This window comes from Rheinheimera sp. 4Y26 (assembly GCF_025245835.1).
GTDB lineage: Bacteria > Pseudomonadota > Gammaproteobacteria > Enterobacterales > Alteromonadaceae > Pararheinheimera.
Genome location: NZ_JAOBWS010000014.1, coordinates 1 through 57,671, shown reverse-complemented (window position 1 = coordinate 57,671; position 57,671 = coordinate 1). Strand labels below are relative to the sequence as shown.

The window sequence follows — 57,671 nt, the reverse complement described above, 5'->3', positions numbered from 1 at the left end:
TTTTTCAATCAAGTCCTGCCGGCTCATGGCGCCCGTCCAAATCAGCAGTAAAATGGCGACCGGGATTTCAAAGCTGAGGCCAAAGGCAAAAAACAGCTTTAACACAAAATCCAGATAACTGCTGATGTCGGTGGCTATGGTGACACCTTCAGGCGCCACGCTGGTAAAAAAACCAAAAATAATAGGGAATACAAAAAAGTACGCAAAAGCGATGCCGGCATAAAACAACACAGTGCTGGAGGCAATCAGCGGCGCTATCAGGTGTTTTTCTCTGGTGTATAACGCAGGCGCGACAAAACGCCAGATTTGAAACAGGATATAAGGCACCGCCAGAATACAGGCCACAATAAAGGTCAGTTTAAAGGGCGCAAAAAACGGCGCCGCCACATCTGTGGCTATCATGCTGGCGCCTTGCGGCAGCACTTTCATCAGCGGCAAACTAAGCAGGTGGTAAATGTCATTGGCAAAATAAGCCAAAGACAAAAACACCAGCACCACAGCAGCAATACTTTTCAGCAAGCGGTTGCGCAGTTCAATCAGATGGCCCATCAGGCTGTTAGGGTTGTACGGGCTTGTCGTTTTTTTGTTCATTATGTTCAGTGGGGGCTGCAGTTGGTTCCGCTGTGGCTTCAGCGGCAGGGGCTGTGGTGCCGGTTTGGGTGCCGGCGTACGGGTTGGTTACGTCGGCGGCCGCCTGACGCAGTTGTGCCAGCGCGGTTAACTCAGCCGGTGTCAGGTTTAACAAGCCTTTTTCTTCTGCATCTTTGAGTTTCTGATGCAGCTCATGGGCGCGGATTTCGTCACCAAGCTCGGCTTTCATTTGCTGGCCAAACTGACGCACACCATTGATAAACTGGCTGACACTGCGGATAGCGCCGGGTAACCGTTCAGGCCCCAGCACTATCAGCGCCACTACACCACATAAAACCAGTTCCCAGAAGCTCATTAGTGTTTTTCTGCGCCGCTGTTGTTATTGGCCCCAGGCTGCGCTGGTGTTGCTGAGGTTGTGGTGGGCGCAACAGGCGTGGCTTGTGCAGCAGGTGCGGCTGTGTTTTGGTTGTTGGTGACTTCTTTGCGCGCTTCAGGAAAAGTGGCGTCTGTTTCAGTGGTATTTTCGCTGTCGTTTTCTTTTAATGAGCTGCGAAAACCGCGGATCGCTGAGCCTAAATCAGTGCCGATATTGCGCAGTCTTTTAGTGCCGAATAACAGCACAATAATCACCAGAATAATCAGCAGTTGCCAAATACTAATACCACCAAAACCCATATAAACGACCCTTGTATTATCAGTTGTTTTGTCAGAAACCGGCCTCTGTGGTTCAAAGGCCCGGCAGTTGTCCGCTGTATTGTAAGAAATAATTATGACAATACCGCTTTTGCTGCAAAAAACATAGCGCCAACAGCTAAAGTGGCGGCCAGTACAGGCCAGCCAATGGCAAGCAATACTGCCGCACTGACTGCTGCGCCGCTTGCCAGCACCGCCAGTTTGAGCGACTGACTCTGTTGCAGCTGACGTTGCTGCAGTTGTTGCATTTGTTGCAGCAGTGCCTGTTGCGCTTTGGGTTGTTGCTGCAAATAACCATGTAATAAATTTGGCATTTCCGGCAGTTTTTCTGCCCAGAACGGCAGGTTTTCTTTAATTTGTCGTAGCATAGCTTTGGGGCCTATCTGCTCTTTTACCCAGTTTTCTAAAAAGGGTTTGGCGGTTTTCCATAAATCCAGTTGTGGATATAACTGCCGGCCTAAACCTTCGATATAAAGCAGGGTTTTTTGTAGCAGCACCAGCTGCGGCTGCACCTGCATATTAAAGCGCCGTGCTGTGTTAAACAGGTTCATCAGCACCTGGCCAAAAGAAATGTCGGCCAGCGGTTTCTGAAAAATAGGCTCGCAGACGGTGCGGATGGCACTCTCAAACTCTTCAATGCTGGTGTCATAAGGCACCCAGCCTGAATCTACATGCAGTTCGGCCACTTTACGGTAGTCGCGGTTAAAAAAGGCGACAAAGTTTTCCGCCAGATATCTTTTGTCTTCGCGATTCAGCGTACCGACAATACCACAGTCAATGCCAATATATTTGGGGTTGTGCGGCGTGTCGCGCGATACAAAAATATTGCCAGGATGCATATCGGCATGGAAAAAACTGTCGCGAAATACCTGGGTAAAAAACACTTCAACCCCGCGTTTGGCCAGCAGTTCCATGTCAGTGCCTTGTGCCTGCAACGCGGCAATGTCAGACACCGGGATGCCATAAATCCGTTCCATCACCATCACATTAGGACGGCTGTGGTCACTGTAAACAAAGGGAATATATAAAGAATCTGAGTTGGTGAAGTTGCGGCGCAGCTGAATGGCATTGGCGGCTTCACGCTGTAAATCCAGCTCGTCCAGAATGGTTTTACGGTATTCCGCCACCACTTCACGGGGTCTGAGTCTTTTGCCATCCGGTAAAAAACGCGCCACGGCACCGGCTATATCGGCCATCAGGTCAAGATCGGCCAGAATTTGCGCTTCAATACCCGGGCGGATCACTTTGACCACCACATCGGCCTCAGTACCGTCGTCCTGCCTTAAACGAGCGGTATGCACCTGCGCAATGGAGGCTGACGCCAGGGGGGTTACTGAGAAGTCACTGAATAACTCGCTGATATGCGCAAGGCCAAGTGCCTGTTCAATCAGTTGTTGTGCTTCCTGACCATCAAAAGGCGCCACTTTATCCTGCAGCTTGGCCAGTTCGTCTGCCAGCTCAGGCGGGAATAAATCACGGCGGGTGGATAACATCTGGCCAAATTTTACCCAGACCGGCCCCAGACTCTGTAAGGCTAAACGCAGACGTTCACCCAGACTTTTGTCCGGATGCTGATTGCGCAACCAGAACAACGACAGTCTGGCACCTCTGGCCCACCAGGGTTGCCACTGCGCCGGGATCAGCTCATCCAGCCCATATTGCAACAAGGTTTTTTTGATCTGGTAAAAACGGCTCAGACTCACTTATTTCCCCTTGATAAGCGCAAGCTGACGCGCCAATTGTTCAGTGCGGGCACTAAGCTGGCTGACTTCGGCACTAAATTGTTGCAGTTGTGCCGGATGCGGGCTGAGTTGTAATTCATCCTGCGCCAGCTCGGTTAGCATCTGCTCTGTTTCAGTGAGTTTGGCACTGAGCAATAACTGCGTTTGTTTGAGCAACAGGCTAACTTTATGGGCTGCGGCGTCGCCAATATAACCGGATAAATGGTCGGCCCATGCGGGTTCTAAGCGGGCAAAAAACTGATTAAACTGTTGCAGTTGCTGCAAATCACCTTCGATATCCAGCGCATTTTCGCGGATGAGCCGGGTTAGCTGACTTGGGTCTTTTAACTGGCGCAGGCTCTCAAGGTTAGTGATCAGCGCACAATCCACTTTTTCCTGATGTTGGTTCAGCCAGATACCGTTGGGTTGTATGGTCAGCACCAGCCGTAATTTGATATCGGTCAGTTCTACCGCCAGTTGCCGGCCTTGCAATTGTTGCAGCCGCGCTGGCGCGTCCGGGTCCATGCTGACAACTTTATTCAGTACAGGCTCGGCAATGCTCAGCAGCAGCTGTGGCAACAGCGGCGGAAAAAACGGCAGCAACCCGGCTTTTTGCATCTGAAGTGCCCTGTTAAAACTTATAACCGCGGTGCAATGCGACAATACCACCGGTTAAATTGTGGTAGCTGGTTTGACTAAAACCGGCGTCATCCATCATTTGTTTTAACGTCTCCTGATCCGGATGCATACGGATAGACTCAGCGAGATACTGATAAGACTCGCGATCATTGGCCACCAGTTGGCCCATGGCTGGCAACAGTTTAAATGAATACAGATCATAGACTTTACTGAGCCAGGCTTCGGTTGGCTTGGAAAACTCCAGCACCAGCAGGCGGCCGCCTGGTTTTAATACTCTGAACATAGAGCGCAAAGCTGCGTCTTTATTGGTGACATTCCTTAAGCCAAAAGCAATGGTGATGATGTCAAAACTGTTGTCGGCAAAAGGTAATGCTTCGGCATTGGCCTGCACATAACTGATGTTATTAACCAGACCCAAATCACGCAGCTTGTCTTTACCAACATTGAGCATCGATTCGTTGATATCGGCGAGGATTACCTGGCCGGTCGGGCCGACCCTTCTGGAAAATAACGCCGTTAAATCGCCGGTGCCACCGGCTAAATCCAGCACTTTGTGGCCAGGGCGGACACCACTGCAGTCGATGGTAAATCTTTTCCATAACCGGTGAATGCCAAGGGACATCAGGTCATTCATCACGTCATATTTGGCGGCAACTGAATGAAAGACGTTGGCAACCAATGAGACTTTTTCCTGGGCTGCGACTGTTTTAAAACCAAAATGGGTGGTGTTTTGCTCTGCAGCTGTTGCTGCATCCTGATGCTGCTCTGTCATGATAAGGCCTTTGCCAGCTCGAAACTGGCGCTAGTGTAAAAGATCCGTCCGGTTACGCCAATCAAAAGGCGGTAAATGCTGCAAATTAGCTGCTTTCTGCTGGTTGTAACTCAAAAGGGGCAGACGCATAAGGCTGACCATTGATAAACAGATGCAGCTGATGTGGCCCCGGATAGTGTTTGCGGGTGGTCATGTCGACAAAACGATAACTACGTTGCAATTGCAATTCGGGTTCGGTGACTGTGCGTTCTAACAGCTGAAATACTTTGTGCCGGATGTTGCCATTTTTACCGGCAAAGTCGATGGCATATTCCAGCCGCAGTTTGCCAAGCGGCGCCTGGCTTTGCAGCTGCACCTGAAACTGCAGTGGCTGGCCCATCTGCACTGTGGCGCTGTCAAGGCTCAGGCTGGCCTGCAGGGCGGGGGTTTGATAACCAAACAAAGCGAGCGCCTGGCTGTGGCGCTTTTTCAGCAGAGTACGTAAGGCATGTTTGATGATCCAGTCGGTTTTGTCGCTGTGCCCTTGCCAGCGGGCAGCCAGCGCCAGCACCAGCCCGGGCTGGTCTTTACTGATGTCATTGAGGTTATTGGCTACACTGCGGCGCACATAATCCGACGGGTCTGCTTTGAGTTTTTCCAGTATCGGCAAAATCGGACTGGCATCCCGTTGTAAGGTTTTTAACGCTGTGCCCCAGGGCAAACGTGGCCGGCAACCTTCACTGGCAAGGCGACGCAGGTGATGGTTGTCGGCATCTGCCCATATCAGCATTTGGTCTAAGGTTTGTGTCGGATAACGCTGGATAAAAGGCCTGATGGCAAATTCGCTGGTGGAAAAACAAGTGAAGTGGCCCAGTGCATCCAGCGCTATGTCAGGTTGTTGTAAGCCAAATTGCGCCACAACTTCGGGGAAAATAAAACCCGGAATACCGCCAAAATGGCTGCTGACCGGTTTGAGCACGGCGCAGGCCTCACCGAACGGCAAATCCAGCGTCTGATACAAACAGCTGGCGGTGCGGTTGATGCGTTGTTTCAGTTCAAGCGCGTGAAAATCGTCATTGAACTCTTGTAAAAAAGCCGCGGTATCAAAGGCTGGATAATACTGCTGACAACGCGCCGCAATGGCGTTTAACAAAGTGCTGTTGATTTGTTCTTTTAGCAGCGCGGCGGCCATGGTGCTTACAGCATGGCTTCAGTGGCAACCTGATTGCGGCCGCGTCTTTTGGCTACGGTCAACACCTGGCTGGTGCGCGCCAGAAACTGATGCCAGTTTTCTTCCGACTGATACAAAGTCACACCCAGCGAAATAGTCACTTTGGGCAAGGCTTTTTTGCTGCGCGATGACACAAAACGCAGTTTTTCCACACCGCGGCGCACCTGTTCGGCAATTTCGCTGGCGGTGCGTAAATCCACATCCGGCAGCAGAATTAAAAACTCTTCCCCACCGGCACGCACTGGTAGGCCACTTTCCTGCACATAAGCACTGATTTTTTTTGCCACTTTCGACAGGATCACATCACCGATATTAAAGCCATAATCGTGATTAAACTGGCGGAAATGGTCGAGATCAACGGCAATTGCGGCAATGCGGCGTTGTGGGTCCTGGGTCAGCCAGTCATCGACGTGTTCCTGCATACTGAGCCTGTTATACAAGCCGGTCAGCGCGTCTACCTGACGGCTTTTTTTCAGCTGCTCCAGCTCAGTGCGTAAAATCTGGCTTTGTTCCGCTGAGTGTTGCAGCTGATCACGTAATTTTTCCTGGCTGCTGCGAAGCTCAACAGTGGCATCCATCATACGTTGCATGGTGATTTTAGGGTCAACCAGGCTGTTGCTGCTCAGCAGCTGCATGCCTTGATCCAGCACTTCAAGATATTCATTGATGGTTTCACTGGCAAGATCGGCGGTACCGCTTAACTTGCTGACAATCTGGTTCACTCTGTTGACCAGTTGTTCGTTTTCTTTGCTGGTGGTGACGATGTAATTGCTGTAAAGCTCAATCATCACAAAGTCATCAAAATGGACGCGGGCTTCGAGCTTCTGTTCTACGGTCTGGCATAAGGCAGCGTGAACGCCACTGATATATTCGTAAGCAACGGTGAAGTTTACCGGGTGTGCTGCCAAACGATGCCGCTGCAAAAAAGCCATTGCAAGAGCAGCTTTTTCGCTCGCCTGATCGATTGAATCCTGATACATCATGCCAAGTAAAACTCCAATGGATACTGCATAGACTTAGCGCAAATGAATGCCCTTATGTTACGTAAATGCCGGTTGAACGCAAGGGTTGGCGCGCATCTTGAGCTTCTCGCATCTTTAAAATAACGACAGCGCTGCCATACGCCAAGATTTTTTTTAAAAATTGTGGTTTTTTTACAAATTTATCAGCTGTTTGCTGCTTTTTGCTCCGGCTTTGCCCAATTTGCTGATATAAAATCGGCTCAAACGGCAATTTTGTCAGGCGGGCGGTTTCGTCGCTACGTAGAGAATTGTATACAATCAGCTGGCCACTTCTCTTTGGGATCTTTTTATGAAACGTAAACTACTGGTGTTGTTTTGCGCCGCAGCTTTAACCGCCTGTGCCAATCAGCCGTCTGCGACCAGCACAGACTTTAATACTTTTGCCGATAAAATATGGCAACAGGCACAGGAGATAAGCCCGCGCAGTGAAACCAGTCTGCCGGATATGTCACCGCAAGCGCTGGCACTGGCTGATGAAAAAAGACAACAGCTGCTGGCACAATTAAAAGCTGTGGATCTGAGCGCGTTGACAGAACAGCAGCAGATCAACCACGCGATTTTAGTGTACCGGCTGCAGAATGATGTCGATGAGTACCGTTACGGTGCACATTATATGCCGTTGACCGCTGAGTCTGGTTTTCACAGCGATCTGACCTTTATGCTGTCGGGTGCTGCGCTGAAAAGCAAAAAAGATGTTGAGAACTACCTGCAGCGCCTGGCGTCCGTGCCCAAATATATGCAACAACAAACGCAGTGGATGCGCGAAGGTTTGGCCAAAGGGTACACCCAGCCCAAAGCAGTGCTGCAAGGATATGCCGAAGGCATCAGTTCTTTTATTACCAAAGACGCCGGAGAATCGGTGTTTTTCCGGCCGTTACAAAAACCTGTAGCCGGTATGACTGAAGCCGAGTGGCAGCAATACCAGCAGCAGGCAAAAAACCTGATCAACAAAGAGATTTTCCCGGCTTATCAGCAATATCATGACTTTTTTGTGCAGCAGTATTTACCAGGCGCACGCGACAATATCGCCGCTATCGCCCTGCCGCAGGGCGCAGAGTTTTACCAGAACCGGCTGGAGCATTACACCACGCTGAAGATGACACCGGCACAGGTGCATCAGATAGGGTTGAATGAAGTGGCACGGATCAGGGCTGAAATGGCTAAAGTGATTAGTGACACCGGCTTTAAAGGCAGTTTTGCCGAATTTATTCAGTTTTTACGTACTGACAAGCAGTTTTATGTCACAACACCGGAGCAACTGCTCAAAGAAGCGGCCTATTTGTCGAAGAAGATCGATGCCCAGTTACCAAAACTGTTTAAAAAATTACCGCGCACCCCTTATGGCGTGGAGCCGGTACCAGCCGAAATTGCACCCAAATACACCACAGGCCGTTATGCCGGTGGTCGTGGTGACGGTGAGCCTGGTTTTTATTGGGTAAATACCTATGCACTGGACCGGCGTCCGCTGTATGAGCTGGAAGCCCTGACTTTGCATGAAGCAGTACCAGGCCATCACTTGCAGGTAGCGCTGGCGAACGAACAAACGGATTTGCCTTCTTATCGTCGCAGTTTTTACACTTCAGCTTTTGGCGAAGGTTGGGGGTTGTATTCTGAATATCTGGGACTGGAAGTTGGCTTTTATCAGGATCCTTACAGTAACTTTGGCCGGCTGACCTATGAGATGTGGCGTGCAGCACGACTAGTGGTGGATACCGGTATGCATACAATGGGCTGGACCAGACAGCAGGCGATCGACTTTATGGCCAGTAACAGTGCTTTGTCCTTACACAATGTCACCACAGAAATTGATCGTTATATCAGCTGGCCGGCGCAGGCGCTGTCTTATAAGCTCGGCGAAATCACGATCAAACGCTTAAGAAAACAGGCTGAGCAAGCGCTTGGCGCCGACTTTGATGTACGGGAGTTCCATGACACCCTGCTGCAAAACGGCAGCCTGCCACTGCCGATTCTGGAGCAGCAAATTAATAACTACATCAAACGGAAGCAAAAAACCTAATACTCCACGCCAGCACGCCTGTAGTGAAATTCGCGCAGGCGTCGTTGGATTGTGGTTACGCAGTGTTATACTCGGCGCCGTGTTTGATGCACGGCGTTTTTCTGTGCTGATTTCAGACTGGATTGCTTGTCGGATATTCTGAGTTGTATATGTGGACTTTGTTGATATTTATTGTTTTTTTTGTCGTTGTTGTGCTGCTGGTCATTAAAATTGACAGCTTGAGCAAAGCACATAAACGTATGGTAATGGAATACAAACTGCGGGATCAGGAATCTTCGCATATCCAGCAATTGACCTATGAACTTGCCGAAGAAAGTTGCCAGATCCTGTTACAGCAACTGCTGCACGAGAAAATCAACAGCCGTTTGCCAGCCAGTGAAGTGTTTTGTATTGAGACCTTATGTCAGGCTATTCCAATGATTTGCAAAGAACTGGTGCAAAAACAGCAGTCATTGCCACAGGCGCTGAAAAAATACTGCAAACGTAATTTAGCGGTGGAATATTCAGAACTGGAAGCTTTTATCAATCGCCATGGGCGCTTAATTCAGGGTTGGCAGAAAAACTCATTGGCTGGTTATCTGCAGTTGTGTCAGTCGGGGGTTATGCTGGTAAAAGAACAAAGTTATAAAGAAATTGGAAAAACACCACGTCCGTTGTCGGAACCGGCCTGAACTCACTAGCTCAGTTTTATTTAATGCCGGATGACCACTTTAGGTTCGGTATCAATCTGACCATCCTGATCTACTGCAGCAATCCGGTCGCCGGCACGCAGTACTGCCAGACTAAAACTTGGACTGCGGCGCACAAAAGCGAGCTCATAACCAAAACGTTGCAATTCAGCGACTGAAAATTTTTGCGCCATATTCAGCTCATTCCAAAAATAATTTACATCTTTGGTCTGATCACGACGTTCTTGAAGTAGTGCTGCCATCTGTTTTACTCCTTCTCAGGACTACACCTGCAAGCAGGCTGCATGGGTTGTTTATACTCTATGCTCTGGTTAAAAAAAGTACAAGCTCCAATTCCTCTTTTGTTACCGGCATTACAGATAACCTGTTGCCCTTTTTCAGTAACTGCATCTGAGACAGGGCCTGGTGTTGCCTTAATTCATCCATTGTGATGATTTTTCTGAACTTTTCTACTAACTGCACCTGCACTGCATACCAGGACCAGCGCTCAGCACTCGCTTTGGCGTCGTAATAAGGGCTACGCTGCTGAAACTGGCTTGGATCAGCAAAAGCTGTTGCCGATACTTTGGCAAGACCGGCTAAACCAATTTGCTTACAACTTGAATGATGGATCAGCACAAGGTCACCCAATTGAACCTGATCCCGCAGGAAATTTCGCGCCTGATAATTACGCACACCTTCCCACACCACTCCATCCGGCGCTGCGGCTATATCATCAATACTGCATTCATTGGGTTCGGTTTTAAACAGCCAGGCCATGTGAATGGCTCCTTTTTGCAAGCTGGCGCGATTATGCCGTGCTTTTTGCCTTGCAGCCAGCCGCTTTACTTTGATTTCTGCGTTATTTGCGTCAGATTTCTTTGGGTATGCTGTGATACCTCTGTTTTGCAGTTTTGACAGCACTGCTGCACAATGCTGCATTCTGTCAGCATTTTTGGGGGTCATGATGAGCCAGGTGTTAGCCGATTTATTGTCGTTATTAAAATTGGAAACTATCGAGTTGGGGTTGTACCGTGGCCAGAGTCAGGATTTAGGCTTTAAAGCGGTGTTTGGCGGTCAGGTGATGGGGCAGGCATTATCTGCAGCCAAAGAAACTATCCCGGAAGATCGCAAAGTGCATTCGTTTCACTCTTATTTTTTGCGCCCGGGTGACGCGTCCCGGCCTATCGTTTATGAAGTAGAAAATATCAGGGATGGTAAAAGTTTCAGTACCAGACGCGTCAGCGCTATCCAGTTTGGCAAGCCCATTTTTTATATGACGGCGTCTTTTCAGGCCGATGAAGTAGGTTTTGAACATCAGGATTTAATGCCGCAGGTGCCGCCACCGGAAGAGTTAATTTCAGATCTGGAATTTTATCGTGAGCACGCAGACCTGATTCCGGAAAGCTTACGCAGTAAGTTTATCTGTGAAAAACCTATTGAGATGCGCCCTGTGGCCTTTCACAACCCGTTTAAACCCCAGGTGAGTAACGCCAAACGTTATGTCTGGTTTAAAGCCAACGGCGCTATGCCTGACGATTTACGAGTGCATAAATATCTGCTGGCTTATGCCTCAGACTTTAACTTCCTGCCAACAGCGCTGCAGCCACATGGTAAGTCTTTTATGGCGCCTAATATGCAGGTGGCCACTATTGACCATGCCATGTGGTTTCATCAGGATTTTCGCTTTGACGACTGGCTGTTATATGCGGTGGACAGCCCGAGTGCTTCCGGCGCCCGAGGTTTAGTGCGCGGACAGTTTTTTAACCGCGCCGGGGTGTTGGTGGCGTCCACCATGCAGGAAGGTGTGATTCGCAGTTACGACAAAGCCCGCAACGAATAAACCGCAAGACTCCGGCTTAGCCGGAGTCTTTATTGGCGGTAATTTGCTGAATACTTTGCAGCACTTCAGGTTGTAATAAAGCGTTAACTGTAGATAGCAGCGGCTGGAAATTCTGGCCACTGGTCAGCTGGTATTGTTCATCAAGCTGGATATAGTGCGCTTCTTTTAGGGCATTCACCAAAGTGGCAAACAGTTGCTTGTCGTGATATTCCGGCGATTCAATGCCATGCAGCTTTAACAAACGCTGCGCCAATTGCTGGCTGTGTTGCTCCAGCTCAGCGCGCTGAACAGGTGCTTCCAGCGCTATTAAGTTCAGCACCATGGCATACCGCTGCAAAATGGCATCGCTGTTGTGCGCCAACAGTTGCAGTTGATGATAAGCCGGGTTTTGGCTATCGGTACACTGATAGCTGTGCTCCACTTCTTCAATCATTCCCTGTTGCTGCAAAAACGCCAGCACCTGACCAACATAACAGCTCAAATCATCGGATGCTAAAAACAGTTCCTGCTGTAACAGCGGTTGTAGCTGCTGGCAGATATTCAGCAACTGCATTTTGCTGAGGCTACGATGTTGCAGCAGTGCAGTGGCCAGCAAGGCTGGGATCACAAACAAATGACTGACGTTATTGCGGTAGTAGCTCATCACAACGGCTTCTTCAGCACTGAGCTGAATTAAATCGCCAAATTCGTCCTGTTGCAGATGAATTTTGTGTAAGTCCAGCGCATGTTGTACCAGGTTGCTGCCATTACCCTCCGGCAGGGTAACAGAGGCGTGGTAGGGCGCCTGTTGTTGCAAAGCCAGATATAAATCCAGCTGCGCCACCAGCGCTTTTCGGGTCAGTACATGCTGTTCTGTTGCCAGTAAAGTAGTGGCAATCAGATTAATCGCATTGAGCGCCGCTGTCTGATTCACTTTGGTCATCACTTCGTGTGCCAGTTTAGCCACCACAGGGTTCAGCCATTGTGGTTTTTGTGGTTCAACAGGGTTAATACTCTGACGCCAGTCAGGGGCATGTTGTTGCAAATAACTATTCAGGGAAATCGGCTCGCCAAAGTTGACATAACCATAGCCGTAGTCGCGCAATTGACGTATTGCCTGCAGTATACCCAAAGCCGACTCTTTGGTTTTGGCCGAGCCTTTTAGTTCACGCAGATAAGTACTGACTTCCATCACATGTTCATAACCCAGATACACAGGCACCAAAGTGACAGGGCGGTCGATGCCGCGCAGCAAGGCTTGTACTGTCATGGCCAGCATGCCGGTTTTTGGCTGCAATAAACGTCCGGTGCGGCTGCGGCCACCTTCACTGTAGTATTTAACGCTGTAACCTTTGCGGAATAACTGTGACAGATATTCGCGAAATACCGCTGAATACAATTTATTGCCGCTAAAACTGCGGCGGATAAAAAAGGCACCGCCACGGCGGAAAAACTTCCCGACAGGCCAGAAATCGAGGTTAATACCGGCGGCGATATGGGGTGCCGCCAGACCCTGCTGGTAAATCACATAACTTAATAATAAATAATCCATATGGCTGCGATGGCAGGGCAGGTACACCACTTCATGGCCACGCTGGGCTAAGTCGCGGATGACTTCAGCGTTATGAATTTTGATACCGCTGAATAATTTACGCCACAACCAGCTTAATAAACGATCGCCTACCCGTAACGTGGACTCGCGGTAATCGGCAGCAATTTCTTCCAATAACTTACGCGCTTCCACCCGCGCTTGTTCCAGGCTTATATTTTTGCTTTTGGCTTCATCGGCGATGGCTTTTTTCAGAGCTTCTGAGCCCAGCAGTGCATTAAAAAGCGCGGCACGGTTCGGCTGACGTGGCCCGGTCGCGGCCAGTTGCTGGCGGTAAAAGTGAAAACGTGCCACCCGTAATAATTTGTGCGAGCTTTCTTCGCTGGCACCATGCTCGGATGCCATGTCTTTTAACGAAACGGCACGGGAAAACTGCACCAGGGTATGACGGCCGGAAATCAGTACCACAAATAACTTGCGCAGCCAGCCTGGCGCTGCAGCTTCCCCTATCACAGATTTAACACTGGCTTCTTTGCCGGGCGCACGGCCCCAACTGATGGCGACCGGCACCAGTTGTGCATCCTGATCCGGCTGATTTAAATGGGCCTGCAGTAATTTTTGCCCTTGCTGCAATGCCAGTGATGCTTTGGCTGTGCCCCACAAAGGTGTGGGTTGTTGTAAAAACAAAGTACGCGGCAAACTCACATTACCAATGTGAACCTGTTCGGCAGGATCAGGTAATCCCAGTTGCAGACAGGCGCGTTTGAGCGTAGCCAGATCGCTGGCAGAAGCCACTCTGCTGATATAAAACAGCGGCTTATTCAGATTTAATTCAAGGCTACTGGCCGGTTGGGCCGGAATGATTTTATATTTTACCAGCGGCCTTAATGGCCATTGTAATACACTGGCAAACCACTTTAATCGCGCGAACATAGGTTACCTGCAGTCAAAAACAGCCGGCTAAGATACCATGGAATGAAATTCCCGCCAATTTCGCACAAATTTGCTCATTTTCTGTAATTCCCCGCTTGGCAGGCTGAAACTCACTGTATATACTCCCAGTATTCACTGTATAGGCATTCAGCATCATGCGACCACTTACTCCAAGACAAGCCGAAATATTACAACTACTTAAGGATTATCAGGCGCAGTCAGGCATGCCGCCAACGCGGGCCGAAATTGCCAGTCAGCTGGGTTTTAAATCGGCCAATGCCGCTGAAGAACATTTAAAAGCACTGGCAAAAAAAGGTTTTATCGAAATGATGCCGGGCACTTCGCGTGGCATCCGATTGCTGGAAGATGATGATGTGGTGGCCAATGAGCCTGAATACAGTGGTTTACCCCTGATTGGCCGTGTGGCTGCGGGTCAGCCAATTCTGGCCACTGAACATATCGATCAGTATTACCAGCTTGATGCCAACCTGTTCCATCCGGCAGCTGATTTTCTGTTAAAAGTCTCGGGCATGAGCATGAAAGACATCGGTATTATGGACGGTGATCTGTTGGCTGTGCACAAAACCACGGAAGCCCGACAAGGTGAGGTCGTGGTGGCCAGAGTGGAAGATGAAGTAACAGTGAAACGTTTCAGGCGTGATGGTCAATTTGTGTACTTACACCCCGAAAATAGCGACTTTAATGTGATAAAAGTGGATTTAACGCAGCAGTTTTTTGCAATAGAGGGTTTGGCTGTTGGTGTTATTCGCAACCAAACCTGGTAAAAAATGCGGATAAAAGTTAAATAAACTCAATATGTTTCTGTTAAAAGCACTGGTATGACCTGATTGGTTTGCCGGTGCTTTTTGCCTTCTGGGGTTTACAGATCAGGCTTTGTGGTCAATTCTTAGCCTGTGCCCAATAAAAACATAGTTCGGTCGTAGTTTAAGTAATGGGTACTTGTGGGATTACATAATAAAAAACAATAAATTGCAGAACAAGATGCGGTGAGTGGGTTGTAGTGTCTGGTTCTGACAATTTGCTAATTATGCAAAATGACAGAGGAGACGTTACGTGGCGAAAACGAGTCGTTATCGCTGCTCGCTGCTATCCTTGCTGTTTGTCGAAATGGCTTCTGCCGCAGAAATGCCCCTGAATATGACTCAGGGTGTTACTGATATCAGTCAGCGGGTATATGACCTGCATATGACGATATTTTATATCTGCTGTGCAATTGGCCTGGTGGTGTTTGGCGCTATGTTCTGGGCCATTCTCCATCATCGCAAGGCAAAAGGAGTACAGCCGGCACAGTTCCATGAAAGCACCAGAGTTGAGATTCTCTGGACAGCTATCCCCGTGTTCATCTTAATCATCATGGCTATTCCGGCCACTAAAACCCTGATTGCGATGGAAGATACTACTGATGCTGAAGTGACAGTGCTGGTCACTGGGTCGCAGTGGAAGTGGCATTATAAATATCTCGACTATCCGGTTGAGTTTTATTCGCTGCTGGCGACACCGCAAAAACAAATCAGCAACAAAATAGCTAAAGGTGAAAACTATCTGCTGGAAGTAGATAGGCCTCTGGTGATCCCTACCGGTAAAAAAGTTCGCTTTTTAACCACTTCTGATGACGTGATCCACTCCTGGTGGGTGCCGGCCTTTGCCGTGAAAAAAGACGCTAATCCCGGTTTTATCAATGAGTCCTGGGCCAAAGTGAATGAACCTGGCATCTATCGCGGCCAGTGTGCCGAGCTTTGTGGCAAGGATCATGGTTTTATGCCGGTGGTGGTGGTGGCAAAAGAGCCGGCAGAATTTGACGCCTGGATCAAAGAACAAGCTGATATTCAGGCCAAAGCCAAAGCTGCTGAACAGGAACTGCTCGCCATGAATATGAGCATGGATGAAGCCATGGCTCTGGGTGAAAAAACCTATCTTGGTTATTGTGCAGCCTGCCATCAGGCCGGTGGCGGTGGTTTACCCGGCGCTTTTCCGGCACTCAAAGGCAGCAAAATGGCGACAACGGCTGAAGGTAAAGCTGCTCATATCGACATAGTGCTCAATGGTAAAGCGGGTACTGCAATGCAAGCCTTTGGTAAGCAACTGACTCTGCAGGAAATTGCGGCAGTTATTACCTACGAGCGAAATGCCTGGGACAACAATACCGGCGATCTCATTCAGGCTGCTGAAATTCACGCCGCCAAAACCGGTAAAAAGGAGTAGCAGATGAGCACAGTGACTCATGATCACGACACTGCGCATCATGGTGAACACCATCATCATGCGCCTTCAGGGTTAAAACGCTGGTTATATACCACCAACCATAAAGATATCGGCACCTTATATCTGCTGTTTGCGCTAACGATGTTTTTTATCGGTGGTGCTATGGCTATGGTGATCCGTGCTGAGTTATTTCAGCCGGGTTTACAGCTGGTGCAAGCTGACTTTTTTAATCAGATGACCACAGTCCATGGCCTGATTATGGTATTCGGCGCCGTAATGCCGGCCTTTACCGGGCTTGCCAACTGGTTAATTCCAATGATGATTGGCGCACCTGATATGGCGCTGCCACGGATGAACAACTGGAGCTTCTGGATTTTGCCATTTGCTTTTGCCATTTTGCTGGCATCTTTGTTTATGGAAGGCGGCGGGCCTGGTTTTGGCTGGACTTTCTACGCCCCTTTATCGACTAAATACAGCGGTGACAGTACGGCACTTTTTGTGTTTTCTGTGCATATCATGGGTATTTCGTCGATTATGGGCGCAATTAACGTTATTGTGACCATTTTTAACCTGCGTGCCCCAGGCATGACCTGGATGAAAATGCCGTTGTTTGTCTGGACCTGGCTCATTACTGCCTTTTTGCTGATCGCGGTGATGCCGGTTTTGGCAGGTACTGTCACTATGGTACTGACCGATAAGTACTTTGGTACCAGCTTCTTTGATGCTGCAGGCGGCGGAGACCCTGTGTTGTTCCAGCATATCTTCTGGTTTTTTGGTCACCCGGAAGTCTACATCATGATTCTGCCAGCCTTTGGCATCGTCTCCAGCATAGTGCCTACTTTTGCCCGCAAACCGTTGTTTGGTTATGCCTCTATGGTGTATGCCACTTCAAGTATCGCTTTGTTGTCATTTTTAGTCTGGGCGCACCATATGTTCACCACCGGCATGCCGGTGTTTGCTGAACTGTTTTTTATGTATTGCACCATGCTGATTGCAGTACCAACCGGGGTGAAGGTGTTTAACTGGGTCGCCACTATGTGGAAAGGGGCAATGACCTTTGAAGTGCCGATGATGTTTGCGCTGGCCTTTATAGTGCTCTTTACCATTGGTGGTTTTTCCGGTCTGATGCTGGCCATTACACCGGCAGACTTCCAGTACCACGACACCTATTTTGTGGTGGCACATTTCCATTATGTACTGGTGACAGGGGCGATTTTCTCCATTATTGCCGCTGCTTATTACTGGCTGCCGAAATGGACAGGCCACATGTACGACGAGACGCTGGGGCAATGGCATTTTTGGTGCTCGCTGATTTCTGTCAACATGTTGTTTTTCCCGATGCACTTTGTCGGCTTGGCCGGTATGCCAAGGCGGATCCCGGATTACGCACTGCAATTTGCTGATTTTAATGCCTTTATCAGTATTGGTGGCTTTGCCTTTGGCCTGTCACAACTGTTGTTTGTCTGGGTACTGGTGAAATGTATTAAAGGTGGCGAAAAAGCGACTGATCAGGTGTGGGAAGGGGCTGAAGGGCTGGAGTGGACTCTATCGTCACCACCGCCTTATCACAGCTTTACCACACCACCGGAAGTGAAGTAGGAGCAGTCTGATGCAGCGGCAACCTGATCATCTCCCTTTAATTAAACGTCTGTTGTTGGCAACTGCGCTGATGTTTGGTTTTGGTTTTGCGCTGGTGCCGCTGTATGACGTGTTTTGTGATTTAACCGGTATTAACGGCAAAACCAGCACTATGGCGGCGACTGCCGATAAAGCTGTGGTTGATGCTAAAAGAACCATCACTATTGAGTTTCTGGCCAGGCCCAATGCCGATATGCCCTGGTTGTTTGCACCACAAACGCAAAAAATGACGGTACACCCGGGCGAAATCAAACTGGTTTATTACGAAGCGCAAAATCCAACGGCAGCAACCATGACTGGCCAGGCTGTGCCTTCAGTGTCGCCAGGGCAGGCTGCCTTGTACTTTAATAAAATGGAATGTTTTTGCTTTAACCAACAGGTTCTGACCGCCGGTCAGAAACTACTGATGCCATTACAATTTTACGTGGATCCTGCACTGCCGGAGCATTTCAGCACCATCACTTTGTCTTACACGCTGTATGACATGACAAAACATGCACCTGCTGAAACAGTGACAGCGCAAGTCTCAACAGGGGGCAATGATGAGTAAAACTTACGACAAGTATTATGTACCTGAACAAAGCCCATGGCCGATAGTCGGGGCTGTGGCACTTTTTATGATAGCTTTTGGTGCTGGTAACTTTGTTAATGAAGTGACCCGCAACAAAGAAGGTTATGGCGGTTATCTGCTGTTGGCGGGTGTGGCCGTGTTGTTGTTTATGCTGGTGGGCTGGTTTCGTAATGTTATCGATGAATCCATGCATGGTTTGTACAGCAAACAAATGGACAGATCGTTCCGGCAGGGCATGAGCTGGTTTATTTTTTCTGAAGTGATGTTTTTTGCGGCCTTTTTTGGTGCTTTGTTTTATGCCCGGATGATTGCCATGCCCTGGCTTGATGGCGCCAGTAATAACGCTATGACAGCACAGTTGTTATGGCCTGATTTCAGCGCGCACTGGCCTATGACCAAAACGCCGGGTGGTACCGAAACCACAGCCATGCCATGGCAAGGCTTGCCGTTATACAACACCCTGATCCTGCTCACTTCTTCTGTCACTTTGCACTTTGCTCATGTCGGGCTGGAACAGGGCAAACGCACTCAGCTGAAACTGATGCTGACCCTGACAGTGCTGCTGGGCGCTGCATTCTTGGCCTGTCAGGCTTATGAATACGTGCATGCTTATCGCGACCTGGGTTTAAAACTGGATTCAGGTATTTATGGCAACACCTTTTTCCTGCTAACCGGCTTTCATGGCCTGCATGTCACCTTAGGCGCTATTTTCCTGCTGGTGATTCTGCTGCGGATTTTGCTGAAAAACCACTTTACCGCCCACAACCATTTTGCTTTTCAGGCGGCTGCCTGGTACTGGCATTTTGTTGATGTGGTCTGGTTATGTTTATTTGTCTTTGTATACGTTTTATAAACAAAAAAAGCTGGCCGCTTGAGGTGGCCAGCTATCTTGTTTGGAAGCTTGGGGACAATTTTAATAAGGCCGTTGATGTGGACTTATCCAGCCCATCGCCAAAGCCAGAATAATCAGCGCCATCACAATGGCGGAAAATAACACGCGCCGGCCCAGATATTTTGACATGCTGACTTTATCCGGATCGTTTTTCAGCATCAGCCACAAAGCGCGGAACAGGTTAAAAACGATAAAGAGCAGTAGCGCTATGAGTATCAGTTTGACCAGCATACAACCTCAGTTTGACGGAGATGCAGATGCAGATCCGCTTGTTTAATCAGATCTTTATGCTGCGTTGGTGGTTAGTGTTGATTACTCTGGCCGCTTTTCTGTTGTTAATCAAGCTGGCCTGGTGGCAATGGCAGCGTTCCGCCGAAAAAGAAGCACAATTGCAGCAAATTCAGAGCTGGCAGCAACAAGGGCCTTTATCCTGGCCTGATGCTTATCAAAAATCTTCCGCAGAAATTGACGGTGCGCCGCTGCAGGGTGTAGCGCACTGGTTGGCGCCTTTTGTCTGGCTGATAGATAACCAAATCTGGCAAGGCAAGGCCGGTTACGATGTTTTGGTGCCGGTGCAGCTTAGTCACAACACACCGGTGTTATTGGTGAACCTCGGTTGGGTGGCGGCGCCGGCAGAGCGCAGCCAGCTACCGCAAATTAACGTGCCCGCTGAGTTTGTGCTGGATGGTGTGTTACGCACCAAAATGGCCGCTTTGCGGCTGGGACAAAACCTGGAAGACAACGGTCGCTGGCCAATGCGCATGCAAACAATTGAGCCACAGACGCTGGAAGCGCAGCTTGGCCAACCCTTGTTTAATGGTGTGTTTTATCAGCGACAAACCCCTTTTATTCATCATTACAAAGCCGTGGTACTGCCACCGGAAAAACACCGGGCTTATGCGGTGCAGTGGTTGTTGTTAGCTATTGCCGTGGTCATTGTGGCCATGGCCGCCAGTTATCAGAAGGATGCCTGAATGCCAAAAAAGAAGTTTATCTGGTTGTTTGCACTTTGCTGTCTGCTGCCTGTTGCTTTGGCGCAACTGGTGTTAACGCAAGGCTGGTTTTCGGCGGGTGCCAGCAGTAAAGGCCAGTGGTTGGCCGAAGAAATTAAGCTGCTCCCTGAGGTGCCTGCGTCAGCACCACACTGGCGTTTGGTGTATCTGGCGCCGACTCCCTGTAATAGCGACTGTCAGCAAACACTGCAGCTGATGACGCAAATTCATACTGCGCTTGGTCGCAAACAACAACAGCTGACATTGTGGGTGATTGGTGCTCAGGCGCCAGCAGAACTACAAGCGCCGATACAGTTTCAACAAGGTGAAAACAACAATCTGCAAGGTCAGCTGGTGTTGGTCGAACATCAGGGCCTGGCTTTGCTGCACTATGCCATGCCAAAGGATTTACAACAGCTGCCGCTCACCGGCAAAGCTGTGATGGCCGATTTGCAAAAGCTGATGAAATTTGACCGGGGGCCGGTATGAAACTGTTAAGGATGCTGGTGAGTATGGCCATAGTGCTGGCTATGCTGGTGATTGTGTTAGGCGCTTATACCCGGTTAACGGATGCAGGTTTGGGTTGCCCGGATTGGCCCGGTTGTTATGGGTTTCTGAAAGTGCCGCAGCACGAAACCCATGTGGCTATTGCTGAAGCCCGTTTTCCGGAGCGGCCGGTGGAGGCTCATAAGGCCTGGAATGAAATGATCCACCGTTATTTTGCCGGAACTCTGGGTTTGTTAATTGCCGCCATTTTTTTCCTGAGCTGGCGGCTACAGCAAAAAGTTACAGCACTGCCAACAGCGCTTTTAGCCTTAGTGGTATTTCAGGCGGCGCTTGGCATGTGGACCGTCACCTTAAATTTATTCCCGCTGGTGGTGATGGGGCACTTATTGGGTGGTTTTAGTTTGCTGGCTCTGTTGATGTTGTATCGCTGGCAGCTGTCAAAACAGTTGCGGCCGGAGCTTTTGCAATATCAGGCGCCCGCCGGCCTTGCCAGAGCAGGCTGGCTGGTGCTGCTGATCCTGCTTGGCCAGATTGCATTAGGTGGCTGGACTTCAGCCAATTACGCGGCCATGGCCTGTGTGGAACTGCCAATCTGCCACAGTGGCTGGCAACAACAACTGAATTTCCCAGAGGCTTTTGATTTACATCTGGGGCACGACAATTACGAATTTGGTGTGATGAGCGCAGAAGCGCGGCAAACCATTCATATCAGCCATCGAATTGGCGCCGTGCTGACACTGTTGGCCGTTGGCTGGTTTGCACTGCGTTTGTGGCAACAACGACAGCAAATAGGCATGGCCAGATTACCCATGTTGCTGGGGGCTTTATTGCTGCTGCAATTTAGTTTAGGGGTGGCCAATATCTGGTGGTTGTTGCCCCTTGGCAATGCTGTGGCACATAACTTTGTTGCAGCCAACTTACTGATGGTGCTGACGCTGATATGTGTCCGGTTACAACAACAAAGGAGGTCAGCATGACCCAGGCAAAAACAATTACGGTGATTGGCAGAACCCATAGTGTATGGCGTGATTATTATCAGCTGACCAAACCCAAAGTAGTGGCTTTGTTGTTGTTAACAGCCTGGGTGGGCATGTTATTGGCGCAGCCTGGTTTTCCGGCCATTGATTTATTGATTTTTGGCACTCTGGGTATCGGGCTTTTGTCGTCGGCAGCTGCTGCACTTAATCATGTGCTGGATCAGCGTATTGACGCACAAATGGTGCGTACCCATCACAGGCCGGTAGCGCGCGGGCGTATCAGTGCGGAAAAAGCGGTGCTGTTTTCCGGCATTCTGGCAGGCTCTGGTTTTGTGTTGTTATACAGCATGGTAAACCCTTTAACCGCCTGGCTGACGCTGGCGAGTTTGTTTGGTTATGCCGTGGTGTACACCCTGTATTTAAAAAGAGCCACACCACAGAATATTGTGATTGGCGGTCTGGCTGGTGCTATGCCGCCACTGCTCGGCTGGACCAGTATGACAGGCGAAATTGCCGCTGAGCCTTTGTTATTGGTGATGATTATTTTTGCCTGGACGCCGCCGCATTTCTGGGCGCTGGCCATTCACCGGCGTGACGATTATGCCAAAGTGAATATGCCGATGTTGCCGGTAACCCATGGCATTGAATTTACCAAAACGGCAATTTTTCTGTATACACTGATTTTGTTTCTGGTGTGTTTATTGCCTTATCTGGTGGGGATGACAGGGGTGATTTACCTGCTGGGTACTTCGGTGTTAAATCTGTGGTTTATGGCCTGGGCCTGGCAGCTGAAGTTTAACGCCAAAGCAGATACCGCCATCAAAACATTCAGGTTTTCCATTGTGCATCTGATGTTGTTATTCTTGCTGCTGATGCTGGACCATTACGCTAAATGGACAGCTTTTTCAGCACTGAACTGATGCAGGGAATAAGGTTGTGAAGATACAAAAAATTGTGGTGGCTTTGCTGTTAATTCTGGTGATGTTGGCCGGCGTGTTGAGTTATCAGCATTTGCAAAAAGTGGCTGAACCAGCGTCAGCTTTGGTTTACCCAAAAGCGCGTGATTTGCAGGAATTTAAACTGAGTAGCCATCAGGGTACTACTTTGGGCCGGCAGGATTTACGCGGCCAATGGACGCTGGCTTTTGTGGGTTACACTTATTGCCCCGATATTTGCCCTATGACCATGGCAACTTTGTCTGGCAGCTATAACCAGTTACAGCAAATGTTACCTGCAGGCAGCAAGCTGGCGATCTGGTTTATTTCGGCGGATCCACAACGTGACACCGTCAGTCAGCTCAACAGTTATGTCGGCTATTTTCAGCAACCGGCCATTACCGGCGTTACTGCAGGACATGACCAGTTGTTTCCTTTTGTGCGGGATTTGGGGCTGATGTATGCCATCAGCAGCACCACAGAGCCGGATTATCTGGTCGATCACAGCGCTTCCATTGTGCTGATTAATCCGGATGCGCAGTTGGCGGCGGTGTTTAAACCTGAAATGGCGGCCGGCAAGGTGCCGCTGGTCAGTAAAACCATGTTGTTGGCGGACTTCCCGCTGGTGATGGCGAAGCTGAAATAGTTTTGTGTTTTATTCAGTCAAAACAGATTCTTACTGAATAAACACCCAGGGCTGGGAGAACCAGTAAAAATAGCCTTTTTTACTTAAGCTGGGCGCGGTGCAGTTGTATCTGTTGTGATTGAGTTGCAGCGGCGCTTTGGCTTTGGCAACAAAGGTACGCTGGTCCAGCCATGTCAGTGGTATCGCCTCCCCATTAAAAAAGCAGTTCAGCTGCGCTGTTTTAAAGTCTTTGGCATCCACAGTTAACTTCAGGCTGGGCGGATTGGTTTTGCTGACCGGATCCGCGCCGCTGTAGTCTGTGACTGGCAAGGCCAGAGTCTTTAACTTAGGTCCGAAGTGTTTCAGCGCGGCAAACTGACTGGACGAAGGGTAACGTGGAATGCGGGTTAAAGAAACTCCCGGGCCAACAGCCCCGGATTGCTGGCCAATGCCAATAAAACCAAGCTCCGTCACTAAAGCTTCCAGCTCGGCGCTGAAATCACCATAAGGATAAGCCAGCCACTGGCGACGCACACCCAGCTTTTCTTCCAGCTGTTGTTCGGCCAATAGAATGTCGGTTTTTACTCTCTGCCGCCACTGTGCTTTGCTTTCGCCCTTATTGGGAACTGCCAATCTGTGATGATAAGAGCTGTGGTTGGCAATAATCACCCCTTCTTGGTGCATGGTCTGAATTTGTTGCCAGCTCAGTACCGGGCCTTCTTTGCGGTCAATTAAAGCCGGGCCTAAAAACATGGTGTAAGGGTAACCAAACTCCCGCAGGATCGGGCGGGCATTGGTGAAGACGTTTTCAAAACCATCATCAAAAGTAATGGCTACTTCGTTGTCGGCCAAAGGTTCACCAGCTTTCAGCTGGTTAATCAGCCGTTCCAGGCTCACCACTTTCATCTTCTGCTCTTTGAGCAGCTGCATTTGCTGGCGAAATTCAGCCGGGGTAACGCTGGTGGTTTTTGGTGTATTGGTGGCTACATGGTGGTATTGCAGAATAATAGCTGCATGCGCTGGTGAGGTGCTTAGCGCTGTGAAAGTCGCTGCTGTGATGAGAATAAAGTGCAAGACAGACAAAAACAGACTACGCATCAACAGATCCTTAAAACTATTCGTCCATGGGCAAAATGCCAATTCGACGCAGCAACAGCAATAGATAACTGCCAAAAGTGATGATAAAACTAACCAGCCACAGCACAATTACAGTTTGCAGTAACCAGACTGGTTCTGAGGGCAACAGCAGAAATATCAGCAGTAACACCCAAAAGCCGGCCATGCCCCAGATAAAACAACGGCCGCATTGGGCAGCCGTTGGTAAGGTAATGTTCAGCCGCATTGGCAAGGCTTAATAATAAGAGTGTTCACCACGCTGGTGGTCGGTGACATCGCGCACGCCACTCAGCTCACCGCTGAAGCGGTTCAGCAACTCTTTTTCAATACCTTCTTTTAAGGTTAAATCCACCTGAGAACAACCGTTACAGCCGCCGCCAAACTGCAGCACAGCCACACCTTCTTCAGTCAGCTCAACCACAGACACGCGGCCTCCGTGGTTGGCCAGTTGCGGGTTAATTTCAGCGTCTATCACGTATTGCACCCGTTCTTTCAGTGGGGCATTGTCATTAACCTTGCGTACTTTGGCGTTCGGCGCTTTTAAAGTCAGCTGTGAACCCATCTGATCGGTGACAAAATCAATTTCAGCGTCCACCAAAAAGGGTTTGCTGTCGGCATCAATCACCGCAGAAAAGCCGGTAAAAGCCACTTTTAAATCCGATTCTTCTACCGCATCAACAGGGCAATAAGACACACCACATTCAGCCTGAGCCGTGCCAGGATTGACCACGAACACTCTGATATTGGTGCCGGCAGCCTGTTTTTCCAACAACTTAACAAAGTGCGCTTGCGCAGCTTCTGAGATATGAATCATTGCTTAGTACCTGACTAAATTACTAGGTTAATGGCTATGATACTCCTTGGGCGCAGCCCTGCCAACCCCGCTTGAGCGATCGCAATCTTTATTGTTAAGGTGGTGCCAAAGTAACAGGAGTTGTGATGAAAACATTCACCTTATTGGCCGCTTTAACTTTAACCGGTTTCACAGCTGCTGCCGGCCTTGCTGCGCAGCAACAGATTGAACCCCAGGTACCGGCGCCGGCGCAAATTCTGGGTTTTGCTCCCGGCCAGTGGCATGCCCGCCATGATCAGATTGAACGATATTTCCGTGAGCTTGCAGCAAGCCAGCCTGAGCGTGCACTGCTGCAGGAAATAGGCCGCAGCCACGAACAAAGACCGTTGTTGCAGCTGGTGGTCAGCTCAAAAGCCAATATGGCAAAGCTGGAAGACATCCGGCGTCAGCATCTGGCGGTGGCCAAAGGTGAACAGCAGTTGGATGCCCAACTGCCATTGGTGATTTGGCTGGGATACAGCATTCACGGCAATGAACCCAGCGGCGCCAATGCCGCAATGCAACTGGCGCATTATCTTCTGAGCAGCGATTCTGCCGAAGTCAGCCAATGGCTGGAACAGGCTATTATTCTGATCCAGCCCAGCCTGAACCCCGACGGTCATGACCGTTTTGCCAACTGGGCCAATATGCATCAGGGGCTGAACCCTGTGGCCGACCCACAACATCGCGAGCACGTGGAACCCTGGCCAAACGGCCGGCCGAACCATTATTGGTTTGACTTAAACCGCGACTGGTTGCCGCTGCAGCATCCGGAGAGCCGTGCCCGTATTGCTCAGTTCCATCAGTGGCTGCCGCAGGTGCTGGGAGATTTCCATGAAATGGGCACCAACAGCAGTTATTTTTTCCAGCCCGGTATTCCAAGCCGCAACAATCCGGCGACCCCGGACGAAAACTACAAATTAACCGCCTTATTGGCGAAATACCATGCCAAAGCCTTTGATGACAAAGGAAAGTTGTATTACACCGAAGAAAGTTTTGACGACTTTTATATTGGCAAAGGTTCTACCTATCCGGATGTGCATGGCTCGGTCGGCATTTTGTTTGAGCAGGCCAGCAGTCGCGGCCATTTGCAGGACAGCATCAATGGCCCGTTAAGTTTTGCCACTACTATTGAAAATCAGCTGCTGACGTCTTTGTCGACTTTAAGAGGCGCCGTTGCTCACAAAGCCGAATTACAACAGTGGCAGCGCAAGTTTTTCCGCGACAGTCAGTCACTGGCTGCCGATGATGCGGTGCAGGGGTATTTATTAACCGAAAGTGCCGACCAAAGCCGGTTGCAGGATTTATTGCAGTTGCTGGCACAACACCAAATCAAGGCTTATGCGCTGACCGAAGATGTCAGTCAGGGGGAGCAACAGTTTCCGGCCGGACAAAGTTATTTTGTGCCGTTGAAACAAAGCCAATACCGGCTGCTCAAAGCAGCGTTCAGCACAGAAACCAATTTTCGTGACAACACTTTTTATGATGTATCGGCCTGGACTTTGCCTTATGCCTACAACATCAGTTTTGCCAGCAGCCGGAAAGTGCCATCGGCGCTGAGCAAAACGCCATGGCAGCCCACCGTGGCTTCAGCAGCGCCTGTCACAGCCGGTGCTTACGCTTATGCTATCCGCTGGCAGGATCAGCGCTCTCCTGTGCTGGTGCAGCAACTGCTGGCCAAGGGTTTGCAGCTCAGAGCGGCCAGTAAAGCCTTTAGTGCAGAAACTGCTGAAGGTGTACAGCAGTTTGCCGCCGGCACTGTGCTGGTGCCGGCCGGTTTACAACAAGGCGACTGGTTCAGTGTGCTGCAGCAAGCCCAGCAACAACAGGGCTTAGCGCTTGCCGCCATCAGTTCTGGTTTAACGCCGATGGGCCAGGATTTAGGCAGTAATCAAATGGTGCCGTTAAAGCTGCCGCAAGTGTTGGTGATGGCTGGGCCAGGGATGAACTCCAGTGAAGCGGGGGAGCTGTGGTTTAATCTGGAGCGACTGGCCGGTGTGTCACCGAGTTTGGTGGAGCCAGCAAGGCTTGGCCAGATAGATTTAAGCCGTTATAGCCATATTCTGCTGCCGGATGGTAAATATCAAAGCTGGAACGAAAGCGACATTGCCAAACTGGAAAGCTGGATCAAAGCCGGTGGTGTGTTGTGGGCGCAAAAATCAGCGCTGGAGTTTGTGGCTAAACAGGGCTGGATCGCCAGCACGGTTGCCAATAAAGAAGAGCTGAAACAGCTGGTGAAGCTTGATGAGCTGCGCTACAACGACAAAGAAAAACTGGCCGGGCAACAACGTATTGCCGGTGCCATTTTCCAGCTGGAACTCGACTTAAGCCATCCGCTGACTTTTGGTTTACCCAGAGCCGAACTGCCGGTATTTAAAAACGATTTGATGTTACTCAAAGCCCCCGGCAAGGATTTTGTTACAGTGGGCTCTTACCGCAGTGGCAAGCAGCTGGCGGGTTTTGTCGCACCTGAGCTGGCCGGACAGATCAGCAAAAGTCCGGCCTTGCTGGCACAGACCATGGGCAAAGGCAGAGTCATCGCCATGGTGGACAACCCGGTGTTCCGCGGTTATTTCACCGGCTCCAGCCGTATTCTGGTTAACGCACTTTATTTTGCTAAAGCTTTTGATTCTGCGTCCGGTGACGATGATGGTGCCGCTGAATAACGCTTTTGTCTTTTGGCAGAGGTCACAGCCAGGGTCCAGACATCCACAGTCCGGACCCCGTGTTTTTTTAACAATAAGCAGAGCTGATTGACCGTCGCACCTGTGGTGATCACATCGTCTACCAACAGCATATGCGCCGGTAATTTGTGCTGTGTTTGAAGGCTGAATTGGCGGCGCAGATTTGCTCTGCGCCGTGCCCGGCTCAGCCCCACCTGATGTTTCACTCCGGCTTTGCTGGCAAAAACCGACATTAACGGCAGTTTCAGGCTGGTTGCCAGGACTCGCGCCAGCTCTTCGGCCTGATTAAAACCACGTTCTTTGTATCTGTTGTGGCTCATAGGCACAAAACAAATTGCGGCATCAGAGGGCGCCTGATAACTCTGTGCCGCAGCGGCCAGTTGCTGGCACAGCAGCGCACCACAAGCCAAATCCTGCTGAAACTTCCAGTGTGTAATCCAGTGTGACCAGGGATTCTGATACCAGCTCAGGCTAAAAAGTGCATCAAAGTGACGGGGTTTCAGACCGCGTGCGACAGCCGGTAATAACAAGGCATTCTGTGGCGGTAATTCAGGCGACAAGCGGGGTAACGCCAAGTTACAATAATCACACAGCTGCGCCTCGGGCTGTTGCACCGGCAGCTGGCACCACAAACAAGAGTTGGGCAACAGCAGGTGCAGGCACTGGTGCACAACAGAGATAATCTTTGGCATTATATTCACAAAAAATAAACATTTAGGTTCACTATGGCAGTTCAGCCACAAAGAGGCAAACCCAGTCTGGTGCTGTTGCACGGTTGGGGGTTAAATCATGCTGTATGGCAACATCTTATTCCATTATTAGCTGACGATTATCAGGTGCTGACTCCTGACTTGCCTGGTTTTGGCTTGAATCAGCAATGCCCGAGTCCTTATACGTTAAGTGCTGTGGCTGCGGTGTTGGCCAACGAGATCCCACCGCAGAGTCTGGTGTTGGGCTGGTCTTTGGGTGGCTTAATTGCCACTCAGCTGGCGCTGGATTATCCGGAAAAAGTCAAAGCGCTGGCGCTGGTGGCTAGCTCGCCCTGCTTCTTAGCCAAAGAAGGTTGGCCAGGCATGGATGAGCGGGTGCTTAGTCAATTTGCCGGTGCTTTATCAAAAGATCTGGCGCTGACCGTCGAACGTTTTTTGGCTATTCAGGCCCTTGGCAGTGAAACAGCAAGGCAGGATATTAAGGCATTAAAGCAGGCGGTGTTAAGTTTGCCATTACCCAGCTCCGAAGCATTGGCTGGTGGTTTACAGCTGTTGGCGGATGGTGATTTAAGGACAAGGCTGGCGGAGCTACAAATGCCGCTTGCTTATTGTTTTGGCCGGCTCGATTCGCTGGTACCAGTTGCAATGCTGGATACACTCAGCCAAATCTGTCCTGCGGCTGAAGTGACGTTGTTGCCAAAAGCTTCGCACGCCCCCTTTATCTCGCACCAGGCTGAGTTTATGCAATGGTTGCGACAATGGGCGGCAAAAGCATCCTCAGGTTGCAGCTGATGTCAGCATAACTGGCCATAAACACCGGCAAAAGCGGCAAATATTTGCCGCTTTTGCCGGCTTTAGCTTGAGTCTGGCAGTGTTCTTGATTAGAATTTAATCAAGTTCGCTAAACGCCGGAGGTCTACCATGGACATTCAATCAGCTTTTGCTTCAGGCACTCAGGGCCTGCAAAGTGCGTCTTATGGCATTACCGAAGCCACAGTGAATATTAACCGTGAAACTGCTAATCAGCAGCGGCTGCAAAATGCCCGCGAAGATGCTGCAGCTCAACAAAGTCGTGCTGATACAGATAGAGTCACTTTAAGCTCAGAATCGCAAACCCCGGGCCTGACTCAAAGTCTGGTGCAACTGACTACAGAACAAATCAATGCCGAAGCCAATGTGCGTTCGATTCAGACGGCGGACGAAGTGCTTGGTTCTGTCATCGATATCCGGGTGTGAGTAACACAAGATGATCATCACCCCTCCGGCCTTTACCAATATCAATCCTTATCCCGGCAATCCTGCCGTTGATTTGGCGCGCCGGGAAAATTTAAAACGCGACATTATAGAGCCTGTGACTCAGGCTGAGCGTGGTGCCGCTGAAAAAGGCGTGATTTCCGAAGATAAAAGCCGCAACCATAATGCCAGCAATGGTTACACCTATAGCGACGACATTAAAAACCGCGGCACTGAGCTCAAACAAGCCATTGAGGGTCGTGGTGAAGAAAGCTCCGGCCGCGAGCAACAGGGCGAAAGCAGTGGTCAGCAGGGTGGACAAAATCAGGATGGCCGGCAAGGCAGTCCGTCAGAACAACGTCAACAAGCAGCAGAACAACGTGAAATTGCCGAACTGAAAAAACGTGATGCTGAAGTCAGAGCACACGAGCAAGCGCATGCTTCAGTCGGTGGTGAGCTGGCTGGCAGCCCAAGTTACAGTTACCAAACCGGCCCTGATGGCCAGAAATATGCGGTTGGCGGTGAGGTGAATATTGATCTGGCGGAAGTGCCGGGCGATCCTCAGGCCACCATTATCAAATTGCAGCAGGTAAAGGCGGCAGCGCTGGCACCTGCTGATCCTTCTTCAACTGACCAACAAATTGCCGCTGAAGCCAGCCGCCGTATTGTTGAAGCTCAGATTGAACTGGCGCAGGAATTATTGCCACTGAACGACCCGCCGGCGTCGGATGGTGATTATGATGCCGCTGCCGCTTTTGCAGAAATGACAGGCCGGGTTGAACTGGCGGATATTGACGCTGAGCAGGACATGTTTTCTGAACAGGCCAACACCGCAGCCCGGCAAGATGAAGATGTTGCCAGCAAGATGCAACAAGAGCGGCAACAGCAATACAATGCCATAAAAGAAAACGCCAGCCGTTATGTGGCTCCTGAGACCCGTTCTTTTGCCCGCGATCCACAGATGCAGCTGCGTAGTGACGTGATTGCCGGTTTTTACGCCCGTGCCACCATGCCTGCTGAAAGGCCACTTATCCAAAGCATTTAAAGCATTACAGCTTGATGTCGCCACGGAGCCTGGCGCCACCTTAGCGCTTAGCCATTTAGTTTTACAGGTATTAAAATAAAACGCCGTCTTAAAGACGGCGTTTTTATGCCAGCATCCAGCAGGGGGTAGTATTACTTTTTCAGTTTGGCGAGCGCGGCGGCAAAAGCATTGCCCATGGCGGCGTTGCCCTGGTCCACCGCTTTTGCTGCTTTTGGCGCTGTTTTGCCACTGTAACCGCCTGAACTTTGTGCTTTACCGTTCTCTTTGGCCGCACCGCGCTGTTGTGGTTGTTCATCCATCCGCATCGTCAGGGCAATACGCTTACGGTCGACTTCTACTTCCAATACCTTCACCTTCACAATATCGCCGGCTTTCACCACCTGATGCGGATCGCTGACAAACTTATCGGTTAAGGATGAAATATGTACTAAACCGTCCTGATGCACGCCGATATCAACAAAAGCACCAAAGTTGGTGACATTGGTGATCACCCCTTCCAGTAACATGCCCGGTGTTAAATCCGACAGTTTCTCTACGCCATCTTTAAAATTGGCGGTTTTAAATTCAGGACGCGGGTCACGGCCTGGTTTATCCAGCTCTTTTAAAATATCGCTGATGGTAGGAATACCAAAGGTGTCGTCGGCAAATTCAGCCGGATTAACCGACTTTAAAAAGCTGCTGTTGCCAATAATGTCAGTCACCGATTTCTGGTGTTTGCTGACAATTCTTTCCACCAAAGGATAAGCTTCCGGGTGAACTGCAGAGGCATCCAACGGGTTACTGCCATTACTGATGCGCAAAAAGCCAGCGGCCTGCTCATAAGCTTTAGGACCAAGGCGCGGCACTTTTAATAAGTCTTTACGCTGCATAAAACGGCCATTGCTGTCGCGGTACAACACAATATTTTGTGCCAGCGTTTTATTCAGACCGGCAACCCTTGCCAGCAGCGGCACTGATGCTGTGTTCAGATCCACCCCAACTGCGTTTACACAGTCTTCCACTACAGCATCCAGTGATTTGGTTAACAAACTCTGGTTAACGTCGTGCTGATACTGGCCAACGCCAATGGCTTTAGGTTCAATTTTTACCAGCTCAGCCAGCGGGTCTTGCAGGCGACGGCCAATCGAAACAGCACCACGTAAAGACACGTCTAACTCAGGGAACTCCTGTGCCGCCAATTCAGAAGCGGAATACACCGATGCACCGGCTTCTGACACCATCACTTTGGTCAGGCGCATCTCCGGCAGCATTTTAATCACGTCACCGGCCAGTTTGTCGGTTTCGCGGGAGGCGGTGCCGTTACCAATGGCAATCAGTTCAACTTTGTATTGTTTGCAATAAGCGGCCAGGGTTTTAACCGATTTGTCCCACAGATTTTGTGGGGCATGCGGAAACACAGTGGTGTTTGCGACCAGCTTACCGGTTTCGTCCACCACTATCACTTTCACCCCGGTACGAAGACCAGGGTCCAATCCCAGAGTGGCGCGCATACCGGCAGGAGCAGCCATTAATAAGTCTTTCATATTCCGCGCAAATACGGCGATAGCTTCTACTTCGGCTTTTTCGCGTAAGTCACCCAGCAGGTCATTTTCCAACTGCAGATGGAGTTTTACTTTCCAGGTCCATTGCACCACAGTGCGCATAAAAGCGTCGCCAGCCCGGTTTTGCTGACGCAGGTTAAAATGGCTGGCAATCATTTGTTCGCAGTTGGCGTGGGCATTTTCTTCGTCGGCATCCGGCAGCAATTGCAGGTTCAGCACCCCTTCGTTGCGGCCACGGAACATGGCGAGAGCGCGATGCGACGGCACATTTTTCCAGGCTTCCTGATGGGCAAAATAATCGCGGAATTTTGCGCCTTCGGTTTCTTTACCTGCCACCAAGCTGCTTTTTAACACTGCGTGCTGGGCAAGGTGACGGCGTAATTTAGCAAGTAAATCAGCATCTTCCGCAAAGCGCTCCATCAGAATATATTTAGCACCATCCAGTACAGCTTTTACATCGGCAAAACCGGCTTCGCTGTCGATATAAGCCTGAGCGGCATGTTCCGGCGCCAGATCCGGGTCCGCCAACAAGGCGTCGGCCAGCGGCAATAAACCTGCTTCTATGGCAATTTGGCCTTTGGTGCGGCGTTTGGCTTTATAAGGCAGGTATAAATCTTCTAACCGGGTTTTGTTGTCGGCACCCAGAATGTCTTGTTCCAGCTCAGCAGTCAGTTTGCCTTGTTCCTGGATGGTTTTTAAAATCACCTGACGCCTGTCTTCCAGCTCACGCAAATAAGTTAAACGCTGATCAAGCAAACGTAATTGGGTATCATCCAGCCCGCCAGTCACTTCTTTACGGTAACGGGCGATAAAAGGTACTGTGGCGCCTTCATCCAATAACGCAATGGCAGCGGCTACCTGTTCAGCACGTGCCGAAATTTCCGTGGCAATTTGTTTGACAATCAACGACATATTCTTATATTCCTCAAGGCCTGCGCCGGTAAAAACAAGGCGGAGGCCGGATAACAATGCAGATGGCCGGTATTGTCTATCTTCAGCGGCAAAAAATCCATTGTTGTTACCCGGATTGGGAGAGTCGCAGGCCGGTTTTTATCGCATTACCAACCTTGAGCAGAGCAAAGCAGAGTGGCAAAAACACCGATTATTCATCAGGTTAAAACCAAGTTAGTCACCCGCGAGGGTTATAACGCATTAAAAGCGGAACACGACCATCTGTGGTTTAAAAAAAGACCGGAAGTGACCCGCATTGTCAGCTGGGCCGCCAGCTTAGGCGATCGCTCGGAGAATGCAGATTATGTGAAAGACCTACTTTAGGTGTACTAACTTCAGTCTAAGCCGCGATTTTATTGCCTAGATATATAGTACTCGTACTATATATGCATACTATTCATGAGTGGTTTTAGCTGCTTTGCCCCTCAAACTCAAAAAGTTATTGAGCCTAGCTGCTATCGAAATCGAGAAGCTGAGTCTCAACTGGAGTTAATTGCGCCGAATTCTTTTAGCGCGCATTTTGGGGTTTTCTTTGAGTACGTTTTCGAGTTCTGGCGCCATGTAAAAATTCGAGTGGTGTATGCCAAGCTCAGCAGCCGTTCGCTCATTATTAACGAGATCTTCGACGCTTGGTGGTAATGTTAACTCGACTCTGATTCCCAGTGATTCCATGACTTTTAAAGTCTTCCCTATATGTGCGGTTTCCTTGCCATTCTCAATGTGACTTAAAAAGGTTTGACCAACAAAAGACAACTCTGCGGCGGTCAATTGGTCCAGACCATGACTAATCCGCGCTATTTTGATTGCGCGTCCAATATCAGCCACGTTCTTAACTGTTACTTTCATAAGATTAATTCACTAATTTATGCGTTCTAATATTTTAGGCGCCAGACTTTGAACTATGCAATCTAATTTATTCGTTCGGATAAATTAGATTGGTGAGTGGTAGGAATCAATAAGGGGTTTGTAGTCGATTTATGAATTGCCGGTTTGTGCCAAAAGCGGAAATTCAATGAAATTTGATTAAATCGGCGCTATTCACCGAAAGCTGCTTTTCATAAGATTAATACTTTGCTGGAAAACAGGTTTGGGTACAGAAAAATCTGACTCAAATCTAATCTGACAGACACCGTGAAAAACTGATTTGGGTGTAAAAGTGGAAATTCCGAGCAGGCCAGCTCACTACCTGTGTATTTTATAAATTAGGATAATATCTATATAAGGCGCTCCCTTCAGCGATAAGGCAATAGTGTTATTGTTTATAAATATTGCATGCAAGAATATCTATATAACCGGCACCAGAACATCGATTACAGATATCGACAATTCTAACTCCATCAGATTGACTACCTTCAGCAAAACTCCCAACTGAATATACACTTTTGGGCTCGCCTTTGTAGTCGGGGCATTTATCACGTGCTAGTCCTGGCGTTTCAATTACAAAATCAGTTAGGGCCTTACGGAATTTAATTTCTTGGGTGTTATTTTTTTTCCAACACAAATAATTTACAAGGGCAAAATTAACTCGATTATTATCTTTGACTGTTCTAAATCGACGTCTCTCGTCATCAGCGTTCCGTGTGCACATAGAGTTGCCGTTCACGTAATAAATATATATAAATGAAGAGTCACTAGGTTGAATTTCCTTATCGAAAACAACTAATAGTTTGTCTTGAATGGCACCAACCCAAATTGCACTTGAGTCATTGCATACCTCTATCTTGTTGGTGGTTTCTACAATTGCCGGTTTGACTCTGTCACCTGAAGTTGAATATTTCTGATGTCTTTGGTGCCATAAAGCAAAAATAATTATGCCTACAACAAGTATAGAAATAATAAATAACACAATCTTAATCCTTCGTTTAGTCAGTAGTAAACATCATAAAACATGTCAATTATTTTTTATATTTTAGTTTGAAGTGGCGAATGAGATGAACATTTTTAAACCTTTTGTCAAGGTTATCAAGCTTACTCAGCAAGAATTTAGTCATTGATTTTTTAAAATAAATAAACATTAATGCAGCATAAATTTGTCCATTTCATAGTTGATGCCTTGGAAAAGTATGAGCTTTTCGCTAAAATCAGAACTATACACTTTAATGACCATTAACGTGAATATTGATATCGTAGCGGTGCGCCAAAAGCGGACCTTTCACTTTACACACATTAAAGCCCGCTTTTAGGAGTTAGCATATCGCAATGTTCAACGGAAAATTGGGAGCGTAGCGACTAACTTTCCGTGTGCTGACGTTTTACAAGCAGCTGAATTGGCCGGTAAACACAGGTCGTTTCAAGCGAATTCAGTGAACACTCGCAGAGTGTTATCGTTCAATATCTGGGTAAACGACTATGCCGATTAGCCAGAGTAGGCATCAGCAGCGAGGAGATCCAAGCTGCAGTCAGGCAAATGCTTGAATGGGCACGTGTTTTTGACTGGTCAAATGTCTGGAAAGTAATTGAATGATATTGTTAGATTATTTCTGGGGATCCGTTAGCTCCTGTCCTTTTAAATTTTCTAATTCAAGCTTAGTCATTTTTAATTTCCATCACTTATAAGCCCAATCGTCTGGATGAGGCGTAAAAAACTCTTTTCGTTCAAGCTCATCAATTTTATCTTTAATTATTGAGTCATAAGACGGTGATTTATCAATTGGCTCGGAACCAATTATTAAATCCGGATCGTACACTTTAAAACCTTTCATAAGGTAAGACTTATAAATATTTCTTAATCCCTGTAAATCTGTTTCATATACAGTATGAATTTCATCATATATATAAGTGGTCAGCGTTAATTCTTCAGGATAAAATTCAAGTAAAACCCCAGGCTCTTCTAAGTAAAATTTATCCATAAATTGTCTCCTTCAGATCTGAAAAATTTTTATTCATATTGAAATTCACTAACTGAGACATCCCAAAAAATTGGTAAAATAAAACAAACAGTTAGGTGTGCGTATTTCGGTTTGTCCGACGGGAAGGGAACATTTATAACGTTTCCTGATCTGATCTTTCGCCAAAAACACCTAACCTAGAACACGCCATGAATGTTCAAGCCATGCTCGCCGATTTTCTCGAAATTGTCACCCCAAATTCTTTCAACAAACATCTTCTGAACTCGCTGACGGCATCCTTGCAAAGTCTGCTCACCAACGGACAATGCTCGGTCATATCACCATGCAACAGGAAGTTCCTGTGTTTTACGCGGCAACGACTGGGGCTTTAGTCGAAGGAAAACAACCGCTTATCCTGGTTGATTGTAGTAATGCCAACAAAGAACTCCGCCATTTTATTCTACGCGCGAGTATGGCCGTTGAAGGTCGGGCGATGACGCTGTTGCAGATGGTCACGACTGAATCTTGCGAGCGCAGCGAGTAATTTTCCAACAGCCTACACTTGTTATGTTTTGGTTTTATTCTTCTGGCTTCGCTAGCTCTCTTTTTATTGTGATTAAATGACCAAAAATACTAAATGACACTTCTTTTTTGTTCCTTTCTGAGAGACTCTTTAGAGCCCGACATTCACGACTCTTGCTCCTTTCTTCATCAAAGAAGCACTCAATTGGAGGGCGGAATTTTTCTGTTAGACAATACTCCGAGCTCCCTTTAGAGGAAATCACTGTGGTACATCTTTGCGGCGCTGAATAAAACTTTGCGACTTTGGGAGCATAATATTTCAGTACAGGCGTAATTAGTGCGCCTAAAATGATTCCCCATATAATCCAGCGGTACTGTTTCTCAATCAATGCTCGATTCCTCGAAAAAACATAACAATTATTATCTAGACCTCTCAGTAATATCCGAGAGGCAAAATAAATTTACACTATTAGTTTAGCTTACCGAAAATAAATAACTTTAAAAGCTGTTCTAGAACTGAATTCACTTTTAATTTACCTGTATGGCACACTGAATTTTTCCACTAAGTTGGAAGTGTTATGAAATGATGGCTTCACGAAAAAAACGAATGACTGCAAATAAGGCAAAGCCAACGCGCCCTAAGCAATTGATTAGCAAGTTGTTATAGCCCAAAGCATTGGGCTTCAACTCATCAGGCTAGTCAGGCGTAAAACTCGGCTAGGATATGCACAACTAACCCGAAATCTATGTAAGCAATGCGACTTATGAGATGAGGGAGAGACTTTCTCTCATAAAGTTTTTGAAAACCATTTCATAAAAATGAATGTCCGCTATAAATGTGTTTCGGACATTCGGTTTTTGCACAAATTTGCCGGGCCATCGTCTGCAACTCGCTCTTAGTTAGCTTTAGGAATATCCTTCCACTTCGTTGTATACGCCGGAGATAACAACTGGCGTTTCATTGCCCAATCCTGCTTCAAACCTTTAGCAGCAAAAAACACTTTAGCTTTGCCGCTGTGGTTGATTTCATCCAGCATCGACATCAGCGCGGTGTTAGTGCGACAAACTGGCGCTGCCTCATTCACACAGGCGCTGCCGGTATCAGCAAATAATTGTAATTGCTCAATCCCTTCATCGTAAAAATCGGCCAGCATCACGCCTGCTTTGGCGTAGCGATAGCCGTCTTTCCAGATTTTTTTCAAAAGCTCATCAGCAAGATGCAAAAAATCCCGGGTATCGTCGGTTGGGCTTACCAGTACGCCAGTTGCGGAATTGCTGTAAAACGGGTCCTGGATGTGATTGCTAAAAGGACTGGTGCGGATAAATACAGTGAGCTGTTTGGCTCTGGATTTTTGGCTCCGGAGTTTTTCAGAAGCGCGGTGAACATATTCGGATACCGCCTGCTGCATGTGCGCAAATTCGGTGATGCGCTGACTAAAGGCGCGGGAGCTGACAATTTCTTTTTTGTTGGTTGCTACATCTTCCAGTGCAAGACAGGATTCGCCATTAAGCTCGGCCACGGTTCGCTCAATGACGACCGAGAATTGTCGGCGCAGCATTTTGGGTGAGGCATCGGCCAGCTGAAGTGCGGTGTAAATACCAAGCCCATTCAGCCTTTTGGTCATCCTGCCGCCAATTCCCCACACCTCACTAACAGGCATTAGGGCCATCAATTTTCTCTGCCGCTCTTTGCTGGTTAAATCCACCACGCCACCCGTTTTTTGCCACTGCTTGGCGGCGTGATTGGCAAGTTTGGCCAGTGTTTTACTTGGCGCTATGCCGACACAAACCGCCATCCCAGTCCAGTTACGGATGGTTTGGCGAACTTCCAAACCAAAATCTGCCAACGAAACGGCGTGTTGAACCCCGGTTAAATCCAGAAATGCCTCGTCGATGGAATACACCTCTACCGCAGGCGCCAGAAGCTCAAGCGTCGACATCACTCTGCTTGAGATGTCCGCATAAAGGGCGTAGTTGGACGAAAACACCACTACACCATGCTTACCAACCAGCTCACGCACCTCAAAGTACGGCACGCCCATTTTTACCCCCAGCGCTTTTGCTTCACGCGAGCGGGCAATCACACAACCATCATTGTTTGAAAGCACCACCACGGGTTTGTCAGCCAGGTCTGGCCGGAACAATTTTTCGCACGACGCATAGAAGTTATTGCAATCCACCAGGGCAAAAGTTTTGCTCATACTCAAACAGTTTTATGTGAGCGACTCATTTGACGCACCACATTGGTGACCACGCCAAAAATCTGCAGTTCGTTGTCGTTTGCAAGCAAAATTGGTTGATAAGCACTGTTACGCGGCAGCAGCATCAGCCTTGGCCGCAAACAAAGCTCTTTCACGGTAAAACCGCCATCCACCTGAGCAACCACAATATCGCCATGCACCGGCTGTACCGAGCGGTCGATAACCAGGATATCGTTGTGGAAAATGCCAGCTTCAATCATGGATTCGCCCTCAACCCGCACAAAGAAAGTTGCTGCCGGGCGCTTAATACACAGCTCGTTTAAGTCCAGCGTTTGCTCAACGTAATCCTGCGCCGGCGAAGGAAACCCGGCCGAGACTTTGCTGACAAACAGCGGCAACTTCAATGTGCTGCGGATAGCGGACTCGCCAAGAAATGAAACGGACATAATCACCAATAACTGTATTTATATACAGCTATGATCGCATGATTTTTCGGATTGTCAATTGGAGTGGTCGCATAGAAAGCGCCTTCAGATGCTCAGTGTCGCCTCAAAGGAAATGCCAAACTGCTTTGACAAGGCTAACAACTGCTGCAAAGTGAGCGATTGTTTTCCCTCAAGAACACCAACGACTTGTTCGGAGCTGCCGACCGATTCAGCGAAGTCTTCGACGGTGAGGTTGTGCTGCTCTAACAACACTGACAGTAACGCCTTCGACGGTGATATATCAGCAACGCGCTGATTAAAATCGGCTAAAATCGAAGATGTCGATTCGTATTGTTCAATCAATAGTGCCAACTGGTCTATCTGCTGTTTGTTGCCATCATAGTCGTCAAAAAGGCTGTCAATTTGCACCAGCATGGCCAAATAATCGAGGTGTTTTGCGAATTCAGTATTCATAGAAGTCTCTCAACGAATCACACTCATCGCTGACCAAAAAGCTCACAAATACCTGCTAAACAGTTTGTTACACGAAACTGCTCGCTGTTGGTGATCAATCTAATGTGATGGTGTAAAAGTCGAAATATGTGTTGAACTGTTCTTGTCTGATTCTGCCAGTACAACCGGGAATCGTCTTTTAACCTTCAGAATTTTTCCGACGAATAGCTTCAAGCAGCTCGGCCTGTTCAGCTTCAGACATGTTTCCAAACGCTTTGACTAACTCCGCCATATTGTCAGATGTGCAGAAGAAATATGCGACTGGGACGCCGAGTTTCTCAGCCATTTTTTCCAGAGTCTGGAAATCTGGCACTCGCTTTCCCTGCTCGTAATGATTCATGCGAGCGCTGGCCACGCTTTGTTCGAATCCTATCAAGAGCCCAAGGCGACGCTGCGAGATATCCTTTGCGATTCGCGCTTCTTTAATCCGTTTTGGTATTGGAGTTGACACTGACTCTTCATTTTTTGCCCGCCATTAGTTGGATTGTGAAGTTTTTTCCATTTATGGCATACTAACGTTTTGTAAGATGCAGCGAAAGGAAAATCGTTTTCCGCATCTGATATGGCATTAGGTGGGTTTTGGAGATTTGGGTTGTGCGTTCCGCAAATGTAAGTTCAGATGTATTACAGATCGTTAAGCAGGATTTTCCAGATGGTTGTTACCTTGCGCAGGTGTTAGAGAAGTATCTTGAAATGCACCCAGACCTGACGCACAAACAAGCGAGGATCAAGGTAGATAAATCCCTAAGATTTCAGGAAAAAAAGGGATACCTGCGCTCAGTACTTGATGAAGGGCTCAAACGCCGTTATTCACTGGCTCCAGTAGAGCCAACTGTGTCTTCGACGCAAGAGGTGCCCTCGGAACAGCTCCTCAACAAATACCGGCAAAAATCCAAAGAAGCCCATGTCAAATTGGCATCTGCCAAGAGCCAATGGGAGCACTTGAAGTCGTTTCAGCAAATCCCCGAGCTTAAAGCCTACGTTGATGATTTAGTTATTGAGGCCGAACAAGAACTCAATCAACTGGTTGGTATCGATGTCGCTTACGAGAAACTGCTCAAGAAGCTCGAATCATCATGCGTTTGAGGAACTGGCAGGCCGACTGCAGCGAGAAAGCCGTCGCGCATTTTAAAAATGGCAGCAGCAATTTCTTTCTCGTGTCCCCACCCGGTACAGGAAAATCGGTGACAGTCGCCGAGATCGCTGCTCGGCTTTATGAAGAAGGCCTCGCTGATTTAATTTTATGTATTTCACCGTCAGCGGAAATTCGTGATGGCTTGTACCGAACATTCAACAAGCGTATGCCAGAGTCCTTCCATAAAGGACTTGGAACTGTTGGCGAATCAATCACCTACCAACGTTTATTGTCTCTTGATGCAAATTTTTTAGCCGCAGCACGCAACAAACGACTGCTGGTTATTTGTGATGAGATACACCACTGCAGTGGTGGTGGTGAATCTATACCGAATGCCTGGGGTCGTAAAATGTTGGAGCATATTTTAGATCTGGCAACATACACAGTCTGCATGTCAGGAACACCATGGCGCACTGACCAACTCCCTATCGCCTTGGCGAAATACGATCAAGAATCGCTGGTTGTTAACTATCAATACACACTCTTACAAGCTGTTGAAGAACAAGTCTGCCGGCAGCCGGTGCTGTGTTTAGTCGACAATGACGATTGTCGAGTGGATGAAAAAAACTATCGCTCGATCAATGAGGCACTAGCTAAAACGGATCTCATGTATCGGCAAATTCTGGAAAATGACCCTGCAATAAAGCACTTGTTGCGCTTAAGCATTGGCAAGCTCAATGAAATTAGAGCGCATACACCTGATGCCGCTGGGCTTGTTGTTTCCCATTCGATAGAGCATGCGCATCGGATAAAACGGATGTTAGAGCAAACGTTTAATCAGTCAGTCCAGCTAGTGTCATATCGAGAGAAAAATCCTCAAAAGATTATTGAGCAGTTTCGGCATGGTCAAACACAGTGGATTGTCAGCATTGGCATGATCTCCGAAGGTACTGACATTCCAAGGCTCTTTGTGTGTTGTCACATTACAACGATACGAACTGAACTTTATTTTAGACAGGTGCTTGGGCGCGTGCTTCGACTACGGGTCCAAGACCAATCCTCAGAAGGCTATTTATTTACCTTTGCGGAGCCGCAGCTCAAATGCTTTTCAAACAGAATTCAGAGTGAACTTCCGCACCTTGACGTGTTACGGAAACTCAAGCCCATACCTCAATCTTCACCGTTAACAGAAACATCTACGGAGACTTCAGTGATAGCAGTAAACCGTGGTAATAGCTCTTTTGCGTTTGGTGAGCAATCACACACCCAAAGCTCCAGAACTCCTGACAAAACCGCCGATATTTGCTGGTCATTTCGAGGTGCATTTCGGGAAGAGATTATCCGAGCTATGTCTCAGATTTGACGCATTACCCGCATCTATTAATATAAATTATATATTTTTTACATTTTTAGATCTTCCCCAAAGGCAATTGGAGAGCAGCATGGAGCAACTGACAGTAGACGAAAATGAATTGGTAAAGTTTATTGTCCCTTGGTTACTGTCGGGCCGAAGTCTCGTAAGTCTGCCCAAATTCGAAAAATTGCCTGGCGGCGTCAAACTTTCAATAGTGAGCATCGACAATACAAAGCATGTCACTCTGGACAAGATATTCCCGAATTACGGTTCAGTCATGGGTTACTACGGATACTTGGTTGACCGTTTATCTGATTTTTAGTGAACTACCTCTCTGGCAGCTTTTCACTGAAAGCTGACATTGGTAAGACTGAAGGGGTCACAGCTCTCGAAATTTCGAGATGTTCGCGCATTACCAACACATTAAAAAAGAGCGCTATCCCAAATTGTCTTTGACACACTCAATCATTTATCGCAGGAATTAGCCGCCTAAGAGGTGCGATGAACTCGCAAAACACTAAACCAAAAAACAGCTCCACCAGTTGTTCCTGGTCGATAGCCAATGGTCCCTCCCATCATTTCAACCAGACTTTTACTAATAGCAAGTCCAAGGCCTGAGCCTTCATGGTGACGATTGCTGGCACTGTCTTGTTGGCTAAATTGCGTAAATAGATAGGGTAGAAATTCAGCTCTGATACCAGGCCCCTGATCTTCGATTGTAATAACAACACATGACTCCTCTAATGTTGCGACAATCTTAACTCTCGAATCCGGCACAGAAAATTTAATCGCATTTGACAGTAAATTAGCCATCACCTGCATAAAGCGCTGCGGGTCGATCACAATATTGGTCACCTGTTTTGGCATCTCTAACTCAAGCTGAATTTTTTTATCAGGGAGGTAATAACGATGCTCAGCCACCGCATCTTTGAGCAGAGGTTGCAAAAAAACCGTTTGCAGTTCAATCGACATCTTGGTTGTTTTGAGTGTGGAAAAATCTAAAATATCAGTAATTAAGCACTTCAGCCGATTGGCGTTTTTTTCAGTAATATCAATTAGTTTTTGTGCTTTTGCTGGCACATCCCCTAATTTACCCGAATTGAGCAAATGTAAACTGCCAAGCATTGCGGTCAGAGGGGTCCGAAGTTCATGGCTGATGTTCGCGATGAAATCGTTCTGTAATTTTTCATAATGTTTACGTTGGCGGATATCCGTCATCAAGATAATAAATTGCATATCCTCGGACAGTAAGGTTTGATCGAGTTGGCGGATATGCAACTGTACATCAATATACTGGCCATCGCTGCGGCAAATCACGGTGTCGAATGATTCTGAAATCAGGTCGTTTGGCGGAGCCGCTGCTGCTGCGCTTTTTTGTGGTATCGCCACTTGCTGGAAGTAGGTGCACATCCTTTCAGCAGTGAAGAAGTGCTGTACTGTGCTGTTAATTAAGTGATGGCTCGGTGTGCCCAGTAACATTTCGGCACCGCGATTGGCAAAACGAATAATACCAACTGCTGAAACGGCCATAATGGCGACATCCTGCGCACCATCCAGTACTGCTTGTAAAATATAGCGATGAGACTCGGTCTCTTTTGCTAATTGCAGCAGTTGTTGCCGGGTGCTCAGCAGCTCTTGTTCAAAACTTGCCCGCTGTGCTGCGGGTAAAATCACCCAGCGATAACAGGCTTGTTGTTGAAAGAGACCTTTCTGAACATTCAGTAAAACCGGTAACGGTGGCAGTAATGCGCGTTTTACTTTTAAATAAAACTCTTTAACCAGCCCCTCGTTTCGAAGCATTGGCCAAAGATGTGTTTGCAAAAAAATTGCTGCAGCCGGCGGAAACAGCTGCTCAATTTGCGTAATATCAGCTTGCGCAGCTATGGTAAAAGTGGTCAAAGCACATTGATTAACATAAATAACCAGGCCGTTAAGATCAGTTACGATGACCGGGCAAGGCAGGGCATCAAGCTCGTCATTCATCGTCACTGCGACAGCTCGATGTCGAGATAATCACGCATCGCATCAATAACCAACTGCGGATGGCTCATATGCGCCGCATGGCCGGAAACATCCAAAATTTGTAATTGGCTGTGTTTAATTTGTTGATGCACAAATTCACCCACAGCTAACGATGCCAGCACGTCCTGTTGATGTTGTAAAATCAGGCTGGGCACCTTCAGTTCGGCGTAATCAGCTCTGTTGTCGGCGAAAAATGTCGCTTTGGCAAAATGTCGGGTAATCACCGGATCGGTCGAACAAAAGCTCTCTGAAAGTTGACCTGCGACGACTGAATCGTTGGTTGTACCTGCGACAACTGGGCCAAGGTAGCTGGCCCAGCCCAGATAATTTTGATCCATCAGTTCCAGCATATCTTCCAAATCAGATTGATCGAAGCCGCCATGATAATCGGGCGGTAGATTGAGGAAACAGGGCGAAGGCCCAAGTAAAATCATTTTTTTAAATAATCCAGGTCGTGCATTTGCCGCTAAGATACCGATGCTACAACTGACCGAATGGCCGATAAAAATGACATTCTCTTTCAGCGCCAATGCATCACAAATATCCAGAATATCTTGAGCATAACCACGCAGGTTGGCGTAACGTTCAAAGCTGTAATTGGTAATATCAGATTGACCGCTGCCAACATAATCAAACAGGACCTGACAACTTTGCCCGGCAAAAGCAGGCGTTATCGCACTCCACATTGCCTGACTGCAGCCAAAGCCATGGGCATACAGCAACACAGGTTGGTCGATTGACCCCGAAATTTGCACGTTATTGCGTTGCAAAACATCCATCGTAGACCCCACTGTCAGATTAATCGCTACTGGCATTTAAAAAAAATTATGATTTGAAGTGTAAAGCCGATATCTTAATAAATACAATACTTAAACAATTAAGTTTGCTATGCATTTATTGCTGTCAACTGGACTTCGTTTTGTTAATGTAGCTGTAAATGGAAACTGAGATATAAATACCTGACCTGGGTAAATAAGAAAAACTTCAGAGCCATTAAAACATCATGCTAATTTAGTTAAATAACGATATTCCTGTACCTTAAAACGGCTATTTGTGCTTAATTTGCGTTACCAGCTTCCCACTTTTGGGCTTGGCATGATGCAAATATGACCCATTAACGGAGCTGCTAAATCCATGGATGTGCTAAGTTCTCGTTCACCAAAATTCTGGACTTTACTGATTTGCCTGTTGTTTGCTTTGCTGGTCATCATCGCGGCGCTCTCTGCCAATCAGGTACGTAATCAACAATTTGCCAGCCGCTACGAAAATATGTTTCGTCAGGACCTGCAGGCGATGCAGCGGGCGCAAACTGGCTTGACGCAGCAGGCGTTGTTAACCGCAAATTTGCTGAAAGAACATCAGCAAGTGACGCAGCTATTAAGCGATGCTGCAAAAATCGGGCAAAACGCAGATTCAGCAGCATCACAGCAAGCATTCCGTGAACAACTGCATCAAATCATCCAGCCTTATTGGCGCTATTTGCAGCAGCATGGGGTCAAGCAGCTTCATTTTCATTTAGCGCCCAACGCCTTCACTTTTTATCGGGCGCATCGTCCAGACTTTCACAGTGACATTCTGGCCGATGTAAGGCCACTGGTGATGGCGGTTTTGCGCTCGGCTCAGCCGCAAAGTGGTTTAGAGGTAGGGCGACATGGTCTTGGCCTTAGCGCTGTGGTGCCGCTGGTGGTGGATGGGAAGGTGGTTGCTGCTATCGAAGTTGGCTATGGCCTGACAAGCCTGATACAGACGAATCAGCATCCGCTGACAGCCACAGAGCCCGTCGACAACAATATGGCGTTGTTGCTTCACCAATCGGTGCTGCCGGTGATGACCAAAGAGCTGCGTGAGTCATTCACTTTAGATCCTCATACTTCCTGGCTGTCTGAGGATTCCTTCCTAAATCAGACTGAACTTTTATCTTTGTTACCACAAAAAATAGAAAAACCCGTATTTTTGCTGCTGGAAAGCCAGTCTAAAACATTCTTAGTCAGCCTCCAGCCCTGGGCTCAATTTGAGCAAACTGCAACAGAAAGCAAAGTTGTACTTTTAACTTGGCATGACGTTACAACTATTGTTCAGCAACGCGCTACCAATGATCGGTTTATCTATGCTCTTTGGTTCATCATTTTGGTCGTTGGTGTGCTATTGGTCTATTTCATCAGTCATAAACTGCAAAATAGCACTGCGGCTATGCTGACAGAACAACAGCGCGATTTGCTGTGGTCACAACAAAAATTAAATGCTTTATTTGAGTTGTCGCCCGATGCCATAGCATTAAATAGAATGTCTGACGGTGTTTATTTGGACATTAATCCGGCCATGACGCAACTCACAGGTTATTCGTTTGATGAACTTAAACAGTTGAGTTATTTCGACCTGACGCCACAAGTATACGCACAGCAAGAGGAAGAACAGTTAAGGCTGCTTCATGAAACAGGCCGGTATGGGCCCTATCGTAAACAATATCGACATAAAAATGGCGAGCTTGTTGATATCGAATTACGAGGCGTGAAGTTTCTGAGCCCATCCGGAGAGGAGATGATTTGGTCAACCATTAGTGACCGTCGCGAAGTGATGAAATTAGACCGGCTGAAACAAGACTTTATCTCGACCGTGAGCCATGAATTGCGAACCCCCCTGACTTCAGTCAATGGTTCATTAGATTTATTACTAAACGGTGCAGCCGGAGATTTACCTGCAAAAGCACAAAAGCTGCTCGCTATCGCGGTAAAAAATAATAAACGGTTGATTACATTGGTGAATGACTTGCTGGATATGGAGAAACTCTCCCAAGGCAAACTTGTATTTAAACCCGAACATATCAATAGCCAAAGCTTATTACAAAACGCCGTTGACAATAATTTACCTTTTGCCGAACTGCACAAAGTGTCTTTACGTGTGGGACAAAATGTCCATGTTGCACTGTATGTTGATAGCGACCGCATCCAGCAAGTGCTCACCAATCTGATTTCTAATGCCGCAAAATTTTCTCCACAAGGGAGCGACGTCTTAATCCATAGCGAGCTAAAACCTCATGCCCTGCGTATCTCAGTCACCGACCAAGGGCGTGGTTTAACGGCTGAACAGATTTCGAAACTTTTTGCGCGATTTTCGCAATTAGACAATGCTGCAAACCGCGAACAACCAGGCTCAGGTTTGGGTCTTGCCATTAGCCGTGAAATTATGTTGCAAAGTGGCGGGGAAATTGGCGTCGAATCAGAGCTTGGAGTCGGCAGTACATTCTGGATTGAATTACCCTTAGCCGAAAAGCCAGTGCAGGTTGCTCAGAGTAAACGAATTCTGGTGATAGAAGACGATGCGGATACCGCTTTTACCCTCAAAGAACTGCTAGTGGCTGCCGGGTATACCGCTGATGTCGCGCATGAATTAAAACAAGCCTGGTTGTTGTTGCAGCAACGGCACTACGATCTGATTACCTTGGATCTTAATTTAAATGGCGAGAGTGGCACCGAGTTCTTTGTAAAATTAAGAGACAGCGTTGAATTTGCCAAAATACCGGTCTTAGTGGTTTCAGCATATATTGAACAAGGTAAGTTATCACTCAATGCAATTGCGCACACTATTGACTGGCTGGAAAAGCCGGTTAACACCGATATGCTCACGACCAAAATAGAATACTTGTTGTCACAAAGTCGCACCAAGCTGACATCGGCCAGAATCTTACACGTAGAGGATGATGAAGATATTGTGGCTATTATGCAGATGCAATTAGGGCCGAAGTTTCATTATCACCAGGCGGGTACCTTAGCAGAGGCAAGAACAAAATTAAGGTCAAACCGCTATGATTTAGTGTTATTGGATATTGGTTTACCGGACGGTAACGGTTGGCAACTGCTGCCTGATCTGCAATTGTCACATGCAAAAGTGCCGGTGATTGTTTTTTCAGCGCAGGATGTCAGTGTAAATCAAAGAAACCAGGCAACCGCCGTGTTTGGCAAAACTAAAGTTGAACCGACAGCCTTGGTAGAGCAAATTGGTCAGATGCTAGGTATGAAATAACCCAAAGCCGGAGCCTACATGCAGTTAGAGAAAATTTTACATATCGAAGATGACGAATCGATTCGCATCATCGTCGAAATGGCGTTGGTTGATTTATCAGGATACACCATATGCGCTTGTGAAAGTGGTGCTGAGGCGATAGCGCAGGCCGAACAATTTGCCCCGGATTTAATATTGTTAGATGCAATGATGCCAGGCATGGATGGGCTACAAACCCTGGTGAAACTTCGGGAAAAAGATAATTGTCGCCAAACGCCTGTGGTATTTATGACGGCTCGTATCCAACAAGCTGAAAAACAACAGTATTTTGATGCCGGAGCTGTCGCAGTCATCGAGAAACCGTTCGAAGCCACCCAACTCGGCGATGAATTAGCGGCAATTTATCAGCGTTACTTGTTAACACTTACGCCAACCAATCTGGAGTAGTCGATGCAAGTACCGGCGCTACCACTGACTGAACATGAACGCTTGCTGGCGTTACAACTGACAGGCTTGTTGGACACTGAATCTGAACCACGTTTTGATCGCATTACCCACCTGGCCCGGTTAGTTTTAGGCAGCGAAATCGTATTGATTTCCTTGGTAGATAGCGAGCGGCAATGGTTTAAATCAAAGCAGGGTCTGGATGCTTGTGAAACCGGTCGTGACATTTCCTTCTGCGGGCACGCCATTTTAGGTCATGGTATTTTTGAAATTCCGGACACGCTGTTAGATAGCCGTTTTGTCGATAATCCATTGGTAACTCGGGCGCCTTTTATTCGTTTTTATGCTGGCGTGCCATTATCGCGCTCGGGCGAGCAGATTGGCACCTTGTGTTTTATTGACTCAAAACCCCGCACTTTGACCGCCAAAGAACGTGAAATTGCTACAGAATTTGCCAAAATCGTGGAGCAGGAAATTGATGATCGTTTGCAAGAGCAAGCGCATCGGCAATTAGCGGCCAGTGAGCTGATGCACCGTTCGGTGCTCGAAGGCACCCGCATCGGTACCTGGCAGTGGAATGTTCAAACAGGGGAAACGTTATTTAACCAACGCTGGGCGGAAATTGTCGGATATACCCTGACAGAACTTGCCCCTATTTCAATTGACACCTGGTTAAAGCTGGCGCATCCGGCGGATTTAACTGAATCAGCGGCATTACTACAGGCGCACTTTGACGGGCTCAGTCCTTTTTATGATGTGAAATGCCGGATGCTGCATAAAGACGGCCATTACGTATGGGTGCATGACCGCGGCCGGGTGGTTTCCTGGACGTCGGATGGCAAGCCGCTGATGATGTATGGCACTCATGCTGACATTACTGAACAAAAAAACAGCGAGCTGGCGTTGTTACAAAGCAGAGACCAGTTCCAAACGCTGGTCACTAATATCCCTGGCATTACTTATCGCTGTCTGGCTGATGAGAATTGGACCATGCTGTTTATGAGCGGACACATTGACCCGCTTTCTGGCTACCCGGCATCTGATTTTATTGATAATGCCGTACGCAGTTATGCCAGCATTATTCACCCGGATGATCAAGGTTGGTTAGCACAAGCCGTTAACGATGCAATGACCAGCCATAGCCCATGGCAGCTGACTTACCGGGTGTTACACGCTGATGGCTCGGTACGCTGGGTCGAAGAGCGCGGTAAGGCTGAATATGATGCCGGGGGCCAGGTTGCATTTCTTGATGGTTTTATTCTCGATGTCAGTAATGAAAAAACATTACAAGAACGATTAGTCAAACTGACGCAGCAACTGCCTGGTGTAGTCTATCAGTTTCAGTTATGGCCGGATGGCCGAACCGCCTTTCCGTATGCCAGCCCTGGCATCGAAAAGATTTATGGCTTAAAAGCTGAAGATGTCAAAACAGATGCATCGCAGGCCTTTGCCAAAATTTTCCCAGAGGATTTAGCCGCCATCAGCCAAAGTATTGATGAATCGAGGCAACAGCAAAAAATCTGGCAGCAAGAATATCGGGTATTTGATGATGAAAAACGGTTGAAATGGTTGTCTGGTCGGGCTACGCCAGAACTAAAACCTGATGGCAGTACTTTATGGCATGGCTATATCGAGGATATTACCCAGACAAAAGAATATTACCTGCAACTTGAAGCGTTAAATCAGCAATTAAAAGTCGCGCAGCAATGTCTGGATTTAGCCAGTGAACAAGCCAAAATTGGCTACTGGCAAGCCTCATTAAAAGATGGCTCCTTGTGGTGGTCACCAATTATTTATCAGATTTTTGGTTTTGATCCAAACGTCATGACGCCAAGTGTGGCACTGTTTAAGGGCACAGTTCACCCCGATGATCTGGTCAAAGTGGAACAGAGCGAACAACAGGCTCGACTGACTGGTATCCATAATGTGGTGCATCGCATCATCCGCCCAGACGGCGAAGTGCGATGGGTGCATGAGCTGGCGCAACTGCTGCCAGAGGAACAAAACCCTGATTTGATGCTGATTGGTTCAGTGCAGGACATTACCGACCGAATGAAATTACAACAGGTAAAAGATGAATTTATTTCAACGGTGAGCCATGAACTTAGAACACCATTAACGTCAATTCATGGTGCACTAAGCCTGTTACAGACCGGTAGTTTAGTGCAGCTACCGCCCAAAGCAGAAAAATTGATTGGTATTGCCAGTAGTAATTGCCAGCAACTCAGCCGGCTGATCAACGACTTACTCGATATCGAGAAACTGGTGGCCGGGAAAATGTTGTTTGAAATGAAAGATATGAATATCTCGCCTGTCCTTAAAAGAGCTATTAATGACCATCAACCATACGCCGCGCAACAAAACATTTTGTTAGTACTGGAACTACCGTCGCAAGTTGAAAAGTGCCTGCTGCGGGTGGACGAGCACCGGTTGATGCAAGTTCTTACTAATTTACTGTCCAATGCCGTAAAGTTTTCGCCGGTGGGGGGCAAAGTTATACTGTCAGCCACTCTGGTCGGAGAGCAAATGGAGATTGCCGTGCAGGACCAGGGCCCGGGCATTTCACCAGAATTTGCCCAGAAGATTTTTCAACGATTTTCACAAGCCGATGCCAGCAGCGCCAAAATGAAAGGTGGCACCGGTTTGGGCTTGGCGCTTTGTAAAGAATTGGTTGAAGCGATGCAAGGTACGATAGGATTTGATTCAGAACTTGGCAACGGTGCACGGTTTTATATAAGTCTCCCAATTTTGGAGCTTCCACAGTCCTGAACAACCAAACTATAGGAGTACAGCATTTGCCGACGAAAAAATCTCTTGTCGAAATTCAGCAAGCTATGGCCGCATTACAAGCTAATTTTTGGACAACGTTGGGCTTAAAATCTGCGCAGTTTACCGAGGCAGCACGGCAGCTTGGGCAGGGCGATTTGACTGTATTACCTGCAATTATTAGTCTGGCGCATCAACTGGCTGGCTCCTGTGGCACTTTTCAGTTTCAGCATTTAGGCCATCTGGCCCGGCAAATTGAAGTGCACGCGATCAGTGCGCATCGTGCACAACTGGCTGAGCCCCATATTCTGGAACCTTTGGTAGAATCGATTGCGCGTTTTGTTGCGGAAGTGAGCCAAGGCGCTGCTGAGCCTGGCTTTCAGGTTGAAAATCAACTTTCACTACCACAGCAGCGACAAGATATTTGGCTGGTTCTTGCACCCTCAGCGTTACGGGATGAATTAAACGCCCAGCTGCATGCTTTTGGCTATCAGATAACCATATTTGATACTTTTTCTGAATGCGTCAGCGCCCTTCGAAAACAAGCTCCTGCTTTGTTATTTTGCGCAGCAACCCTTGCTGAACAAAGCTTATTTAACCAGTACGAATTACTACAGAGTGTGAATGAAAAACAGTCATGGTTGATGATTTTTTCCGAAGAAGACAGCTTTGAAATTCGGATAGAGAGCGTTCGGTACAAAGCACAGGGTTGTTTTGTATCGCCGTTAGATATTCCAAGTATGCTGCAGCGGATCAGTAAGTTATTTGATGAAAATACTTTTTCGGACAAAAAAGTGAGTATTCTGGATGACGATCTACTGTTAGCGGAGCATTACAGCTGGGTATTAAAATCTGCTGGGTTTGAAGTGCAGGTGATTCGTGATCCTGACCAAATCATTGCTGAATTAGTCGCTTTTAAACCGGATGTTTTATTGCTGGATATGCATATGCCAGCTTTTTCTGGAGCTGAAATTTCCGGTGTTATCCGGCAATATGATTCGCTCAGTAGTCTGCATATTACTTTCTTATCGGCAGAGCATGATATTCAGCAACAATTGCAGGCATTGTCGTTTGGTGCGGATGATTTTATTACCAAACCCATTTCAAATGACAATTTGGTGACTTCCGTCAAATTAAGGCTTGCCCGAAATCGTGAAATTAAATCGTTGATTGAACGTGACAGCCTGACAGGGTTAGTCAAACACGCTGCAATCAAAGAAGCGGTAATGACTGAGTTTGACCGGATGAGCCGTAGTGGCGAGCATTTTTGTATAGCCATGGTCGATTTAGATCATTTTAAACAGGTGAACGACAATTATGGTCATGCGATGGGCGACACCGTGATTAGTACCATTGCCACCTTGTTAAGGAAAAGACTGCGACGCAGTGACAGAGCCGGCCGTTATGGCGGGGAAGAGTTCCTGGTTGTATTGCCAAAATGTGGTGCTGACGACGCAAAATTGCTGCTCGATAACATCTTGGCATCGTTCAGAGAGATCCACTTTAGTTCGGGATCACAACACTTTTCCTGTACTTTCTCTGCTGGTATTGTTTCCAGTATTGGCGAGTATGCCAACGCAGAAATAATGATGAATGCTGCGGATGAAATGCTTTATCAAGCGAAACATCAAGGGCGTAATCAAGTGCGTATTAGGACTGAAAATGTGGTGGTAGATTGAATTTAGTTATCTAAATAGGGAATGATTAACTGGGTTCACGAAAAAACGAATGTCCGCAAATAAGGCAAAGCAGACATTCGACTTTTGAAAATATGGTAGCCCCAAATTCACCATTTATTTATATATTGGTTCATGATGTGGAGTGTTCAGGCGCTACTCAATGGCACCTTGGTAACTTATCTCAGTGACAAACCACAGGTGCTCGCCAGTTGGAGTTTTTACCAAAACCTCAGAGTCTACTTCCTTTTTTAGAAGCGCCCTGGCCATGGGGGAATCAATAGAAATGTAATCGTTTCGGCCATAGATTTCATCCGGCCCAACAATGCGAAATTTACGAATTTCACCAGCGTCATTTTCTATCTCAACCCAGGCACCGAAAAATACCTTGCCGTCTTGAACCGGGGAGTACTCAACGACTCTGAGGACCTCTAGACGCTTACGCAGGAAACGAATCCGGGAATCGATCTGCCGAAGTAACCTCTTGTTTTCCTTGTAGTCTGCGTTCTCCGATCTATCGCCTAAACTTGCTGCCCAAGTTACTTTTTGAGTGATTTCAGGACGATATTCCCGCCATAAGTAGTTTAATTCTTTAGTTAATTTATCGAACCCTTCGCGGGTAATTAAATCGGTTCTCAATGCAAAAAAGTCCTGAGCGGTTTATAGATGGAGCAAGGCTTTATTCAAAGCATCAACGGTGGCCACTGGAAAATACGTTTTTTGTGTGTCTATGCGAACTATACTGCCGTTAGGCCCATGTTCCAATCGCTCAATTCTGCGAAACTCGTCGGAAAGCAGATATTCAAGTGCTTCGCGTTCCAAATCTGTCAGGCGGGCATTAGTCGATGTGCTACCGACATGATCATGGATCTCGATATGTTGGTCTATGGGCACGACAGCCTGAACTAGTCGTTCCGCCTCTTTTTTTTGCGCATATAAAATGTTGACCTGAAGCTTGAGGACTGGATCTGTGATTGCATCAATCCAGGCCAAAGTTTTCGATCTAACGTTTTTAGTAGATGGTTTATTTGTTGAATTAGCCACTGCTGCAAATGCCGCTATCAGTGTTTTAAAATGCTCTCCGGTTTTGTTCCGAATACTTTGAGCAGCCGGTACGCCCCGCCCTTTCCCAAGCCGGGCAATGGTGCTGAAACTAAAGTCATTCAGACCGCGCTCTTGTTGCTCTTTGCAAACCTGATAAACAGCTTTAAGACTTAAACTTGTGCGTTCCGAGGCCTTTGCGCATAACTGTTCCAAAACCTGTTCGGGTGAGATAGCTGTCATTTGATTTCTCCTATTCCGATGGGTTTGGCGCGTGAAAGAACTTTTTTGATATCGTTAGCAGTTAAATGCACCTCACCATCAAGATCTTTCAAACATAGATCCCCATCGATGAGACGGTCGATAGTATCCCAGCTTTGGATGCGCGCATACATCAATTGAGTTAGCTGGTTTCCGGTAATCAACTGTTCACGCTCATCCAACAACATAAGTTGTGGCTTCATTCCATTTTTAACCATTAATTTATCGAGAGCTTGGCTGCGTTTAGCAAGAGCTAGTTCATTGCTACAGCTATGGAATAGCTCCGCGTTTTCACAAACCTCTGACAACAATCGGAATTGCGGGCTTTCTTCCAAACTTATATCGAAATCAAGATGATCCGGCACCACTAACATCAACTTGTTTGTTTCAGTAGGTTTAAGATTTTTGGTGATGTTCCTACTGTTTTGAATATGCCTAAACAGGAAATTTAGATCCGTTAAGTACGTATCCATTTTTTTTGCTCTGGTTTCTATTTCTGAATTGAGTTTTCTGCGTTGCGCCTGTAAGGCTTCTTTGTCCGCAGTCGTCTTAGAATTAACTTTTCCGCTTTTGATTTGTTCATAATGTTGATGTGACATAACTTCAATTTTGCTTGCCACATCTAGCAGTTCATTCTCTAATTCACTGTGTTTCAAGGACTGCGTATTCAGTGCAAGTGTTATCTCGTTGTATAGGGCAGCCAGACCAGCCATGAATGCCGGACCCGTGATAAAAAATCTGCAGCGAGGGCAGTTTTGCTCTCCGATATAGCCTGCGGGCACCGGGTTGTAGACATTTGAACCCATAACAGCGATATCACCACCACTGCTACAACTATTACCACCTAATGGACAAATCCCGAAGTCCTTCCATAAATACGCAAGTGAGGGATTTTTATTGTTGAGTGATTTTAGGAATTCTGGATTATTTGCAGTTAGTTGTGTTCGGAAACCTTCGATGCCATGCTCATCTAGGAATTGTTGAGCTTTTTCCTGAGCGCTTTTAAATGCTTGCTTTTCACCAAGTTCAACTTTTTGTCTCACTAAGCCACTTTTCACGTAATACAAAGTCATTACCATCGAAGCATGCCCTACCAACTTTACGATCACCTCAATCGGTAAGCCAAATTCGAACAGGTAGGCGTTAATGAGACTGACCCTCATCGAATGCGGTGTAAAATCTGAGCTGAACTTTGATACGTTAAGAGATGACTCTACTTCAAGTTCGTTACCCATCTCTTTAAAGCTGCTATCTTTGTAGGTTGCAAAAGTTGCTTCTTCTTTCACTGAGAAAAACAACGTTGCTGCTAGTCGGTCTGCGAGTCGACCTTGAAAGGTGCCTGGTTCTTTGTCGTACATATCTCTGAATAGAAAACAGTTTGCGCCTTTATACTGACGTTGAATCTCGTTCAGATTTGTACGTTTACATTCAAGCCAGGGGGTTGGTTTCTGAATTGGGTTATACTTTTGTTGCCACTTACGCAGTTTGATTAACCAGTAAGCCAGTTCGATTGGCATGTAAGGGATGTCGTAACCTTCGCCAAATAGTTGTGATTTGTTTGATGTGTAATGAACGCCGAAATCGCCGTTCTCTGTTTTGTAAATCATCCCTTGTCTTTTAGTCAGTCCTGCCTTTTTAGACGGGTTCATCGTCCAAAATAGATTCGCATCCTTGAAGTCAGGTATTTCTTCATCCATTTCGCCGGAGTCACAGTAAATAATTTGCATACCACGTGCGGGGAGCTGCATTAATGCATAGGTGGCAGTCCAGAATATTGGGTTCCACAAATAAACCTTATCACGTTCGGTTTTTGTCACGCATTCGGGATCGCTATGGTCCAACATGGTTGGATCTGAAATAGGTATCCAATCAGCCGTAAATTTGTGTAAGTGCGTGAGCTCAGTGTACGAGGTCGATTTCAACACAGAATCAACGGGGAAAATCCAATCTCTGCCAGTCTTTACAAACTGATATGGCAAAGATGGTTTGTTTGTTTCGTTGATTGTTGGAACATGTTGCTCATTATCAAAGTTGATGTGTTTAAAAGGATTTGCAGCATTTTTAATGCGCAATATTTCACCGGTATGTTCGTCCTCAATGCTAAGTTCTGTCTGAATAATCCAATCGAGGAACTCATTAATTGAATACAGTTGTCGTTTTTTCTTGTGTACAGGTAATTGGTTTAGTAAGTCCAGTAATGGTCTAACGTTTACTTTAGTGCGGGTCAGAAAATCATATGGTGAGTTATCAAACCCCTCGGCCTGAATATAATCCCGAACAAATTGGCAAAGCTCTTGCTGTTTTGTTCCGCCGCCACGCGCTTGTTTTAAGAATTCAGTTATACATACAGCCCATCCTTCCCACTCACCATCAAGGTACCTAGTTTGGTAAGGCCTAGGTTTGCCGAAGAAGTCATAGGTATTTGTCCAGCCAGATTTTTCGTATGTTTCAAATGGTGATGACGGTATTCTTGGGTCAGCTGCTTCAGCCCGGAATTTCTTATAATCCTTTAAGTTCTCGCATCCGGCCTTTCTAACCATAGCAACCAGTTCTTGATATTCGTAAGGTATAGGTATATCAAGCAACTCGTACCAATTGACCCAACCCTCAAATCGTTCTGGATGTGCCGGTAGTATTTTGTAATTTTTTCTTGCTTCCCGATATTCCCGTGAATCTTTAATTTGAAGAACCTTACTGGCTTGTTTGAGTTCTTTGAGTGTTTTTATTTTTTTGGGTAAACAGAAATCACTCCAGGATTTCCATTCTGCGGCATAAAACACATCTGGTGCACTCGGTAACCTAGAGTCTTCTTTGTACCGTCGGGAGTATTCAGTGTAAGAAGTGATACCTAGCTCAATGGTCGCTTGGTTTGCATCTGCGAGGGTCTGATAGAACTGTACTTTTGGTTTCCCCAGGAAGTGAGGCCAGTCCTGCCATTCTGCTTTATAGACTGCGTTGGGCTCTGCGGGCAGGCGTGGGTCTTCTTTGTAACGTATTTTGTATTCAGGGCGTTTAGTAATGCCGAGTGCGATGGTTGCTTGGCTTGCTTCTGTTAAGGTCTGATAGAACTGTACTTTTGGTTTCCCCAGGAAATGAGGCCAGCCCTGCCATTCTGCTTTATAGACTGCGTTGGGCACTGCGGGCAGGCGTGGGTCTTCTTTGTATCTTTGGTTGTATTCAGGGCGGGTGGTGATGCCGAGAACGATGGTCGCTTGGCTTGCTTCGGCTAAGGTCCGATAGAACGGTTCTTTTGGTTTCCCCAGGAAATGAGGCCAGCCCTGCCATTCTGCTTTATATACCCCGTCGGGGTGTGCGGGCAGGTGTGGGTCTTCTTTGTAACGTATTTTGTATTCAGGGAGTTTAGTAATGCCGAGTGCGATGGTTGCTTGGCTTGCTTCTGTTAAGGTCTGATAGAACTGTACTTTTGGTTTCCCC

At 47.6% G+C, this 57,671-nt stretch carries 55 protein-coding genes (1 of these 55 running past the window's edge); 26 read left to right on the top strand and 29 right to left on the bottom strand.

Annotated features, from left to right (window positions below):
• The 8 genes from tatC to N3Z11_RS15535 all read right to left on the bottom strand — a co-directional run.
• Positions 1-591: the 5' portion of a twin-arginine translocase subunit TatC gene (gene tatC, locus N3Z11_RS15570; protein WP_260658121.1), read on the bottom strand. Its footprint begins 189 nt before the window's first position; 591 of the gene's 780 nt are visible here — the first part of the coding sequence; its start codon is at positions 589-591; its stop codon lies off the left edge, out of view.
• Complete coding sequence (gene tatB / locus N3Z11_RS15565; RefSeq protein ID WP_260658120.1) at positions 557-946, bottom strand: Sec-independent protein translocase protein TatB; 390 nt, start codon at positions 944-946, stop codon at positions 557-559. The genes tatC and tatB overlap by 35 nt, the downstream gene beginning before the upstream one ends.
• The gene (tatA, locus tag N3Z11_RS15560; protein ID WP_260658119.1) at positions 946-1,266 is read right to left on the bottom strand and encodes a twin-arginine translocase TatA/TatE family subunit; all 321 of its coding nucleotides are present in this window, start codon (positions 1,264-1,266) and stop codon (positions 946-948) included. Before tatA ends, tatB begins: the two co-directional genes overlap by 1 nt.
• Positions 1,267-1,358: 92 nt before the next feature.
• Positions 1,359-2,987 (bottom strand): ubiquinone biosynthesis regulatory protein kinase UbiB, encoded by a 1,629-nt coding sequence (ubiB, locus tag N3Z11_RS15555; RefSeq protein WP_260658118.1) that lies wholly within the window; start codon positions 2,985-2,987, stop codon positions 1,359-1,361.
• Positions 2,988-3,623, bottom strand: a complete 636-nt coding sequence (locus N3Z11_RS15550; protein ID WP_260658117.1) for an SCP2 domain-containing protein — start codon at positions 3,621-3,623, stop codon at positions 2,988-2,990.
• Between the two features lie 13 nt (positions 3,624-3,636).
• Positions 3,637-4,416: a bifunctional demethylmenaquinone methyltransferase/2-methoxy-6-polyprenyl-1,4-benzoquinol methylase UbiE gene (ubiE, locus tag N3Z11_RS15545; protein WP_260658116.1), complete on the bottom strand. Its 780-nt coding sequence runs from the start codon at positions 4,414-4,416 to the stop codon at positions 3,637-3,639.
• Between the two features lie 85 nt (positions 4,417-4,501).
• Positions 4,502-5,587 (bottom strand): DNA alkylation repair protein, encoded by a 1,086-nt coding sequence (locus tag N3Z11_RS15540; RefSeq protein WP_260658115.1) that lies wholly within the window; start codon positions 5,585-5,587, stop codon positions 4,502-4,504.
• A gap of 5 nt (positions 5,588-5,592) precedes the next feature.
• Entirely contained in the window at positions 5,593-6,609 is a 1,017-nt protein-coding gene (locus N3Z11_RS15535) for a GGDEF domain-containing protein (RefSeq protein WP_260658114.1), read from the bottom strand.
• Positions 6,610-6,937: 328 nt separating this feature from the next.
• Here N3Z11_RS15535 and N3Z11_RS15530 point away from each other — a divergent pair, with 328 nt between their 5' ends.
• Complete coding sequence (locus tag N3Z11_RS15530) at positions 6,938-8,665, top strand: DUF885 domain-containing protein (RefSeq protein WP_260658113.1); 1,728 nt, start codon at positions 6,938-6,940, stop codon at positions 8,663-8,665.
• Positions 8,666-8,814: 149 nt separating this feature from the next.
• On the top strand, positions 8,815-9,336 hold the full coding sequence (locus tag N3Z11_RS15525; protein WP_260658112.1) for a hypothetical protein: 522 nt from the start codon (positions 8,815-8,817) through the stop codon (positions 9,334-9,336).
• Between the two features lie 20 nt (positions 9,337-9,356).
• Here N3Z11_RS15525 and N3Z11_RS15520 read toward each other — a convergent pair whose 3' ends face one another.
• The gene (locus N3Z11_RS15520; RefSeq protein ID WP_260658111.1) at positions 9,357-9,596 is read right to left on the bottom strand and encodes a hypothetical protein; all 240 of its coding nucleotides are present in this window, start codon (positions 9,594-9,596) and stop codon (positions 9,357-9,359) included.
• 58 nt (positions 9,597-9,654) lie between these two features.
• Positions 9,655-10,113, bottom strand: a complete 459-nt coding sequence (locus N3Z11_RS15515; protein ID WP_260658110.1) for an EVE domain-containing protein — start codon at positions 10,111-10,113, stop codon at positions 9,655-9,657.
• A 187-nt stretch (positions 10,114-10,300) separates the two neighbouring features.
• Between N3Z11_RS15515 and tesB the strand changes: the two genes are divergently transcribed.
• Positions 10,301-11,176 (top strand): acyl-CoA thioesterase II, encoded by an 876-nt coding sequence (tesB, locus tag N3Z11_RS15510; protein WP_260658109.1) that lies wholly within the window; start codon positions 10,301-10,303, stop codon positions 11,174-11,176.
• Between the two features lie 16 nt (positions 11,177-11,192).
• On the opposite strand, the gene plsB is transcribed toward tesB, so the two are convergent.
• A complete protein-coding gene (plsB, locus tag N3Z11_RS15505) occupies positions 11,193-13,637 on the bottom strand; it encodes a glycerol-3-phosphate 1-O-acyltransferase PlsB (protein ID WP_260658108.1) in 2,445 nt (814 codons plus the stop codon).
• A gap of 155 nt (positions 13,638-13,792) precedes the next feature.
• On the opposite strand from plsB, the gene lexA reads away from it, so the two are divergent.
• The 5 genes from lexA (at position 13,793) to N3Z11_RS15480 (ending at position 18,922) form a co-directional block, all read left to right on the top strand.
• On the top strand, positions 13,793-14,422 hold the full coding sequence (gene lexA, locus N3Z11_RS15500) for a transcriptional repressor LexA (protein WP_260658107.1): 630 nt from the start codon (positions 13,793-13,795) through the stop codon (positions 14,420-14,422).
• Between the two features lie 289 nt (positions 14,423-14,711).
• Complete coding sequence (gene coxB / locus N3Z11_RS15495) at positions 14,712-15,860, top strand: cytochrome c oxidase subunit II (protein ID WP_313771364.1); 1,149 nt, start codon at positions 14,712-14,714, stop codon at positions 15,858-15,860.
• A gap of 3 nt (positions 15,861-15,863) precedes the next feature.
• Positions 15,864-17,459, top strand: coding sequence for a cytochrome c oxidase subunit I (gene ctaD / locus N3Z11_RS15490; protein ID WP_260658106.1), 1,596 nt, complete (start codon positions 15,864-15,866; stop codon positions 17,457-17,459).
• Positions 17,460-17,469: 10 nt separating this feature from the next.
• The gene (locus N3Z11_RS15485; protein ID WP_260658105.1) at positions 17,470-18,048 is read left to right on the top strand and encodes a cytochrome c oxidase assembly protein; all 579 of its coding nucleotides are present in this window, start codon (positions 17,470-17,472) and stop codon (positions 18,046-18,048) included.
• On the top strand, positions 18,041-18,922 hold the full coding sequence (locus N3Z11_RS15480; RefSeq protein WP_260658104.1) for a cytochrome c oxidase subunit 3: 882 nt from the start codon (positions 18,041-18,043) through the stop codon (positions 18,920-18,922). The genes N3Z11_RS15485 and N3Z11_RS15480 overlap by 8 nt, the downstream gene beginning before the upstream one ends.
• A 60-nt stretch (positions 18,923-18,982) precedes the next feature.
• Here N3Z11_RS15480 and N3Z11_RS15475 read toward each other — a convergent pair whose 3' ends face one another.
• Positions 18,983-19,192 (bottom strand): DUF2909 domain-containing protein, encoded by a 210-nt coding sequence (locus tag N3Z11_RS15475; RefSeq protein ID WP_260658103.1) that lies wholly within the window; start codon positions 19,190-19,192, stop codon positions 18,983-18,985.
• A 26-nt stretch (positions 19,193-19,218) separates the two neighbouring features.
• Here N3Z11_RS15475 and N3Z11_RS15470 point away from each other — a divergent pair, with 26 nt between their 5' ends.
• From N3Z11_RS15470 to N3Z11_RS15450, 5 genes are read left to right on the top strand one after another with little or no spacing between them, the layout of a single operon-like run.
• A complete protein-coding gene (locus tag N3Z11_RS15470; RefSeq protein WP_260658102.1) occupies positions 19,219-19,935 on the top strand; it encodes an SURF1 family protein in 717 nt (238 codons plus the stop codon).
• Positions 19,936-20,442, top strand: a complete 507-nt coding sequence (locus N3Z11_RS15465) for a hypothetical protein (RefSeq protein ID WP_260658101.1) — start codon at positions 19,936-19,938, stop codon at positions 20,440-20,442.
• The gene (locus tag N3Z11_RS15460) at positions 20,439-21,437 is read left to right on the top strand and encodes a COX15/CtaA family protein (protein WP_260658100.1); all 999 of its coding nucleotides are present in this window, start codon (positions 20,439-20,441) and stop codon (positions 21,435-21,437) included. Before N3Z11_RS15465 ends, N3Z11_RS15460 begins: the two co-directional genes overlap by 4 nt.
• Entirely contained in the window at positions 21,434-22,357 is a 924-nt protein-coding gene (gene cyoE, locus N3Z11_RS15455; RefSeq protein WP_260658099.1) for a heme o synthase, read from the top strand. The genes N3Z11_RS15460 and cyoE overlap by 4 nt, the downstream gene beginning before the upstream one ends.
• A 16-nt stretch (positions 22,358-22,373) precedes the next feature.
• Positions 22,374-23,018, top strand: a complete 645-nt coding sequence (locus tag N3Z11_RS15450; protein ID WP_260658098.1) for an SCO family protein — start codon at positions 22,374-22,376, stop codon at positions 23,016-23,018.
• 30 nt (positions 23,019-23,048) lie between these two features.
• Here N3Z11_RS15450 and N3Z11_RS15445 read toward each other — a convergent pair whose 3' ends face one another.
• The 3 genes from N3Z11_RS15445 to nfuA are packed head-to-tail and all read right to left on the bottom strand — an operon-like array spanning position 23,049 to position 24,927.
• Complete coding sequence (locus N3Z11_RS15445; protein ID WP_260658097.1) at positions 23,049-24,095, bottom strand: polysaccharide deacetylase family protein; 1,047 nt, start codon at positions 24,093-24,095, stop codon at positions 23,049-23,051.
• Positions 24,096-24,111: 16 nt separating this feature from the next.
• Positions 24,112-24,339, bottom strand: a complete 228-nt coding sequence (locus N3Z11_RS15440; protein WP_260658096.1) for a hypothetical protein — start codon at positions 24,337-24,339, stop codon at positions 24,112-24,114.
• Between the two features lie 9 nt (positions 24,340-24,348).
• Positions 24,349-24,927 (bottom strand): Fe-S biogenesis protein NfuA, encoded by a 579-nt coding sequence (gene nfuA / locus N3Z11_RS15435; protein ID WP_260658095.1) that lies wholly within the window; start codon positions 24,925-24,927, stop codon positions 24,349-24,351.
• Positions 24,928-25,052: 125 nt separating this feature from the next.
• On the opposite strand from nfuA, the gene N3Z11_RS15430 reads away from it, so the two are divergent.
• Entirely contained in the window at positions 25,053-27,611 is a 2,559-nt protein-coding gene (locus tag N3Z11_RS15430; RefSeq protein ID WP_260658094.1) for a M14 metallopeptidase family protein, read from the top strand.
• On the opposite strand, the gene N3Z11_RS15425 is transcribed toward N3Z11_RS15430, so the two are convergent.
• The gene (locus tag N3Z11_RS15425; RefSeq protein ID WP_260658093.1) at positions 27,554-28,243 is read right to left on the bottom strand and encodes a ComF family protein; all 690 of its coding nucleotides are present in this window, start codon (positions 28,241-28,243) and stop codon (positions 27,554-27,556) included. The genes N3Z11_RS15430 and N3Z11_RS15425 overlap by 58 nt on opposite strands.
• Before the next feature lie 111 nt (positions 28,244-28,354).
• On the opposite strand from N3Z11_RS15425, the gene bioH reads away from it, so the two are divergent.
• The 3 genes from bioH (at position 28,355) to N3Z11_RS15410 (ending at position 30,617) form a co-directional block, all read left to right on the top strand.
• Positions 28,355-29,131, top strand: coding sequence for a pimeloyl-ACP methyl ester esterase BioH (gene bioH / locus N3Z11_RS15420; RefSeq protein ID WP_260658092.1), 777 nt, complete (start codon positions 28,355-28,357; stop codon positions 29,129-29,131).
• A 129-nt stretch (positions 29,132-29,260) separates the two neighbouring features.
• Positions 29,261-29,575 (top strand): excinuclease ATPase subunit, encoded by a 315-nt coding sequence (locus tag N3Z11_RS15415; protein ID WP_260658091.1) that lies wholly within the window; start codon positions 29,261-29,263, stop codon positions 29,573-29,575.
• Between the two features lie 10 nt (positions 29,576-29,585).
• A complete protein-coding gene (locus N3Z11_RS15410; protein ID WP_260658090.1) occupies positions 29,586-30,617 on the top strand; it encodes a putative metalloprotease CJM1_0395 family protein in 1,032 nt (343 codons plus the stop codon).
• Positions 30,618-30,748: 131 nt separating this feature from the next.
• Here the strand turns inward: N3Z11_RS15410 and N3Z11_RS15405 are convergent, their stop codons facing one another.
• Positions 30,749-33,070 (bottom strand): Tex family protein, encoded by a 2,322-nt coding sequence (locus N3Z11_RS15405; RefSeq protein ID WP_260658089.1) that lies wholly within the window; start codon positions 33,068-33,070, stop codon positions 30,749-30,751.
• A 174-nt stretch (positions 33,071-33,244) separates the two neighbouring features.
• Here N3Z11_RS15405 and N3Z11_RS15400 point away from each other — a divergent pair, with 174 nt between their 5' ends.
• Positions 33,245-33,433: a hypothetical protein gene (locus N3Z11_RS15400; protein ID WP_260658088.1), complete on the top strand. Its 189-nt coding sequence runs from the start codon at positions 33,245-33,247 to the stop codon at positions 33,431-33,433.
• 165 nt (positions 33,434-33,598) lie between these two features.
• Here N3Z11_RS15400 and N3Z11_RS15395 read toward each other — a convergent pair whose 3' ends face one another.
• The 3 genes from N3Z11_RS15395 to N3Z11_RS15385 all read right to left on the bottom strand — a co-directional run bounded on the left by N3Z11_RS15395 (position 33,599) and on the right by N3Z11_RS15385 (position 35,958).
• Positions 33,599-33,955 (bottom strand): helix-turn-helix domain-containing protein, encoded by a 357-nt coding sequence (locus N3Z11_RS15395; protein WP_260658087.1) that lies wholly within the window; start codon positions 33,953-33,955, stop codon positions 33,599-33,601.
• A gap of 406 nt (positions 33,956-34,361) precedes the next feature.
• On the bottom strand, positions 34,362-34,955 hold the full coding sequence (locus N3Z11_RS15390) for a hypothetical protein (RefSeq protein WP_260658086.1): 594 nt from the start codon (positions 34,953-34,955) through the stop codon (positions 34,362-34,364).
• A gap of 700 nt (positions 34,956-35,655) precedes the next feature.
• Positions 35,656-35,958 carry a hypothetical protein gene (locus tag N3Z11_RS15385; protein WP_260658085.1) on the bottom strand — a complete coding sequence of 101 codons (303 nt, stop codon included), beginning with the start codon at positions 35,956-35,958 and terminating at the stop codon, positions 35,656-35,658.
• 322 nt (positions 35,959-36,280) lie between these two features.
• On the opposite strand from N3Z11_RS15385, the gene N3Z11_RS15380 reads away from it, so the two are divergent.
• Positions 36,281-36,481, top strand: coding sequence for a hypothetical protein (locus N3Z11_RS15380; protein ID WP_260658084.1), 201 nt, complete (start codon positions 36,281-36,283; stop codon positions 36,479-36,481).
• An 874-nt stretch (positions 36,482-37,355) separates the two neighbouring features.
• On the opposite strand, the gene umuC is transcribed toward N3Z11_RS15380, so the two are convergent.
• The 4 genes from umuC to N3Z11_RS15360 all read right to left on the bottom strand — a co-directional run bounded on the left by umuC (position 37,356) and on the right by N3Z11_RS15360 (position 40,049).
• Positions 37,356-38,660, bottom strand: coding sequence for a translesion error-prone DNA polymerase V subunit UmuC (umuC, locus tag N3Z11_RS15375; protein ID WP_260658083.1), 1,305 nt, complete (start codon positions 38,658-38,660; stop codon positions 37,356-37,358).
• Between the two features lie 2 nt (positions 38,661-38,662).
• Positions 38,663-39,106 (bottom strand): translesion error-prone DNA polymerase V autoproteolytic subunit, encoded by a 444-nt coding sequence (gene umuD / locus N3Z11_RS15370; RefSeq protein WP_260658082.1) that lies wholly within the window; start codon positions 39,104-39,106, stop codon positions 38,663-38,665.
• 84 nt (positions 39,107-39,190) lie between these two features.
• Positions 39,191-39,559 carry a helix-turn-helix domain-containing protein gene (locus N3Z11_RS15365; protein ID WP_260658081.1) on the bottom strand — a complete coding sequence of 123 codons (369 nt, stop codon included), beginning with the start codon at positions 39,557-39,559 and terminating at the stop codon, positions 39,191-39,193.
• A gap of 178 nt (positions 39,560-39,737) precedes the next feature.
• Positions 39,738-40,049, bottom strand: coding sequence for a helix-turn-helix domain-containing protein (locus tag N3Z11_RS15360; RefSeq protein ID WP_260658080.1), 312 nt, complete (start codon positions 40,047-40,049; stop codon positions 39,738-39,740).
• A 143-nt stretch (positions 40,050-40,192) separates the two neighbouring features.
• Here N3Z11_RS15360 and N3Z11_RS15355 point away from each other — a divergent pair, with 143 nt between their 5' ends.
• The 3 genes from N3Z11_RS15355 (at position 40,193) to N3Z11_RS15345 (ending at position 42,349) form a co-directional block, all read left to right on the top strand.
• Entirely contained in the window at positions 40,193-40,684 is a 492-nt protein-coding gene (locus N3Z11_RS15355) for a hypothetical protein (RefSeq protein ID WP_260658079.1), read from the top strand.
• On the top strand, positions 40,675-42,036 hold the full coding sequence (locus N3Z11_RS15350) for a DEAD/DEAH box helicase (protein WP_260658078.1): 1,362 nt from the start codon (positions 40,675-40,677) through the stop codon (positions 42,034-42,036). Before N3Z11_RS15355 ends, N3Z11_RS15350 begins: the two co-directional genes overlap by 10 nt.
• A 79-nt stretch (positions 42,037-42,115) precedes the next feature.
• Positions 42,116-42,349 (top strand): hypothetical protein, encoded by a 234-nt coding sequence (locus N3Z11_RS15345; RefSeq protein WP_260658077.1) that lies wholly within the window; start codon positions 42,116-42,118, stop codon positions 42,347-42,349.
• Positions 42,350-42,516: 167 nt separating this feature from the next.
• Here N3Z11_RS15345 and N3Z11_RS15340 read toward each other — a convergent pair whose 3' ends face one another.
• Both N3Z11_RS15340 and N3Z11_RS15335 read right to left on the bottom strand, forming a co-directional pair.
• Positions 42,517-44,010 carry a sensor histidine kinase gene (locus tag N3Z11_RS15340; RefSeq protein WP_260658076.1) on the bottom strand — a complete coding sequence of 498 codons (1,494 nt, stop codon included), beginning with the start codon at positions 44,008-44,010 and terminating at the stop codon, positions 42,517-42,519.
• 2 nt (positions 44,011-44,012) lie between these two features.
• Positions 44,013-44,828 carry an alpha/beta fold hydrolase gene (locus N3Z11_RS15335; protein ID WP_260658075.1) on the bottom strand — a complete coding sequence of 272 codons (816 nt, stop codon included), beginning with the start codon at positions 44,826-44,828 and terminating at the stop codon, positions 44,013-44,015.
• Positions 44,829-45,183: 355 nt separating this feature from the next.
• On the opposite strand from N3Z11_RS15335, the gene N3Z11_RS15330 reads away from it, so the two are divergent.
• From N3Z11_RS15330 to N3Z11_RS15315, 4 genes are read left to right on the top strand one after another with little or no spacing between them, the layout of a single operon-like run.
• Positions 45,184-48,069 (top strand): response regulator, encoded by a 2,886-nt coding sequence (locus N3Z11_RS15330; protein ID WP_260658074.1) that lies wholly within the window; start codon positions 45,184-45,186, stop codon positions 48,067-48,069.
• 18 nt (positions 48,070-48,087) lie between these two features.
• Positions 48,088-48,495 (top strand): response regulator, encoded by a 408-nt coding sequence (locus tag N3Z11_RS15325; protein ID WP_260658073.1) that lies wholly within the window; start codon positions 48,088-48,090, stop codon positions 48,493-48,495.
• A gap of 3 nt (positions 48,496-48,498) precedes the next feature.
• Positions 48,499-51,261 (top strand): PAS domain-containing protein, encoded by a 2,763-nt coding sequence (locus N3Z11_RS15320; RefSeq protein ID WP_260658072.1) that lies wholly within the window; start codon positions 48,499-48,501, stop codon positions 51,259-51,261.
• A 26-nt stretch (positions 51,262-51,287) separates the two neighbouring features.
• Entirely contained in the window at positions 51,288-52,937 is a 1,650-nt protein-coding gene (locus tag N3Z11_RS15315) for a diguanylate cyclase (RefSeq protein ID WP_260658071.1), read from the top strand.
• A gap of 153 nt (positions 52,938-53,090) precedes the next feature.
• On the opposite strand, the gene greB is transcribed toward N3Z11_RS15315, so the two are convergent.
• From greB to N3Z11_RS15300, 3 genes are all read right to left on the bottom strand, one after another.
• Positions 53,091-53,573, bottom strand: coding sequence for a transcription elongation factor GreB (gene greB, locus N3Z11_RS15310; protein ID WP_260658070.1), 483 nt, complete (start codon positions 53,571-53,573; stop codon positions 53,091-53,093).
• 21 nt (positions 53,574-53,594) lie between these two features.
• On the bottom strand, positions 53,595-54,218 hold the full coding sequence (gene gmtX / locus N3Z11_RS15305; protein ID WP_260658069.1) for a gamma-mobile-trio protein GmtX: 624 nt from the start codon (positions 54,216-54,218) through the stop codon (positions 53,595-53,597).
• The coding region (locus tag N3Z11_RS15300) for a VPA1269 family protein (protein WP_260658068.1) at positions 54,215-57,671 on the bottom strand (3,457 nt) is incomplete at its 5' end. The genes N3Z11_RS15300 and gmtX, both read right to left, overlap by 4 nt.

Excerpts from the sequence above, each read along its gene's own strand:
- tatB (WP_260658120.1), bottom strand. The coding sequence starts at position 946 with ATGAGCTTCTGGGAACTGGTTTTATGTGGTGTAGTGGCGCTGATAGTG.
- tatA (WP_260658119.1), bottom strand. The coding sequence starts at position 1,266 with ATGGGTTTTGGTGGTATTAGTATTTGGCAACTGCTGATTATTCTGGTG.
- N3Z11_RS15550 (WP_260658117.1), bottom strand. The coding sequence starts at position 3,623 with ATGCAAAAAGCCGGGTTGCTGCCGTTTTTTCCGCCGCTGTTGCCACAG.
- ubiE (WP_260658116.1), bottom strand. The coding sequence starts at position 4,416 with ATGACAGAGCAGCATCAGGATGCAGCAACAGCTGCAGAGCAAAACACC.
- N3Z11_RS15540 (WP_260658115.1), bottom strand. The coding sequence starts at position 5,587 with ATGGCCGCCGCGCTGCTAAAAGAACAAATCAACAGCACTTTGTTAAAC.
- N3Z11_RS15535 (WP_260658114.1), bottom strand. The coding sequence starts at position 6,609 with ATGATGTATCAGGATTCAATCGATCAGGCGAGCGAAAAAGCTGCTCTT.
- N3Z11_RS15530 (WP_260658113.1), top strand. The coding sequence starts at position 6,938 with ATGAAACGTAAACTACTGGTGTTGTTTTGCGCCGCAGCTTTAACCGCC.
- N3Z11_RS15525 (WP_260658112.1), top strand. The coding sequence starts at position 8,815 with ATGTGGACTTTGTTGATATTTATTGTTTTTTTTGTCGTTGTTGTGCTG.
- N3Z11_RS15520 (WP_260658111.1), bottom strand. The coding sequence starts at position 9,596 with ATGGCAGCACTACTTCAAGAACGTCGTGATCAGACCAAAGATGTAAAT.
- N3Z11_RS15515 (WP_260658110.1), bottom strand. The coding sequence starts at position 10,113 with ATGGCCTGGCTGTTTAAAACCGAACCCAATGAATGCAGTATTGATGAT.
- tesB (WP_260658109.1), top strand. The coding sequence starts at position 10,301 with ATGAGCCAGGTGTTAGCCGATTTATTGTCGTTATTAAAATTGGAAACT.
- plsB (WP_260658108.1), bottom strand. The coding sequence starts at position 13,637 with ATGTTCGCGCGATTAAAGTGGTTTGCCAGTGTATTACAATGGCCATTA.
- lexA (WP_260658107.1), top strand. The coding sequence starts at position 13,793 with ATGCGACCACTTACTCCAAGACAAGCCGAAATATTACAACTACTTAAG.
- ctaD (WP_260658106.1), top strand. The coding sequence starts at position 15,864 with ATGAGCACAGTGACTCATGATCACGACACTGCGCATCATGGTGAACAC.
- N3Z11_RS15485 (WP_260658105.1), top strand. The coding sequence starts at position 17,470 with ATGCAGCGGCAACCTGATCATCTCCCTTTAATTAAACGTCTGTTGTTG.
- N3Z11_RS15480 (WP_260658104.1), top strand. The coding sequence starts at position 18,041 with ATGAGTAAAACTTACGACAAGTATTATGTACCTGAACAAAGCCCATGG.
- N3Z11_RS15475 (WP_260658103.1), bottom strand. The coding sequence starts at position 19,192 with ATGCTGGTCAAACTGATACTCATAGCGCTACTGCTCTTTATCGTTTTT.
- N3Z11_RS15470 (WP_260658102.1), top strand. The coding sequence starts at position 19,219 with ATGCAGATCCGCTTGTTTAATCAGATCTTTATGCTGCGTTGGTGGTTA.
- N3Z11_RS15465 (WP_260658101.1), top strand. The coding sequence starts at position 19,936 with ATGCCAAAAAAGAAGTTTATCTGGTTGTTTGCACTTTGCTGTCTGCTG.
- N3Z11_RS15460 (WP_260658100.1), top strand. The coding sequence starts at position 20,439 with ATGAAACTGTTAAGGATGCTGGTGAGTATGGCCATAGTGCTGGCTATG.
- cyoE (WP_260658099.1), top strand. The coding sequence starts at position 21,434 with ATGACCCAGGCAAAAACAATTACGGTGATTGGCAGAACCCATAGTGTA.
- N3Z11_RS15445 (WP_260658097.1), bottom strand. The coding sequence starts at position 24,095 with ATGCGTAGTCTGTTTTTGTCTGTCTTGCACTTTATTCTCATCACAGCA.
- N3Z11_RS15440 (WP_260658096.1), bottom strand. The coding sequence starts at position 24,339 with ATGCGGCTGAACATTACCTTACCAACGGCTGCCCAATGCGGCCGTTGT.
- nfuA (WP_260658095.1), bottom strand. The coding sequence starts at position 24,927 with ATGATTCATATCTCAGAAGCTGCGCAAGCGCACTTTGTTAAGTTGTTG.
- N3Z11_RS15430 (WP_260658094.1), top strand. The coding sequence starts at position 25,053 with ATGAAAACATTCACCTTATTGGCCGCTTTAACTTTAACCGGTTTCACA.
- bioH (WP_260658092.1), top strand. The coding sequence starts at position 28,355 with ATGGCAGTTCAGCCACAAAGAGGCAAACCCAGTCTGGTGCTGTTGCAC.
- N3Z11_RS15415 (WP_260658091.1), top strand. The coding sequence starts at position 29,261 with ATGGACATTCAATCAGCTTTTGCTTCAGGCACTCAGGGCCTGCAAAGT.
- N3Z11_RS15410 (WP_260658090.1), top strand. The coding sequence starts at position 29,586 with ATGATCATCACCCCTCCGGCCTTTACCAATATCAATCCTTATCCCGGC.
- N3Z11_RS15405 (WP_260658089.1), bottom strand. The coding sequence starts at position 33,070 with ATGTCGTTGATTGTCAAACAAATTGCCACGGAAATTTCGGCACGTGCT.
- N3Z11_RS15395 (WP_260658087.1), bottom strand. The coding sequence starts at position 33,955 with ATGAAAGTAACAGTTAAGAACGTGGCTGATATTGGACGCGCAATCAAA.
- N3Z11_RS15385 (WP_260658085.1), bottom strand. The coding sequence starts at position 35,958 with ATGGATAAATTTTACTTAGAAGAGCCTGGGGTTTTACTTGAATTTTAT.
- N3Z11_RS15380 (WP_260658084.1), top strand. The coding sequence starts at position 36,281 with ATGCAACAGGAAGTTCCTGTGTTTTACGCGGCAACGACTGGGGCTTTA.
- umuC (WP_260658083.1), bottom strand. The coding sequence starts at position 38,660 with ATGAGCAAAACTTTTGCCCTGGTGGATTGCAATAACTTCTATGCGTCG.
- umuD (WP_260658082.1), bottom strand. The coding sequence starts at position 39,106 with ATGTCCGTTTCATTTCTTGGCGAGTCCGCTATCCGCAGCACATTGAAG.
- N3Z11_RS15365 (WP_260658081.1), bottom strand. The coding sequence starts at position 39,559 with ATGAATACTGAATTCGCAAAACACCTCGATTATTTGGCCATGCTGGTG.
- N3Z11_RS15350 (WP_260658078.1), top strand. The coding sequence starts at position 40,675 with ATGCGTTTGAGGAACTGGCAGGCCGACTGCAGCGAGAAAGCCGTCGCG.
- N3Z11_RS15345 (WP_260658077.1), top strand. The coding sequence starts at position 42,116 with ATGGAGCAACTGACAGTAGACGAAAATGAATTGGTAAAGTTTATTGTC.
- N3Z11_RS15340 (WP_260658076.1), bottom strand. The coding sequence starts at position 44,010 with ATGAATGACGAGCTTGATGCCCTGCCTTGCCCGGTCATCGTAACTGAT.
- N3Z11_RS15335 (WP_260658075.1), bottom strand. The coding sequence starts at position 44,828 with ATGGATGTTTTGCAACGCAATAACGTGCAAATTTCGGGGTCAATCGAC.
- N3Z11_RS15330 (WP_260658074.1), top strand. The coding sequence starts at position 45,184 with ATGGATGTGCTAAGTTCTCGTTCACCAAAATTCTGGACTTTACTGATT.
- N3Z11_RS15325 (WP_260658073.1), top strand. The coding sequence starts at position 48,088 with ATGCAGTTAGAGAAAATTTTACATATCGAAGATGACGAATCGATTCGC.
- N3Z11_RS15320 (WP_260658072.1), top strand. The coding sequence starts at position 48,499 with ATGCAAGTACCGGCGCTACCACTGACTGAACATGAACGCTTGCTGGCG.
- gmtX (WP_260658069.1), bottom strand. The coding sequence starts at position 54,218 with ATGACAGCTATCTCACCCGAACAGGTTTTGGAACAGTTATGCGCAAAG.